Annotated in this window: 49 protein-coding genes and 1 tRNA gene (1 of these 50 only partly in view); 24 read left to right on the top strand and 26 right to left on the bottom strand. The window is 62.2% G+C overall.

The window, feature by feature from the left end; all coding sequences use genetic code 11:
* The 3 genes from ACODS9_RS14980 to ACODS9_RS14970 form a co-directional block, all read right to left on the bottom strand.
* Positions 1-1238, bottom strand: the 5' portion of a protein-coding gene (locus tag ACODS9_RS14980) for an ABC-F family ATP-binding cassette domain-containing protein (RefSeq protein ID WP_489094167.1). 190 nt of this gene lie to the left of the window's left edge; 1238 of the gene's 1428 nt are visible here — the first part of the coding sequence; the start codon lies at positions 1236-1238; the stop codon falls past the left edge of the window.
* 124 nt (positions 1239-1362) lie between these two features.
* A complete protein-coding gene (locus ACODS9_RS14975; protein ID WP_007956027.1) occupies positions 1363-1575 on the bottom strand; it encodes a cold-shock protein in 213 nt (70 codons plus the stop codon).
* Between the two features lie 163 nt (positions 1576-1738).
* Positions 1739-2041: a hypothetical protein gene (locus tag ACODS9_RS14970; RefSeq protein WP_046856070.1), complete on the bottom strand. Its 303-nt coding sequence runs from the start codon at positions 2039-2041 to the stop codon at positions 1739-1741.
* Between the two features lie 336 nt (positions 2042-2377).
* Here ACODS9_RS14970 and thrS point away from each other — a divergent pair, with 336 nt between their 5' ends.
* From thrS to ACODS9_RS14915, 11 genes are all read left to right on the top strand, one after another.
* Positions 2378-4300, top strand: coding sequence for a threonine--tRNA ligase (gene thrS, locus ACODS9_RS14965; protein ID WP_046856069.1), 1923 nt, complete (start codon positions 2378-2380; stop codon positions 4298-4300).
* Positions 4300-4851 (top strand): translation initiation factor IF-3, encoded by a 552-nt coding sequence (gene infC / locus ACODS9_RS14960; RefSeq protein ID WP_172670897.1) that lies wholly within the window; start codon positions 4300-4302, stop codon positions 4849-4851. The genes thrS and infC overlap by 1 nt, the downstream gene beginning before the upstream one ends.
* A gap of 63 nt (positions 4852-4914) precedes the next feature.
* A complete protein-coding gene (gene rpmI / locus ACODS9_RS14955) occupies positions 4915-5109 on the top strand; it encodes a 50S ribosomal protein L35 (RefSeq protein WP_003250667.1) in 195 nt (64 codons plus the stop codon).
* Between the two features lie 27 nt (positions 5110-5136).
* Positions 5137-5493, top strand: coding sequence for a 50S ribosomal protein L20 (gene rplT, locus ACODS9_RS14950; RefSeq protein WP_003250671.1), 357 nt, complete (start codon positions 5137-5139; stop codon positions 5491-5493).
* A 111-nt stretch (positions 5494-5604) separates the two neighbouring features.
* Positions 5605-6621 carry a phenylalanine--tRNA ligase subunit alpha gene (pheS, locus tag ACODS9_RS14945; protein WP_023629191.1) on the top strand — a complete coding sequence of 339 codons (1017 nt, stop codon included), beginning with the start codon at positions 5605-5607 and terminating at the stop codon, positions 6619-6621.
* Positions 6622-6652: 31 nt separating this feature from the next.
* Positions 6653-9034, top strand: coding sequence for a phenylalanine--tRNA ligase subunit beta (gene pheT / locus ACODS9_RS14940; protein ID WP_489094166.1), 2382 nt, complete (start codon positions 6653-6655; stop codon positions 9032-9034).
* A gap of 4 nt (positions 9035-9038) precedes the next feature.
* Positions 9039-9341: an integration host factor subunit alpha gene (gene ihfA / locus ACODS9_RS14935; protein WP_009394049.1), complete on the top strand. Its 303-nt coding sequence runs from the start codon at positions 9039-9041 to the stop codon at positions 9339-9341.
* Complete coding sequence (locus ACODS9_RS14930) at positions 9322-9678, top strand: MerR family transcriptional regulator (RefSeq protein ID WP_023629031.1); 357 nt, start codon at positions 9322-9324, stop codon at positions 9676-9678. The genes ihfA and ACODS9_RS14930 overlap by 20 nt, the downstream gene beginning before the upstream one ends.
* A 102-nt stretch (positions 9679-9780) precedes the next feature.
* A tRNA-Pro gene (locus ACODS9_RS14925) sits at positions 9781-9857 on the top strand.
* A 188-nt stretch (positions 9858-10045) separates the two neighbouring features.
* Entirely contained in the window at positions 10046-11146 is a 1101-nt protein-coding gene (locus ACODS9_RS14920) for a DUF262 domain-containing protein (protein WP_489094165.1), read from the top strand.
* A gap of 2 nt (positions 11147-11148) precedes the next feature.
* Positions 11149-11769: an MAE_28990/MAE_18760 family HEPN-like nuclease gene (locus ACODS9_RS14915; RefSeq protein WP_489094164.1), complete on the top strand. Its 621-nt coding sequence runs from the start codon at positions 11149-11151 to the stop codon at positions 11767-11769.
* Positions 11770-11781: 12 nt separating this feature from the next.
* On the opposite strand, the gene ACODS9_RS14910 is transcribed toward ACODS9_RS14915, so the two are convergent.
* The 14 genes from ACODS9_RS14910 to ACODS9_RS14845 form a co-directional block, all read right to left on the bottom strand.
* On the bottom strand, positions 11782-12819 hold the full coding sequence (locus ACODS9_RS14910) for a DNA cytosine methyltransferase (RefSeq protein WP_489094163.1): 1038 nt from the start codon (positions 12817-12819) through the stop codon (positions 11782-11784).
* Between the two features lie 727 nt (positions 12820-13546).
* The gene (locus tag ACODS9_RS14905) at positions 13547-13810 is read right to left on the bottom strand and encodes a DUF3077 domain-containing protein (protein ID WP_489094162.1); all 264 of its coding nucleotides are present in this window, start codon (positions 13808-13810) and stop codon (positions 13547-13549) included.
* A gap of 80 nt (positions 13811-13890) precedes the next feature.
* Positions 13891-14133 carry a hypothetical protein gene (locus ACODS9_RS14900; protein ID WP_489094161.1) on the bottom strand — a complete coding sequence of 81 codons (243 nt, stop codon included), beginning with the start codon at positions 14131-14133 and terminating at the stop codon, positions 13891-13893.
* 935 nt (positions 14134-15068) lie between these two features.
* Positions 15069-15794 carry a hypothetical protein gene (locus ACODS9_RS14895; protein WP_489094160.1) on the bottom strand — a complete coding sequence of 242 codons (726 nt, stop codon included), beginning with the start codon at positions 15792-15794 and terminating at the stop codon, positions 15069-15071.
* Positions 15795-16052: 258 nt separating this feature from the next.
* On the bottom strand, positions 16053-16442 hold the full coding sequence (locus ACODS9_RS14890; protein ID WP_263156392.1) for a hypothetical protein: 390 nt from the start codon (positions 16440-16442) through the stop codon (positions 16053-16055).
* Positions 16439-17002, bottom strand: a complete 564-nt coding sequence (locus ACODS9_RS14885) for a hypothetical protein (RefSeq protein ID WP_489094159.1) — start codon at positions 17000-17002, stop codon at positions 16439-16441. Before ACODS9_RS14885 ends, ACODS9_RS14890 begins: the two co-directional genes overlap by 4 nt.
* Before the next feature lie 212 nt (positions 17003-17214).
* Positions 17215-18174, bottom strand: a complete 960-nt coding sequence (locus ACODS9_RS14880; RefSeq protein ID WP_489094158.1) for a carbohydrate kinase family protein — start codon at positions 18172-18174, stop codon at positions 17215-17217.
* A gap of 41 nt (positions 18175-18215) precedes the next feature.
* Positions 18216-19706 (bottom strand): xylulokinase, encoded by a 1491-nt coding sequence (xylB, locus tag ACODS9_RS14875; protein WP_489094157.1) that lies wholly within the window; start codon positions 19704-19706, stop codon positions 18216-18218.
* Between the two features lie 16 nt (positions 19707-19722).
* On the bottom strand, positions 19723-21192 hold the full coding sequence (locus ACODS9_RS14870) for a mannitol dehydrogenase family protein (RefSeq protein ID WP_489094156.1): 1470 nt from the start codon (positions 21190-21192) through the stop codon (positions 19723-19725).
* Positions 21193-21203: 11 nt separating this feature from the next.
* Positions 21204-22316, bottom strand: a complete 1113-nt coding sequence (locus ACODS9_RS14865; RefSeq protein ID WP_489094155.1) for an ABC transporter ATP-binding protein — start codon at positions 22314-22316, stop codon at positions 21204-21206.
* Positions 22317-22370: 54 nt separating this feature from the next.
* Complete coding sequence (locus ACODS9_RS14860; RefSeq protein WP_046856056.1) at positions 22371-23204, bottom strand: carbohydrate ABC transporter permease; 834 nt, start codon at positions 23202-23204, stop codon at positions 22371-22373.
* 10 nt (positions 23205-23214) lie between these two features.
* Positions 23215-24138: a carbohydrate ABC transporter permease gene (locus tag ACODS9_RS14855; protein ID WP_038705865.1), complete on the bottom strand. Its 924-nt coding sequence runs from the start codon at positions 24136-24138 to the stop codon at positions 23215-23217.
* A gap of 71 nt (positions 24139-24209) precedes the next feature.
* A complete protein-coding gene (locus ACODS9_RS14850) occupies positions 24210-25520 on the bottom strand; it encodes an ABC transporter substrate-binding protein (protein ID WP_094010387.1) in 1311 nt (436 codons plus the stop codon).
* A gap of 237 nt (positions 25521-25757) precedes the next feature.
* Positions 25758-26663, bottom strand: a complete 906-nt coding sequence (locus ACODS9_RS14845) for a helix-turn-helix domain-containing protein (RefSeq protein WP_489094154.1) — start codon at positions 26661-26663, stop codon at positions 25758-25760.
* Between the two features lie 177 nt (positions 26664-26840).
* Between ACODS9_RS14845 and ACODS9_RS14840 the strand changes: the two genes are divergently transcribed.
* Positions 26841-31994: a RecQ family ATP-dependent DNA helicase gene (locus ACODS9_RS14840; protein ID WP_489094153.1), complete on the top strand. Its 5154-nt coding sequence runs from the start codon at positions 26841-26843 to the stop codon at positions 31992-31994.
* Between the two features lie 379 nt (positions 31995-32373).
* Positions 32374-32670 carry a DUF3077 domain-containing protein gene (locus tag ACODS9_RS14835; protein WP_181427685.1) on the top strand — a complete coding sequence of 99 codons (297 nt, stop codon included), beginning with the start codon at positions 32374-32376 and terminating at the stop codon, positions 32668-32670.
* 117 nt (positions 32671-32787) lie between these two features.
* Here the strand turns inward: ACODS9_RS14835 and ACODS9_RS14830 are convergent, their stop codons facing one another.
* From ACODS9_RS14830 to ACODS9_RS14815, 4 genes are all read right to left on the bottom strand, one after another.
* Positions 32788-34467: an alpha-keto acid decarboxylase family protein gene (locus tag ACODS9_RS14830; RefSeq protein ID WP_489094152.1), complete on the bottom strand. Its 1680-nt coding sequence runs from the start codon at positions 34465-34467 to the stop codon at positions 32788-32790.
* Positions 34464-36218: a flavin monoamine oxidase family protein gene (locus ACODS9_RS14825; RefSeq protein WP_489094151.1), complete on the bottom strand. Its 1755-nt coding sequence runs from the start codon at positions 36216-36218 to the stop codon at positions 34464-34466. The genes ACODS9_RS14830 and ACODS9_RS14825 overlap by 4 nt, the downstream gene beginning before the upstream one ends.
* 176 nt (positions 36219-36394) lie before the next feature.
* Positions 36395-37162, bottom strand: a complete 768-nt coding sequence (locus tag ACODS9_RS14820) for a hypothetical protein (protein WP_489094150.1) — start codon at positions 37160-37162, stop codon at positions 36395-36397.
* 63 nt (positions 37163-37225) lie between these two features.
* Positions 37226-38503: a bifunctional O-acetylhomoserine aminocarboxypropyltransferase/cysteine synthase gene (locus ACODS9_RS14815; protein WP_489094149.1), complete on the bottom strand. Its 1278-nt coding sequence runs from the start codon at positions 38501-38503 to the stop codon at positions 37226-37228.
* A 179-nt stretch (positions 38504-38682) separates the two neighbouring features.
* Between ACODS9_RS14815 and ACODS9_RS14810 the strand changes: the two genes are divergently transcribed.
* Positions 38683-39123, top strand: a complete 441-nt coding sequence (locus ACODS9_RS14810) for a hypothetical protein (RefSeq protein WP_111533119.1) — start codon at positions 38683-38685, stop codon at positions 39121-39123.
* Positions 39124-39209: 86 nt separating this feature from the next.
* Here the strand turns inward: ACODS9_RS14810 and ACODS9_RS14805 are convergent, their stop codons facing one another.
* Both ACODS9_RS14805 and ACODS9_RS14800 read right to left on the bottom strand, forming a co-directional pair.
* Positions 39210-40166, bottom strand: a complete 957-nt coding sequence (locus tag ACODS9_RS14805) for an SCO family protein (RefSeq protein ID WP_489094148.1) — start codon at positions 40164-40166, stop codon at positions 39210-39212.
* A 170-nt stretch (positions 40167-40336) separates the two neighbouring features.
* Positions 40337-43732: an Ig-like domain-containing protein gene (locus ACODS9_RS14800; protein WP_489094147.1), complete on the bottom strand. Its 3396-nt coding sequence runs from the start codon at positions 43730-43732 to the stop codon at positions 40337-40339.
* A gap of 364 nt (positions 43733-44096) precedes the next feature.
* Between ACODS9_RS14800 and ACODS9_RS14795 the strand changes: the two genes are divergently transcribed.
* The 3 genes from ACODS9_RS14795 to ACODS9_RS14785 all read left to right on the top strand — a co-directional run bounded on the left by ACODS9_RS14795 (position 44097) and on the right by ACODS9_RS14785 (position 45436).
* Entirely contained in the window at positions 44097-44837 is a 741-nt protein-coding gene (locus ACODS9_RS14795) for a hypothetical protein (RefSeq protein WP_401110673.1), read from the top strand.
* A 79-nt stretch (positions 44838-44916) separates the two neighbouring features.
* The gene (locus tag ACODS9_RS14790) at positions 44917-45162 is read left to right on the top strand and encodes a type II toxin-antitoxin system Phd/YefM family antitoxin (protein WP_489094146.1); all 246 of its coding nucleotides are present in this window, start codon (positions 44917-44919) and stop codon (positions 45160-45162) included.
* Positions 45152-45436, top strand: coding sequence for a type II toxin-antitoxin system RelE family toxin (locus ACODS9_RS14785; RefSeq protein ID WP_489094145.1), 285 nt, complete (start codon positions 45152-45154; stop codon positions 45434-45436). Before ACODS9_RS14790 ends, ACODS9_RS14785 begins: the two co-directional genes overlap by 11 nt.
* An 8-nt stretch (positions 45437-45444) precedes the next feature.
* Here ACODS9_RS14785 and ACODS9_RS14780 read toward each other — a convergent pair whose 3' ends face one another.
* Positions 45445-46362, bottom strand: coding sequence for a LysR family transcriptional regulator (locus tag ACODS9_RS14780; RefSeq protein WP_489094144.1), 918 nt, complete (start codon positions 46360-46362; stop codon positions 45445-45447).
* Between the two features lie 184 nt (positions 46363-46546).
* Between ACODS9_RS14780 and ACODS9_RS14775 the strand changes: the two genes are divergently transcribed.
* From ACODS9_RS14775 to ACODS9_RS14760, 4 genes are all read left to right on the top strand, one after another.
* Positions 46547-47851, top strand: coding sequence for an MFS transporter (locus ACODS9_RS14775; protein ID WP_489094143.1), 1305 nt, complete (start codon positions 46547-46549; stop codon positions 47849-47851).
* A 16-nt stretch (positions 47852-47867) separates the two neighbouring features.
* Positions 47868-49109: a Zn-dependent hydrolase gene (locus ACODS9_RS14770; RefSeq protein WP_489094142.1), complete on the top strand. Its 1242-nt coding sequence runs from the start codon at positions 47868-47870 to the stop codon at positions 49107-49109.
* Positions 49109-50134 carry a histone deacetylase family protein gene (locus ACODS9_RS14765; protein ID WP_489094141.1) on the top strand — a complete coding sequence of 342 codons (1026 nt, stop codon included), beginning with the start codon at positions 49109-49111 and terminating at the stop codon, positions 50132-50134. The genes ACODS9_RS14770 and ACODS9_RS14765 overlap by 1 nt, the downstream gene beginning before the upstream one ends.
* A gap of 485 nt (positions 50135-50619) precedes the next feature.
* Entirely contained in the window at positions 50620-51822 is a 1203-nt protein-coding gene (locus ACODS9_RS14760; RefSeq protein WP_489094140.1) for an alpha/beta hydrolase, read from the top strand.
* 150 nt (positions 51823-51972) lie between these two features.
* Here the strand turns inward: ACODS9_RS14760 and ACODS9_RS14755 are convergent, their stop codons facing one another.
* Positions 51973-53415, bottom strand: a complete 1443-nt coding sequence (locus ACODS9_RS14755; RefSeq protein ID WP_401110655.1) for an aminotransferase-like domain-containing protein — start codon at positions 53413-53415, stop codon at positions 51973-51975.
* Between the two features lie 438 nt (positions 53416-53853).
* Here ACODS9_RS14755 and ACODS9_RS14750 point away from each other — a divergent pair, with 438 nt between their 5' ends.
* Positions 53854-55263 (top strand): amino acid permease, encoded by a 1410-nt coding sequence (locus tag ACODS9_RS14750; protein ID WP_102685408.1) that lies wholly within the window; start codon positions 53854-53856, stop codon positions 55261-55263.
* A gap of 144 nt (positions 55264-55407) precedes the next feature.
* Positions 55408-56184 (top strand): trans-aconitate 2-methyltransferase, encoded by a 777-nt coding sequence (gene tam, locus ACODS9_RS14745; RefSeq protein ID WP_489094139.1) that lies wholly within the window; start codon positions 55408-55410, stop codon positions 56182-56184.
* Here tam and ACODS9_RS14740 read toward each other — a convergent pair.
* On the bottom strand, positions 56161-56535 hold the full coding sequence (locus ACODS9_RS14740) for a DUF2784 domain-containing protein (RefSeq protein WP_401110650.1): 375 nt from the start codon (positions 56533-56535) through the stop codon (positions 56161-56163). The two genes, tam and ACODS9_RS14740, sit on opposite strands and share 24 nt — an antisense overlap.
* A gap of 799 nt (positions 56536-57334) precedes the next feature.
* On the opposite strand from ACODS9_RS14740, the gene ACODS9_RS14735 reads away from it, so the two are divergent.
* A partial coding sequence (locus tag ACODS9_RS14735) for a transposase (RefSeq protein WP_489094220.1) occupies positions 57335-57480 on the top strand: 146 nt, incomplete at its 3' end.

The raw sequence follows: 57480 nt of genomic DNA, 5'->3' as shown, positions 1-57480 counted from the left end.
GGCCGGGCGGCGATGCAGGCCAGGGACAGGCGCGCCTTCTCGCCGCCGGACAGGCCCGCCACCGGCGCCTGCACCGCCTCGGCCTGGCGGAACAGGAAGTCCGCCAGGTGCGCGCGTAACTGTTCCAGCGGCCAATCCGGTACTAGTCGCGCCAGGGCTTCCTGCACATTGGCATCGGCGGGTAGGGTGTCGTAGTGCTGGTCGATGTAGCCGATCTGCTCGGGCGCCGGCAGCAGCCAGTCACCACGGCGCCAGACCCGCGGGTCGCCGAGGATCGCCCGCGCCAGGGTGGACTTGCCGCTGCCGTTGTTGCCGGTCAGGGCCAGGCGTTCGCCGCCGTCCAGCTGCAGATCGATGCCGCTGAGCACCGCTGTGTCTGCGTAGCCGACACTGCCGCCACGCACCTGGATCAGCACCCGCGAGGACTGGTCCGTCGCCGGCAGGTGGAAGCGTGGCACGATCACCGGCTCCGGGCGCAGCTCGGCCAACTGCTCGCCGAGTTCGCGCTGCTGCTGCAGGATCTGCGCCTGCTTGCGCCCGGCCGTGGTGTTGCCGCGGCCCAGCTTGGTCGGCGAGCGCACGGTCGCCCACTTGCTGTTCTGGATCGCCTTGACCCCGCGCTTGCGGGCGCCGGCGGCGCGGGCCTGCTCCTGCATCAGCGAGTCGTGGGCGTCGTCACGGGCGCGGCGCACCTCGGCGATGCGCTTGTCGAGCACGCCGCGCTGCAGGTCGCGCTCGGCCATGTAGTCGGCGTAGCTGCCGTTGAACACGTCGAGACGCCCGTGGTGCAGGTGCCAGAGCGTGTCACAGGTCTGGTTCATCAGCGCCACGTCGTGGGTCACCAGCACCAGGGTGCCATGAAAATGCTCGAGCATGCGCGCCAGTGAGCGGCGGTTGGCGGCGTCCAGGTGATTGGTCGGCTCGTCCAGCAGCAGCAGGTCGGGGCCCAGGGCCAGGGCCTGGCTCAATGCCCGGTTGACACGCTGGCCGCCACTGAGCGACGACTCGCCGTCCAGTACCTGGGCCACATGGCCGACACGCAAGCCACCGTGGCGCTCGATGTGCCCCTCGCTGGGCGCCAGGCTGCCCTGCAGCAGGCGCAGCAGTGACGACTTGCCGCTGCCGTTGTCGCCGATGATGGCGATGCGCTGCCCCCATTCGATGCGCGCGTCGAGTTCGCTGAAGAGGTGTTTGCGGCCATGGTGCATGCCCACGCCGTGTAGTTCGATCATTGCCATGGGATGGTGGCCCTCCTGGCCACGTTCGCGCTTGATCGGCAGCGCACATGGGCACGGCCTGCCTTGGCAAGCGCCCAATAAAAAACCCGCCACGAGGGCGGGTTTTTTTGCAGCTATCCGAAAATTACTCCGGACGAACCTGCGCAGCCTGCATGCCCTTCTGGCCTTTTTCGGCTACGAAGGAAACAGTTTGGCCTTCTTTCAGGCTTTTGAAACCGTCGGTTTCGATGGCCTTGAAGTGTACGAACAGGTCGTCGCCGCCGCCTTGAGGAGTGATGAAGCCGAAGCCTTTTTCATCGTTGAACCACTTGACGGTGCCGGTTTGGCGATTGGACATGGGGTGAATCTCCAGAAACATGATTTTTTATCGGGGTGCAGTGTCGCCTAAGCTTCAGTGGCACCGACGACACTATAGTCTAATTCTTCGCATCTAGCCCCTATTACCTTCGCAGGATGTTGATCCAGGGCAAAAGATGCGACGGATCGCCGGAAAATCCGGCCTATTTCGGCTTGCAGCTGGCCTGAACCACCTGCTGGGCCTTCTGCATCAGCTTGGCGTCTACGCCGTCCTGGCTGTCGAGGTCCTCGATCTCCTTGTCGTTGAAATTCTTCTTGATGGCTTGAGCACCACACTCGCAGTGCTTCTTGGCTGTCGCCGCATCCACGCCTTGGCCGCTCGCCACTTGTTGGCACTGCGCCATATAGGACGCTTCCTTGCCGGCGGGGAAATTGCCTGCGTTGGCAGCCAGGGGCAGCAGCAGGGCGCTCGCGGCGCAGGCAGCCAGAAGGGACTGAAGTCGCATAACCGGACACTCCTTGGTTAATGGTCTCATCAAGAGTAGGTTGCTTCAGAAAGTCTGATAGGAAATTTTCCGCAAGAGTTCACCGCCATGGCGTAAATTCCAAATATTTCTGCCGGCCGCTCTAGCCCCGTGCTAGCATGCTTCCCTTGCGCCACGCCCTGTGCGGGCGCATTTCTTTTTATACCTTCCAGTCACTCTGGTTCGTCCCTGGCAGGCCGAAAGGTCTCTGCCACTGTGAGGCAGGCTTTCCCGTGGGAAAGGCAGGGCGGATCTTGTACTGGCTCATCCCAACCCACGTGACCTTTGGTAGGGGTCACCACTAGGAGAGGAGGCGCCATGCCCGTTATTACTCTTCCCGATGGCAGTCAACGCACGTTCGACCAGCCGGTATCCGTAGCCGAAGTCGCCGCCTCGATCGGCGCAGGCCTGGCCAAGGCCACCCTGGCCGGCAAGGTCGACGGCAAACTCGTCGATGCCTGCGACAAGATCGACCACGACGCCACCCTGCAGATCATCACCCCTAAAGATGAAGAGGGACTGGAGATCATCCGTCACTCGTGCGCCCACCTGATCGGCCACGCAGTGAAGCAGCTGTACCCGACCGCCCGCATGGTGATCGGCCCGGTGATCGACGAAGGCTTCTATTACGACATCGCCTACGAGCGTCCCTTCACCCCGGACGACCTCGCCGCCATCGAAAAGCGCATGCAGCAGCTGATCGACACGGACTACGACGTCGTCAAGAAGATGACCCCGCGCGCCGAAGTCATCGACGTGTTCACCCAGCGTGGCGAAGACTACAAGCTGCGCCTGGTCGAGGACATGCCGGATGAACAGGCCATGGGCCTGTACTACCACGAAGAATACGTCGACATGTGCCGTGGTCCGCACGTGCCGAACACCCGCTTCCTGAAAGCGTTCAAGCTGACCAAGCTGAGCGGCGCTTACTGGCGCGGCGATGCCAAGAACGAGCAGCTGCAACGCGTGTACGGCACCGCCTGGGCCGACAAGAAGCAGCTGGCCGCCTATATCCAGCGCATCGAAGAAGCCGAAAAACGCGACCACCGCAAGATCGGCAAGCAGCTCGACCTGTTCCACCTGCAGGAAGAAGCCCCGGGCATGGTGTTCTGGCACGCCAACGGCTGGACTGTGTACCAGGTGCTCGAGCAGTACATGCGCCAGGTCCAGCGTGAAAACGGCTACCAGGAAATCAAGACCCCGCAGGTTGTCGACCGTATCCTCTGGGAGCGTTCCGGCCACTGGTCCAACTACGCCGAGAACATGTTCACCACTTCGTCGGAAAACCGCGACTACGCGGTAAAACCGATGAACTGCCCGTGCCACGTGCAGGTGTTCAACCAGGGCCTGAAGTCCTACCGCGACCTGCCGCTGCGCCTGGCCGAGTTCGGCGCCTGCCACCGCAACGAGCCGTCCGGCGCGCTGCACGGCATCATGCGCGTGCGTGGCTTCGTGCAGGACGACGCGCATATCTTCTGCACCGAAGAACAGGTGAAGAAGGAAGCCGCCGACTTCATCAAGCTGACCCTGGATGTGTACAAGGACTTCGGTTTCACCGACGTCGCCATGAAGCTGTCGACCCGTCCGGCCAAGCGCGTGGGCTCCGAAGAGCTGTGGGACCGTGCCGAAGGCGCACTGGCCGACGCCCTGAACGAGTCGGGCCTGGAGTGGGAATACCAGCCGGGCGAGGGCGCCTTCTACGGTCCGAAGATCGAGTTCACCCTGCGCGACTGCCTCGGCCGTAACTGGCAGTGCGGCACCCTGCAGTACGACCCGAACCTGCCCGAGCGCCTGGACGCCAGCTACATCGCCGAAGACAACAGCCGCGTGCGCCCGGTGATGCTGCACCGCGCCATCCTCGGTTCGTTCGAACGCTTCATCGGCATGCTCATCGAGCACTACGCCGGCGTGTTCCCGGCCTGGCTCGCCCCGACCCAAGCCGTGATCATGAACATCACCGACAAACAGGCCGATTTCGCCCTCGAGGTGGAAAAAGCCCTGAACGGTAGCGGATTCCGTGCCAAGTCGGACTTGAGAAATGAGAAGATCGGCTTTAAAATCCGCGAGCATACGTTGCTGCGGGTCCCTTATCTTTTGGTTATAGGGGATCGCGAAGTCGAAACGCAAACCGTCGCTGTGCGCACCCGCGAAGGCGCAGACCTGGGCTCGATGCCCGTCGCGCAGTTCGCTGAGCTGCTGTCGCAAGCGGTTTCCCGGCGTGGTCGCCAAGAATCGGAGTAATGACTATTAAGCGTGAAATGAGAAACGATAAACGAACTGCACCGAAAGCCCCGATCAACGAGAATATCTCGGCACGCGAGGTTCGGTTAATTGGTGCTGACGGCGAGCAGATTGGCATCGTCTCGATTGATGAAGCGCTGCGTATCGCTGATGAAGCGAAGCTGGATCTGGTGGAAATCTCTGCAGACGCGGTACCGCCCGTCTGCAAGGTGATGGACTACGGCAAGCACCTCTTCGAGAAGAAGAAGCAGGCCAACGAAGCCAAGAAGAACCAGAAGCAGATCCAGATCAAAGAAATCAAGTTTCGTCCAGGGACGGAAGAAGGGGATTACCAGGTAAAACTACGCAACCTGGTACGTTTCCTTAGCGATGGGGACAAGGCCAAGATCTCTCTGAGATTCCGCGGCCGTGAGATGGCCCACCAGGAGCTGGGCATGGAGCTGTTGAAGCGGGTCGAAGCTGACCTCGTGGAATACGGCACCGTTGAGCAGCATCCGAAGATGGAAGGACGCCAGCTTATGATGGTCATCGCCCCCAAAAAGAAGAAGTAATCTCCCGGGCACGGCAGGCCTGATGATTATTGTGTAATTTTTATTCGAATGCGGAGTTCCAACATGCCAAAAATGAAAACCAAGAGCGGTGCTGCGAAGCGCTTCCTGAAGACGGCTTCCGGCTTCAAGCACAAGCACGCTTTCAAGAGCCACATCCTGACCAAAATGTCGACCAAGCGTAAGCGTCAACTGCGCGGTGCCAGCTTGCTGCACCCGTCTGACGTGGCAAAAGTCGAGCGCATGCTGCGCGTTCGTTAATTCTGGTTAAGATAGAGGAAGTTACTCATGGCTCGTGTTAAGCGCGGCGTTATCGCTCGTAAGCGTCACAAAAAAATTCTGAAACTGGCTAAAGGCTACTACGGTGCACGCTCGCGCGTATTCCGCGTTGCCAAGCAAGCGGTCATCAAGGCAGGCCAATACGCCTACCGCGACCGTCGCCAGAAGAAGCGTCAGTTCCGCGCACTGTGGATCGCTCGAATCAACGCCGGTGCCCGCACCAACGGTCTGTCGTACAGCCGTCTGATTGCTGGCCTGAAAAAAGCGTCGATCGAAATCGACCGTAAGGTTCTGGCTGATCTGGCAGTGAACGAAAAAGCGGCGTTTGCTGCGATTGTCGAGAAGGCTAAAGCCGTACTGGCTTAAGTACCCACGACAATCATCCGGCGGCGCCTGCGCCGTCGGGTGTAAAACGTCATCGGATAGGGGAAGAGCCTTCAAAAGCTCTTCCCCTATTTTCGTATCTGGAGTCTGTACATGGAAAACCTGGACGCGCTGGTCGCCCAAGCCCTCGAGGCCGTGGAACGCGCTGAAGACATCACTACCCTGGAACAGATCCGGGTCCAATATCTCGGCAAGAAAGGCGAGCTGACCCAGGTGATGAAGACCCTGGGCAACCTGCCAGCCGAAGAGCGCCCCAAGGTCGGCGCGCTGATCAACGACGCCAAGGAACGCGTCACCGACGTGCTCAACGCACGCAAGGCCGCCTTTGAAGAGGCCGAGCTGAACGCTCGCCTGGCCGCCGAATGCATCGACGTGACCCTGCCAGGCCGTGGCCAGACCACCGGCGGGCTGCACCCGATCACCCGTACTCTCGAGCGCATCGAGCAGTTCTTCACCCACATCGGCTACGGCATCGCCGAAGGCCCTGAGGTCGAAGACGATTACCACAACTTCGAAGCGCTCAACATCCCCGGCCACCACCCGGCCCGGGCGATGCACGACACCTTCTACTTCAACGCCAACATGCTGCTGCGCACCCACACCTCGCCGGTCCAGGTGCGCACCATGGAAAGCACCCAGCCGCCGATCCGCATCGTCTGCCCAGGCCGTGTGTACCGTTGCGACTCGGATATTACCCACTCGCCGATGTTCCACCAGGTCGAAGGCCTGCTGGTCGATCGCGGCATCAACTTCGCCGACCTCAAGGGCACCATCGAAGAGTTCCTGCGGGTGTTCTTCGAGAAAGAACTGGCCGTGCGCTTCCGCCCGTCGTTCTTCCCCTTCACCGAGCCGAGCGCCGAAGTCGACATCCAGTGCGTGATGTGTTCCGGCAAGGGCTGCCGCGTGTGCAAGCAGACCGGCTGGCTGGAAGTGATGGGCTGCGGCATGGTCCACCCGAACGTGCTGCGCATGTCCGGCATCGATCCGGAAGAGTACCAGGGCTTCGCCTTCGGCATGGGCGCCGAGCGCCTGGCCATGCTGCGCTATGGCGTCAACGATTTGCGTCTGTTCTTCGACAACGACCTGCGGTTCTTGGCTCAATTCCGCTAGGCCCAATCGACGCAACTTTCAGGAGAACAGCATGAAATTCAGTGAACAGTGGCTGCGCGGTTGGGTAAACCCGCAAGTCTCCCGTGACGAACTGGTCGCCCGCCTGTCCATGGCCGGCCTCGAAGTCGACAGCGTGACCCCCGCTGCCGGCCAGTTCAGCGGCATCGTGGTGGGCGAGATTCTCACCACCGAACAACACCCGGACGCCGACAAGCTGCGCGTGTGCCAGGTAAGCAACGGCGCAGAGACCTTCCAGGTGGTCTGCGGCGCCCCGAATGCCCGCCCAGGCATCAAGATCCCGTTCGCCATGATCGGCGCCGAACTGCCGGGCGACTTCAAGATCAAGAAGGCCAAGCTGCGCGGCGTCGAATCCTTCGGCATGCTCTGCTCGGCTTCCGAGCTGCAGATCAGCGACGAGAACGACGGCCTGCTGGAACTGGCCGCCGACGCCCCGGTTGGCCAGGACATCCGTCAGTACCTGAACCTGGACGACGCCAGCATCGAGATCGGCCTGACCCCGAACCGCGGCGACTGCCTGTCCATCGCTGGCCTGGCCCGTGACGTCAGCGCCCTGTACGACGTGCCGGTCACCCGCCCGGTGGTGCCAGCCGTGCCGGCTGCGCACGACGAAGTGCGCCCGGTCGAAGTCAGCGCTCCGGCCGCCTGCCCGCGCTACCTGGGCCGCGTGATCCGCAACGTCGACCTGAGCAAGCCGACCCCGCTGTGGATGGTCGAGCGCCTGCGCCGCAGCGACGTGCGCAGCATCGACGCCGCCGTCGACATCACCAACTACGTGATGCTCGAGCTCGGCCAGCCGATGCACGCCTTCGACCTCGCCGAAATCAACGGCGGCATCCGCGTGCGCATGGCCGAGGAGGGCGAGAAACTCGTCCTGCTGGACGGCCAGGAAGTTGCCCTGCGCGCCGACACCCTGGTGATCGCCGACCACACTCGCGCCCTGGCCATTGCCGGCGTGATGGGTGGCGAGCACAGCGGCGTCAACACCGAGAAGACCCGCGACCTGTTCCTCGAGAGCGCCTTCTTCGAGCCGATCTCCGTCGCCGGCAAGGCCCGTTCCTACGGCCTGCACACCGACGCCTCGCACCGCTACGAGCGCGGCGTGGATTCGCAACTGGCCCGTGAAGCCATGGAGCGCGCCACCGCCCTGGTACTGGAGATCGTCGGCGGCGAAGCAGGTCCGATCGTCGAAGCCGTGAGCGAGCAGCACCTGCCGAACATCGCCCCGATCACCCTGCGCGACGAACGCATCACCCAGATGCTCGGCATGCAAATGCAAGCCGCCCAGGTCGAGCAACTGCTCAACGCTTTGGAGCTGAACACCAGCGCTAACGGGGCAGGGGAGTGGACTGTCACCGTCCCAAGCCACCGCTTCGACGTCAGCCTGGAAGTCGACCTGATCGAAGAGCTGGCCCGCCTGTACGGCTACAACAACCTGCCGGTCCGCTACCCGCAGGCCCGCCTGGCCCCGCAAGCCCGCCCGGAAACCCGTGGCGAGCTGCCGAACCTGCGTCGCCTGCTGGTCGCCCGCGGCTACCAGGAAGCCATCACCTACAGCTTCATCGACCCGAAACTGTTCGAGCTGTTCACCCCAGGCGTCGAGCCGCTGCTGCTGGCCAACCCGATCTCCAACGACATGGCCGCCATGCGCGCCTCGTTGTGGCCGGGCCTGGTCAAGGCCATGCAGCACAACCTCAACCGCCAGCAAGACCGCGTGCGCCTGTTCGAAAGCGGCCTGCGCTTCGTCGGCCAGCTCGGTGACCTCAAGCAGCAACCGATGATCGCCGGCGTCGTTACCGGCAGCCGCCTGCCGGAAGGCTGGGCCAACGGTCGCGACAGCATTGACTTCTTCGACGTCAAAGCCGACGTGGAAGCCCTGCTGGATTACTCCGGTGCCCTGAGCGACTTCACCTTCGCCGCCGGCAAGCACCCGGCCCTGCACCCCGGCCAGACCGCCCGCATCGAGCGCGACGGCAAGGAAGTCGGTTACCTCGGCGCCATCCACCCCGAGCTGGCCAAGACCCTCGGCCTCGACCGCCCGGTGTTCGTCTTCGAGCTGGTGCTCGGCGATGTAGTCGAAGGCCGCCTGCCGAAGTTCAGCGAGCTGTCCAAGTTCCCGGAAACCCGTCGTGACCTGGCCTTGATCGCAGGACGTGATGTAGCTTCTAGCTCGGTGCTTGAAGTAATTCGTGACAATGCGGGCGAATGGCTCACAGACCTCAGGCTGTTTGACGTCTACCAGGGTAAAGGCATTGATCCTGATAGAAAAAGCCTGGCGGTCGGCTTGACCTGGCAACATCCATCGCGCACTCTTAACGACGATGAGGTGAATGAAACCCTGCAAACCATCCTCACCTCGCTTGAACAAAGGTTGAACACCACGTTAAGGAAATAACGGCATGGGTGCTCTGACGAAAGCTGAGATGGCCGAAAGGCTGTACGAGGAGCTGGGGCTTAACAAGCGTGAGGCCAAGGAGCTGGTCGAGCTGTTTTTCGAAGAAATTCGGCACGCGCTTGAAGACAACGAGCAGGTCAAGTTGTCCGGTTTCGGCAACTTCGACCTTCGCGACAAACGCCAGCGGCCGGGCCGCAACCCTAAAACAGGGGAAGAGATCCCGATCACCGCGCGCCGCGTCGTCACCTTTCGTCCAGGGCAGAAGCTGAAAGCCCGGGTAGAGGCCTATGCTGGAACCAAGCCATAACGACGAGCTGCCCCCCATCCCGGGCAAACGCTACTTCACCATCGGTGAAGTCAGCGAGCTCTGTGCGGTAAAGCCGCACGTGCTGCGCTACTGGGAGCAGGAATTCACGCAGCTCAACCCGGTGAAGCGCCGTGGCAACCGGCGGTACTATCAGCGCCAGGACGTGCTGATGATCCGCCAGATCCGCGCTTTGCTGTATGACCAAGGCTTTACCATTGGCGGGGCGCGGTTACGGCTCTCCAGTGATGAGGTCAAGGATGAGTCCAGCCAGTACAAGCAGCTGATTCGGCAGATGATTGCGGAGCTGGAGGATGTGTTGGTGGTGCTCAAGAAGTGACCAAAGCCGACGAGTGGAAAGTTTTTTGAAAAAAAGCTTCCATTAATCAAAAGGTTAGGGTACATTTCTTCTCGTTCTCGGCAACATCGAGAACCGCCTTGTCGGGGCGTAGCGCAGCCCGGTAGCGCACTTGCATGGGGTGCAAGGGGTCGAGTGTTCGAATCACTCCGTCCCGACCATTATTGAAACGAAAAAGCCCAGTCGGCAACGACTGGGCTTTTTCGTTTTTGTCTGTTTTTTTAAAGCACGGGGTCAGTATTCGAATGTTCGATTTCGTGTCTACGAGTATAAGTTGACAATGGCTTTATGATAGCATTAAAGGTAGGTAGTCTTAGCCATCAACCGATATATGGAGTGGTCGGAAATTATGACTCGTAAACAAAAGATTGAAATCACGGACGACCAACGTACCGCAGCAGAGGCGCAAATCAGGGAGGAGCAAACAATTGTTGATTACGAGACAAAAGAATATATTGTTGAACTTTTAGTGTCTAAGTATTCTGAAGGCTTAGAGCAAGATGAGAATGAACTGTTCATCCCAGATTATCAAAGGGATTTTGTCTGGGATGTAAAAAGGCAAAGTAAGTTTATCGAGTCTGTGATGTTGGGGTTGCCTATACCTTACGTCTTTACTGCTGTCACCCCAAAGGAAGTTGAAGGTGATGATGAGGATGAGGGTAGAGTCGAAATTGTAGATGGGTCACAGCGAATTCGGACATTGGCTCATTTTTTGAAGGATGGTCTTCGTCTAGAGGGGTTGGAAAAGCTACATTTGCTAAATGGCTTCAAATTCTCCGATCTCGCGATCTCCAGGCGCCGTAAGCTTAACAGGAGGCCGATTAGGATTATTGAGCTGTCAGAGAAAGCCGACGCTCAAGTGCGGCGAGATATTTTTGAGCGAATCAACACCGGTAGTGATGAGCTTAAAGATATGGAGAAACGCAAAGGGATATTTGTCGGAGCTTTTTACGACTTCATCAAGGAATGTGCGCGTGATCCGAAGTTTATCGATCTATGTCCTATTTCTGAAAAGAAAGCAGTGCGAGAAGAGCGCGAAGAAATGGTTCTCCGCTATTTTGCTTACTCTGATAACTATGAAGACTTTAAGCATGGGGTTGCTGAGTTCTTAAACTCATATATAAAAAAGCATAAAGATAATTTCGATAAGGCACGAATGGAAAAAGAGTTTGCTGCCATGTTGAAATTTGTGGAAAAGTATTTTGAGCTCGGCTTCAAAAAGTCAGAAAGTAATAAATCAGTTCCCCGGGTTAGGTTTGAAGCAATCTCTGTAGGTGTTATATTGGCTCTTCGTGAGAAGCCTCGCCTTAAGGTTCGAACTGAAGATGTAAGCGCTATGCTTAACTCTGATGATTTCCACAGGCTCACTAGTTCCGATGGTAGTAACTCAAGGCCAAAAGTAGTTTCTCGTGTCGAGTACGTTCGGGATGCCCTCTTGGGGGGCGCATGATAATGATGGCTAAAGAGGATTTCAGAGATAGGTCTAGTCAGGTAGCCAGATACTTGCTTTGGCTTTCAAGGCAAGAAAAGGCTGGAAGTCTGCCGGAAGGTGTTCTCAATACAGCTAAGGCATCTGCTCTGTTGCTGCTATACAACTTGATGGAATCTACCTCTTCGAACGCTATTCAGACAATTTTTGATACGATGGTTACTAAGGCTGTAAATTATGACCAGCTTTCACCTAGCTTAAAATTAGTCACCGTGAAAAATTTTAAGCGTAGGGCTGCAGATAAAATGGCAGCCGCTTTGCAAAATATTGCAACTGATATTTATAAAGTGTCTTTTGAGCGTGATGATATTTTTTCAGGGAACGTGGACGCTCAAGAGCTCAGGACCACAATGAGAGATTTCGGGATAGTGCAGAGCCATAGCTATAAGGAGCCTGAGCTTTTAAACTTGAAAAATAGTCGCAATAGCTTGGCGCATGGAAATCTTTCCTTTTATGAGGTTGGTAAGGATTTGAGTGCCAGGGAGATAGTTTTAAAATATTGGCGGGTTCGAGTTTTTTTTAATAATATGCTTTCCGATTTTGATAAGTTTCTTTCGGAGCAAAAATATTTGAGCGTGACTTGAACGGACGGGGCATCAACGCCCCGTGCTGTTTTTTAGGTGCTGGATGAAGCTTAGTCCTATAACTTCCCCTAGGCGAACAGGAACTGCATTGCCAATCATTTTTCCAACAGCTTTAAAGTTTGTTTTCTCTGAGGGGGGCTGAAATGAGTAGTCAATAGGAAAAGACTGCAGGATTGATGCTTCCCTAAGTGAAATGGCACGATGCTGTGTTGGATGGCCGAATCTTCCATTCCCAAAGCCATAGCAAAGAGTAGTTATGGTCGGGCTTGGCTCATCCCAAGACATGCGCCCGTAGACTCCCACATATGACTTTCCGGTCGGTTTTGTGTGGCATTTCGCACGTAGGTGCTCAGGCCAATCCTTCCAAGTTCCGCCAGGCTGCGAGGCTTTGATTCGTAATAGGTTCAACGAAGAAAGCTTTTGAGTGGCATGAAGGGCGTCGTTGGGGTCAGTTGCGCCTGCTGCTAATTGCGGTTGATCGTTTATCGCATCTCGAACACTTAAAAAATTTCCCATATGCGTTGGAGCAATAATGGAAATTTCGCCCAATAGAGAAGCCATGAGAACGTGTCTTCGTCGGACCTGTGGTAAGCCATACTCCTCACATTTGACCTTACCTTCCCACACGTAATATCCTAAAGTTTTTAATTCTGAAACAAAATCTTTATATACTTTATGTTTTGTGACATGAGGCACATTTTCCATGGTTACTAGTTGAGGTTTGGCTTCTCTTATGAGACGCGAGAATTGATAGAGGAGAGGCCACTTGTTATCCTGCGTAGTGTCTCGTCCTTGATTGTAAGTGGAAAATGGTTGGCATGGGGCGCAGCCAGCTAGGAGTTTGATTTTTCCAGGGGTGTAGAGGCTAATAAGTTCATTGGCGCTTAAGTCGCCTACATCTTTTTCATAAAATGGAGTGTTATTATTGAAAGTGTAGGCGTGCTGACATGAGCTTTCAATGTCGAAGCCGCCTAAGACTTGTATTCCTGATTTTAATAGCCCTGCGGTCAGACCGCCAGCACCACAAAATAAATCTATTGCTTCAATCATGCCTATCTCCTGAGCTGGCTATTATAGGGTAATTACGCGTCTTACGCAGCACGAAGGTGAAGCGCGTTCCTCCTTTGCAGAGGCGGGCTTGCGAAGCGCTTGAGAGTGGTCCAGTAGACTGGTCTGGGATCTGCTCGGCAGGAGTATGGGGGAAGGTGGCATCCTCAGGACCGTGAGTTTTTAGCGTCGACTGGCGTGATGTCAATGCGCCATGACTGTAGGGGCTCGGGCTTGCCCACCAAGATAATCGGTAGTCGCTCAATGAACGCCACATTTCAAAGCGCTAACGGAAAAATCAGCGCAGATAACTCGATCTGTGCTGAAATGGCCTCCGTTCAGTCGTCCTTGACTATTTCCCCGCGACTCACATGACCTGTCTCCGATATCGGGTACCCCGGTAAGCGTAAGCAAATCTGTTTTGAGCGCTTCCTCGCAGAGATAGAACAGGTGGTGCCGCAGTAGTAGAGTTGGTCGAGCAGTATTATTGACTGTCAGGCGGTGGTCGTAAGCCCCCATTCACTGGATCCATGCTGCGCAGCTTGAGTTGGCACATGTGTCAGTGTCTGGACGTTTGAGCATTCGATTTACTAGGTTTCCTAGGTGCAATGATCAGAGCGTAGGGAGCTTCAGAAGCCCCCCCATCAGGACGCCATTTCTCAGGGGAGCCCCGAAGGAGTGGCCAGGTTCCACTTGTCATGTCCAATCAGCTCGTGGAAGACTTAAAGTCTCAGTGCGTCATACCCAGCTCGGCATCATCGAGTAGGGCTTTGGCCAAGGCACAAAGGTAGTGTGATGCCCAGATTAGCTGAGGTTTGTCTTCCATCAGACCGTCGACGGTCAAGTCCCGTGCGCAGCCCAGCAACTCAGAAGCCTGTTCTCTGGCATGCTGACAAGGGATTCCGGCTTCGATGCGGAATAGCGGTTGGGTCTGATTTTCCCCTTGGTAGAAGGTGGTCTTGCCTACTGTAAACTTAGTGTCGTCTGAGGGCATTGTTCGATCTCCTTGAAATTCTCACTGTCCAGACTGATCAGTTCCTATAAAAGCTCGCCTAGACGATAAATTATGGACTATTAGTGCTGAGACTTGCGGTCATTTGGCATCTGTAGTTGGAGTAGTGCAGATTCAAGCAATGCTCTCAGCGCCTCTATTTCATGCATCGAGGCCATAATCAGAATCGACACCGGCGACTTGGGCTGTAATAACAATGCCTGTTGTACAACTGTTTCCGCACACAGTGCATAATCAGTGGCCTGGATCAGGGTGTCTTCAAGGGTGAGCATATTGTGAGGAGGATCGGGAACGATCTTAAGCATGGTGTGGCTCCTGTCGTGATGAAGCAGCCACCAACCGCGGCTAAACGAATAGGTGGCAGCTGTACGCGGGTTAGCCGACCGGGACGTCAGGCACCCGGCGCACCCGAAGGTGCCCCACGTACAGCCGCCATAAAGGCGCAGATGTCGATTATTCGGCATTGCACGGCTGTGGTGTCTGACGATTTCGGGCGGCTAAACCCGGTCGTTGAATAGCAACGACATGCCGAGACTAGAGCCCACTTCTGGCGCGTGCAACGGAAAATCAGCGGAGAGAGTATCTTTGGGAAATGGACTACAAGGAAGGGGCTAAATCTGATTTTTCACAACTCGATACCTTCGACGCCGCCTACCTGTAACGACTTGTATCCTCAAATACAATCACTAGCCTTCGTGACTCCGCATAAGCTGACGATTCGATAACTATCATCCGCGACACCCGACAGTGTGGGGCGTGTTACAGCGTTCGTGCGCAAATGGCAAGTCTATGTCTAACCGGGAATAGGTAATAATTGCCGCATGCAATGCGTAGGTAAGCATCGCATCAATGGTTTTCTGGTTGAGCATCGCCACGCAGGTTCGACTGTCTGCGCTGAGTCAGGCGAAGGCGGAGAAATGGAGGGCAACACCCGCTGTTCCGCGTGGTGGCGGAGCATCTGCTGGACCATGCGGTCTAGCAGGCGACCGTGCTGATGTGTGCGGGCACAAGATCAGTGATCTGGCGATGGTGGAAAAATCATCTTCCTACGCTGCTGATGCGGTGCATTACCTCAGTGGCATGGCCAAGGCGTTGGCCCAGAATGTGAATCATGGGTTAATGGTTGGGCGGGTGGCTGAGTAGGAAAAAGGGCGTTTGCCAGGGAGCTAGTTTACCTGGGCGGGCACTGATTTCCCGTAGGCGATTCCGCCGTAGCATTCTCAGACCACACATGACTCAATCACAAGAGGAGGGGAATTGTCCCGAGAAGGAATAAGATCAGGATGCCGACAAGCCTCACGAGAAAGGTCAACCCTCGATGTCCACCGTACAGCGCTGTCATCCCTAATGTATTGTTGCGGGTTGTGAGCTTCAGTACCCCACCCAAGGCTACTACGACGGCTACGTGCATCAACGATTCGGTCATGCTAGCGGCATCGGCTACATAAGCAGGCTGTCCAGCATTGACCCACCACTTAATGGCTTGGAAAACACAGTAGCCTCCTAAGGCAAGCCACATCCCCCATGCCGACGTGTTGACGACAAAAAATAGGGCGTGTGGCCTGGTGAGGCCGGGATAGCGCTTGCTCAACAATTTGATTGCTGAGCAGTGATACGCCCAACGGCTAAGGCTAATGCCGTAGAGCAAGATTAAAGCGACTGCTGTTACGATAACCAGGCTCATGTTCTGCAGGTTTTTGAGAGTCTGCAGTGCTTCTTGCAAGGCCACTGTTGGGCGAGCAGACTTTACATAGCCCCACGCTATCCACGTGTTGATGAGGTATACCCACGCGCTAGCAACCAGCAAAGGGAGAGTCCACAGACCTTTCAGCCGAAGATGAGCTGGCTTTTTTTGCGTCGAATCGAAGTCCAGAGGCTTTAGGAAAACTGGAGTAGCTAGAAGTAGAGCGTACCTGCTCGCATTATGCGAACGAATTACTGACCAGAAATTTTTGATAGAAAGCACATTTCGCACCTAGTTGAGTATCGATATCTGTATCGCCCAGAAGTGCACCAGCTTGAGCACTCGCACAGAAGAGAGCTAGGGTGTCGAAGAGGGTGAGCCGACAGGGACGACCCGAGCCTTCGGTCGCCCCAGCATGAGGTACAACATGTTCACTCAAGTACATTGACCGCTCTACGCGTGATGTTTATCTGTTTCTTTTCATTTTGAAGTCAGTGAAGGCTCGCGCCCACAAGCCCGCTCCCACGTTTCGCCAAGCCGCTATGGCGCCAGGTTCACGCCATTACAGCGGCCCTTGGTAGAGAAATCGTCGATCTGCCGCGCCTTGTTCACCGACATCAGAATCGTGCAGCCGCCAGGATGGGCCACGTCGTCCCAGTAGTTGGTATGAACCATCACGTTGCCTTGCATCTCGGCGGTGCTGCCGACCACCTCCTTTTGCACGTAGGTGGTATCGCGGTACCAGCCTAATTGCACCCCGGCGCCACCGGGCAACGGCTCCATGCGCATGGGTGGGCCGAAGAAGTCGATGGCCTGCTTGGCATCGCGCCCCTGCCATTGGTTGCCCGCCATCAGCTCCGGCAGGGTCGGGATGCAGCCGGCCAGCGCTGGCAGCAACAGGCCAAGGACCAGCAAAGGGCGCGTGCTCATCGTGGGGTGTTCGCCAGCATGTCGTCCAGCTCCTGCACCGCCTGGCTGTTGGCCTGGACGCCGATCAACTGGATGAACATGGCCTGGATGGTGGCGACCATCTTCGCCGCCGGCATCTTGCCGATCGACAGCATCTGGTTGCGCGTGCGGTTGTCGGGGGCGCAGACGAAGGCGAAGGTGCGCTGCAGCCAGTAGTCCTTTGGTGCGGCCCAGTCTTTGGCGTTGGTTTTCACATCGCGCACGGCGCCGTCGAAGCGACGGATCGCCCGGGCGCTGTCCAGGCGGATCTGGCGCTGTTTGCATTTGACCTGCACCTCGTAGGCGGCGAGGGTCGGGAAGGCCGGGTCTTCGAACAGCTGCATGACCTGGGCCGATTGCACGCCGCCGGGCTTTTGCAGGATGCCGGCGGCATCGGCGACGTAGACCTCGTTGTGCAAGCGTTCCCCTTTGCCGTAGATGATCCAGTAGTCGCCCGAGGCGGGTGCGGCCAGGGCCGGGGTGCTGCAGGTGAGGGCCAGGATGGCCAGCCATTGGCAGAGGGGTGGAAGGTTTTGACCCATGGAGTCCTTTCCTGGTTTTTGTAAGCCAGAAGGGACTATACGAGCGCTGGGTGAGTAGGGTCGATTAGGGCGGTTGTGCTAATGGCCAAGGGCCTGTGGCGCGGTGAGGCAGTAAGCGGAGTCTTGGATGGTGGGCAGTTGGATTCGAGATTGTGGTTTGAGCGGAAATCGCCGGGACCGCTTTGCGGTCCTTTCGCGACGCAAAGCCGCTCCTACAGGGAGGCGGCGTATGGATTGGCTGGCAGCTCATGCTCGAAGGGCAGATTCGGGCCTGTTCGGGAGCAGGTGATTGCTGCGGCATGGATTGCGTAGGCGAGGATTGCATCGATGGTTTCATGGGGGAGCTTCGCTACACCGGCCGGGCTATCTGCACCGAGGCGAGCCAGGTAGGCGAGCACGGCGGCTTGGAAGGTGTCACCGGCGCCGACGGTGTCGCATACCGCCAACGAGGTATCCGCCGGCCGCTGCCATGACCCATGCGCGCAATGCACGCTGGCACCGTGAGCGCCATGAGTAACGAAAACCAGCCGGCAGCGCTCGTTGAGCCAGCCCCGGGCCACGTCACGAGTCTCCCGACCCGGATAGAGCAGGGCGATATCTTCCTCACTGGCCTTGATCACATGCGCATGCCCGGCAAACGCTTCCACCTGCCGCCTCCACACCGCCACATCCGGCTGCGGATTAAGCCGCACATTCGGATCAAGGCTGATCAAGCGCCGGTCCCGCTCGCGCTCCACCAGCGCCAACAGCGTATCGGCTACGGGTTGCACCACCAGAGTGTACGATCCTACATGCACCCCCCGCACACACTCATCCAGCACCGGCAGATGCTCCAGCATCACCTGCCGATCCGCACACCCTTCACCGCGAAACTGATACTGCGCCGAGCCATTGGCATCCAGCCCGACCATGGCCAGGGTGGTCGGCGCAGCGCTGGTCACCACGTAGCGGCAGTCCACCCGTTCCTCTTCCAGCACCCGGCGCAGCCGGGCGCCGAGGTAGTCGCTGGACAACCCGCCGAACAACGCCGATTCCACGCCCAGCCGGCGCAGGCCGACGGCGACGTTGAACGGCGACCCGCCAGCAATCGCGGTAAATCCCAGCTCGCTGCTGCGGTTGCTGTTTTCCAGGCTGAAGACATCGAACAGGGCCTCGCCACACACCAGGTACATGCAGTTCTCCAGAACGATTGATAAGGGCAGGATACCTGTGCTCAGCGCGCAGGCAGTTGATCCCGGTAGCGTTGATAGGCGACCTCGTACTCGGCCTGTTGCGCCGGGCGGGGCAGGGTTCGGGTGCTTTCGTCGAGGGCGACGCAGCGTTCGCACAGGGTTTCGAGGCTGCCGCCCTGGCCCAGTTGGCGACCGAGGCTCCAGGCGGCCTGGATCGCGGCGCCGAGGGCAGCGGCTTCGGTCTGCTGGGGGCATACCACTGGCAGGCCGAGCAGGTCGGCCAGCACCTGCCGCCATAACGGGCTTTTCGCCGCGCCGCCGACCAGGCGGATTTCGCTGCCTGGCAGGCCGCTGGCGCGCAGCAGGTCGAGGCCGTAACGCAGGCTGAAGCAGGTGCCTTCGAGCACGGCACGGCAGAGGTTGGCGCGGGTCAGGTTGGCGCTGGTCATGCCGTGCAGGCTGGCGCTGGCTTCGGGCAACGCGGGCACGCGTTCGCCGTCGAAGAAGGGCAGCATCTGCAGGCCGTCGGCGCCGATCGGGGCTTGGGTGGCGAGCTCAGTGAAGCGGTCGAGGTCGAGTTCCAGCAGGTCGCGCACCAGGGCGCAGGCGCTGGTGAGGTTCATGGTGCAGATCAACGGCAACCAGCCGCCGCTGGAGGCGCAGAAGGTCGCCACTTCGCCCTGGGCGCTGACGTGGGGCTGGTCGGCATGGGCGGCCAGGGTGCCGGAGGTGCCGAGGCTCAGGGTGATCATGCCAGGGGCGATATTGCCGGTGCCGATGGCGCCGAGCATGTTGTCGCCGCCGCCAGTGGCTACCAAAGTCTGTGGGCTCAGGCCGAGGGCAGTGGCGGCCTGCGCGCGCAGGGTGCCGATGCAATCGCCGGATTCGACCAGTTCAGGCAGCGCAGCCAAAAGACGCTCGCCGGGCTCGATGTGCTGAAGGACATCAGGCGCCCAGGTCCTGCGGCGCACATCGTAGTAGCCGGTGCCGGAGGCGTCGCCGGGCTCAGTGCAGACGCGACCGGTCAGCCAGTAATTCAGGTAGTCGTGAGGCAGCAGGAGATGGGCGAGGCGGGCGAACAGTTCGGGATGTTGGCGCTTGGTCCACAGCAGCTTGGACAGGGTATAGCCCGGCGCGATCACCAGCCCGAGGCGTTCAAGCGAGCCCTGGGCGCCGCCAAGGGCATTGAGCAACTCCGCGTTCTCAGGCGCGCTTTCGGTGTCGCACCAGAGCTTGGCCGGGCGCAGCACCTGGCCTTGGGCGTCGAGCATTACCAGGCCGTGTTGCTGGCCGGACACCGCCACTGCGCGAATGGCCTGGCCATCCACACCGGCATCGCGCAAGGCAGCGGACACCGCCGTGAGCAGGGCTTGCAGCCAGTCGACCGGATCCTGCTCGCGCCGGCCATCGCGACCTTGGGGCGGCGCATGGGCAGCGCTGCCCAGCCCCAGCACCTGGCCGCTGCCGGCGTCCAGCACCAGGGCCTTGGTGCCCTGGGTACCGCAGTCGATACCGAGGAACAGTCCGTCCATTTCGAAAACCTCCGTGTCAGTCGCCGAGGACCTGGCGCAGGGTTTCACTCACGCCGACTTCGCGCAAGCTGTCGTACAGGCGCTCGAAGGCGCTGACGAAGGCTTTGGACGCGGGGATCGCCGTGCCGAAGATCGCCTCGTCGCCGAGCACCCGGGCAGCCAGGCCGTCGCGCTGCGCCACCCGGGCCTGGCAGTCGGCGGCGCGGGGGTCGGGGATGCTGTAGCGCGTGCCCTGTTCGTCTTCGCCGCGCAGGTACAGGGCCCAGGCGGCCACCACCAGGGCCACGCGCTCCAGGGGCTTGCCGTCGGCGATCAGGCGGTTGGCGGTGGGCACGATGAACTTGGGGAATTTCGACGAGCCGTCGGAGCACACGCGCTCCAGCTGGTCGGCGATGGCGCGGTTGGCGAAGCGTTCGGTGAGGCTGTGCTTGTAGCGCGTCAGGTCGATGCCCGGTACCGGGGCCAGTTGCGGGGTGACGTCCTGGTCCATGAAGGTGCGCATGTAGCGGTGCAGCAGCGGGTCGGCGAGGGTTTCGTGGACGAAGCGGTAGCCTTGCAGAAAGCCCAGGTAGGTGAGGGCCAGGTGGCTGCCATTGAGCAGTTTGATCTTCATTTCTTCATAGGGCGTGACGTCGTCGGTGAACTGCACGCCGACCTGTTCCCAGGCCGGGCGGCCGGCGACGAACCTGTCTTCCACCACCCATTGCAAAAACGGTTCGCACACCACCGGCCAGGCATCGTCGACGCCGTGGCGCTCGAGCAACTGCTGGCGGTGGGCGGGGCTGGTCATCGGGGTGATGCGGTCGACCATGGCATTGGGGAAGCTGACGTGGCCGTCGATCCAGCGGGCCAGGTCGTGGTTCTGCAGGTGGGCGAAGGCCAGCAGGGCCTTGCGGGCGACGTCGCCGTTGTGCGGGAGGTTGTCGCAGGACATCACCGTGAAGGGGCCGCTGCCGGCCTCGCGGCGGCGGCGCAGGGCTTCGCAGAGGAAACCGAACACGCTCTGCGGGGCTTGCGGGTTGGCCAGGTCGTGCTGGATCTGCGGCAGGTCGGCGCGGAATTCGCCGGTGCTGTCGTCGATGCAGTAGCCGCCTTCGGTGATGGTCAGCGAGACGATGCGGATGTTGGGTTCGGCTAGTTTGGCCAGCAGCGCTTCGGCGCCGTCCTCGGCCAGCAGCATGCTGTTGATCGCGGCGATCACGCGGACCTGGGTGTCGGGTTGGTCGCCCAGTTCGAACAGGGTGTAGAGGTGGTCTTGCGCGGCCAGGGCATCGCGCATGGCGCGGTCTTCGCGGCGCAGGCCGGCGCCGCAGATGGCCCAGTCGAGGCCTTCGCCCAGGTTCATCAGGGCGTCGGTGTAGGCGGCCTGGTGGGCGCGGTGGAAGCCGCCGACGCCGATGTGCACGATGCCCTGGCGCATTTGGCTTGGGTCGTAACTGGGGCGGGCGACCGCCAGGCGGGGGAGGTTGTGTTGGTTGAGTTTCATCCTGAAGGTCCTTAGGCCGCCTGTTGCAGGCGCTTGTCGAGGGCTTGGCCGTTGCTGTCGAACAGGTGGCAATGGGCGGGGTCGAAGGTCAGCTCCAGCGGCTCGCCGAAGGTCGGTGCGAAGTCCCCGCGCACGCGCACGGTGAGCATCTCGCCGGACGCGGCGCGCACATGGCAATAGCTGTCGCTGCCCAGCCGTTCGCTGACATCGGCCGTCACCTGCAGCGAGCCCGGCGCGCCCTGGCACGCCGGGCTGATGCTCAGGTGCTCGGGCCTGATCCCCAGGGTCACCTGGCTGCCGGTATGCAGCTCGCCCGCGCACAGCGGCAGGGCGATGCGCGCACCACATTCGAGGGCCACCTCGCACTGGTTACCCTGGTTACGGCTCAGGTGCCCACGCAGGAAGCCCATCTTCGGCGTGCCGAGAAACCCCGCGACGAACAGGTTGGCCGGATGGTGGTACAGCTCCAGCGGCGAGCCCACTTGCTCGACGCGCCCGCCGTTGAGCACCACCACCTTGTCGGCCAGGGTCATGGCCTCGACCTGGTCGTGGGTCACGTAGATCATCGTCGCGGCCAGCTCCTGGTGCAGGCGCGCCAGCTCGAGGCGCATCTGCACGCGCAGGGCGGCGTCGAGGTTGGACAGCGGCTCGTCAAACAGGAAGATCTTCGGGTTGCGCACGATGGCGCGGCCGATTGCCACCCGCTGGCGCTGGCCGCCGGAGAGCTGGCGCGGCTTGCGTTCGAGCAGCGGTTGCAGCTCGAGGATGCGCGCGGCGTTTTCGACCTTGGCGGTGACCTCGTGCTTGGCGACGCCGGCCAGGTCCAGGGCGAACGACAGGTTCTTGCGCACGGTCATGTGCGGGTACAGGGCGTAGGTCTGGAACACCATGGCCAGGTCGCGCTTGGCCGGGGCGGTGTCGGTGATGTCGGCGCCGTCGAGGGTGATGCTGCCGCTGCTGACCTCCTCGAGGCCGGCGATCAGGCGCAGCAGGGTGGACTTGCCGCAGCCGGAGGGGCCGACGAACACCACGAACTCGCGGTCGCGCACGTCCAGGTCGATGCCCTTGATGATGGCGTGGCCATCGAAGCCTTTGTGCAGGTTGCGGATTTTCAGGTCAGCCATGGTGGGTGTCCTTGTCAGAGGCGAGAACAGAATTGGCGTGGGAATGGCGGGAAGTCATTTCACGGCACCGAAGGAGAGCCCGCGCACCAGTTGCTTCTGGCTGATCCAGCCAAAGATCAGGATCGGCGCGCAGGCCAGGGTCGAGACGGCCGAGAGCTTGGCCCAGAACAGCCCTTCGGGGCTCGAGTAGGAGGCCACCAGCGCGGTCAGCGGGGCGGCGGCGGACGAGGTCAGGTTGAGCGACCAGAACGCCTCGTTCCAGCACAGGATCAGCGACAGCAGCAGGGTCGAGGCCAGCCCGCCGCGGGCGATCGGCAGCAGCACGCGGACGATCTCCTGCCAGGTGCCGGCGCCATCCAGGCGCGCCGCTTCGAGGATGTCCACGGGGATGTCCTTGAAGTAGGTGTACACCATCCACACCACGATCGGCAGGTTGATCAGGGTGTAGACGATGACCAGCGCCAGGCGCGAATCGAGCAGGCCGAACTGCTTGGCTAGCAGGTAGATCGGCATCAGCACGCCCACCGGCGGCAGCATCTTGGTCGACAGCATCCACAGCAGTGTGCGCTTGGTGTGGCGGGTTTCGAAGAAGGCCATGGAGTAGGCCGCCGGCACGGCGATGAGCATGCACAGCAGGGTCGCCGAGAAGGAGATCAGCACCGAGTTCCAGGCGTAGGCGAAGTAGTCGCTGCGCTCGTTGATGTGCAGGTAGTTCTCCAGCGTCGGCGCGAAGATGAACTGCGGCGGCGTGGCGAAGGCGTCCAGCTCGGTCTTGAAGCTGGTCAGCAGCATCCAGAAAATCGGGAAGAAGATCACCAGGGCGATGGCCCAGCACAGCAGGCCGAGCAGGGCGTTCTTCAGGGTGCGGGTTTGCTTGAGTGTCAGCATGGCGGGCTCCTCAGCTGCGCGCGGTGAGGTTCTTGCCGATCATGCGAACCAGCACGATGGCGGCGATATTGGCGATCAGCACGGCGATCAGGCCACCGGCCGAGGCCATGCCGACGTCGAACTGCAGCAGCGCCTGGTTGTAGATCAGGTAGGCGAGGTTGGTGGACTCGTATCCGGGGCCGCCGCTGGTGGTGGTGAAGATCTCGGCGAACACCGACAGCAGGAAGATGGTCTCGATCATCACCACCACGGCGATGGGCCGCGCCAGGTGCGGCAGGGTCAGGTGCCAGAAGATCGCCAACGGGCCTGCGCCATCCAGGCGCGCGGCTTCCTTCTGTTCCAGATCCTGCGACTGCATGGCGGTCATCAGGATCAGGATGGCGAACGGCAGCCATTGCCAGGAGACGATCAGGATGATCGACAGCAGCGGGTAGTGCGCCAGCCAGTCCACCGGTTGCGCGCCGAACAGGCGCCACACGGCGGCGAGGATGCCCGACACCGGGTGGAAGATCAGGTTCTTCCACAGCAGCGCGCTGACCGTGGGCATGATGAAGAACGGCGAGATCAGCAGCACCCGCACCACGCCGCGGCCCCAGAACTCGCCGGCCTCCAGCAGCGCGGCGATCAGCACGCCGAGCACCACGCTGATCGCCAGCACGCTGCCTACCAGGGTCAGGGTATTCAGCGCGCCGGGCATGAAGCCGGCGTCGGTGACGAAGAAGGCGAAGTTCTCCAGGCCCACGAACTGGTTTTCGCCGGGGTACAACAGGTTGTAGCGGATCAGCGAGAAATACAGGGTCATGCCCAGGGGCACGATCATCCACAACAGCAGCAGTGCCACCGAAGGGCTGACCAGGAACCAGCCGGGGCCGACGCGGCGTTTGCCGGGGCGTGCGGTGGCGAGGCTCGGGGTGTCGAGGGCCGATGTGTTCATGGCGACTCCGTGTGCGGCAAAAAGGGGCGGTCACCGCGCCGGGGTTCGGCGCGGTCGGGGGGCGCTGCGGGTTACTTCGGGTAACCGGCGCGCTTCATCTCGCGTTCGGTGGACTGCTGGGCCGAGGCCAGCACCTGGTCCACTTTCATCTGCCCGGTGAGGGCGGCGGCGAACAGCTTGCCGACCTGGGTGCCGATGGCCTGGAACTCGGGGATGGTCACCAGCTGGATGCCCACGTAGGGCACGGGCTTGAGGGTGGGGTGGTTGGGGTCGACGCGCTTGAGTGATTCGAGGGTGACCTTGGCGAATGGCGCGGCCGCCAGGTACGCGTCGTTGTAGGTCGAGGCGCGGGTGCCGGGCGGCACGTTGGCCACGCCTTCTTTCTCAGCCACCAGCTTGCCGTAGGCCTCGGAGGTGGCCCAGGTGGCGAACGTCCTGGCGGCGTCCTTGGATTTGGAACTGGTGGGGATCGCCAGAGCCCACGAATACAGCCAGGTGGCGCCCTTGTCGGTGACTTCCTTGGGCGCGAAGGTGAAGCCGACCTGGTCGGCGACCTTGCTCTGGGTCTTGTCGGTGACGAACGAGCCGGCGACGCTGGCGTCGACCCACATCGCGCACTTGCCGCTGTTGAACAGCGCGAGGTTTTCGTTGAAGCCGTTGCTGGAGGCGCCGGGCGGGCCGTATTGCTTGAGGGTGTTCACATAGAAGTTCAGCGCGTTCTTCCACTCGCTGCCGCTGAACTCGGGTTGCCATTGCTCATCGAACCAGCGTGCGCCGAAGGCGTTGGCCACGGTGCCGATCAGCGCCATGTTCTCGCCCCAGCCGGCCTTGCCGCGCAGGCAGATGCCGTACTGGCCCTGATCGGGGTGGTTGAGCTTGGCGGCGAACTCGCCGAGCTGGGTCCAGGTGGGTTGCTCGGGCATGCTCAGCCCGGCTTGCTCGAACAGGTCCTTGCGGTAGTAGGTGATCGAGGCTTCGGCGTAGAAAGGCAGGGCGTACAGCGTGCCGTTGGCCGACAGGCCGTTGCGTACCGAGGGAAACACGTCGTCGAGGTTGTAGTCGGCGGGCAGGTCGGTCATCGGCGCCAGCCAGCCCTTGGCACCCCACAGCGCGGCTTCGTACATGCCGATGGTCAGCACGTCGAACTGGCCACCCTGGGTGGCGATATCGGTGGTCAGGCGCTGGCGCAGCACGTTCTCTTCAAGCACCACCCACTTGAGCTGGATGTCCGGGTGCTGCTGCTCGAACACCTTGGCCAGGCGCTGCATGCGGATCATGTCGTTGTTGTTGACCGTGGCGATGGTCAGGGTGTCGGCGGCCTGGGCATGCAGCGGCAGGCTGAGGCAGGCGGCGGCCAGGCAGGCCTTGATCGAGTCGTTCATCAGTGAACTCCCTTATTGTTTTTGTATCGCTCGGCGCTGATTACACCCGTGCAAGGCGATTGCCGACAAAGCCTCGCCTGCACCTTGGCTGATACTTTTTTGCAGTTCTTGAACAAGGGCCGCTGCGCGCCCCATCGCCGGCAAGCCGGCTCCCACAGGGATGGCGCTGGCTTGAAGGCGCTGCGGTCGGAGTGGGATCTGGCTTGCCGGCGATGGGCTGCCACGCAGCCCCAAGGCTCAGGCGCGGTTCTGCTCGGTCAGCCGCTGGGTCACCAGGCTGCGGTAGTCGGAAGGGGTCATGCCCTTGAGTTGCAGGAAGCGTCGGTTGAAGTTCGACAGGTTGCTGAAGCCCGACTCGAAACACACCTCGGTCACCGGCAGCTCGCCCTTGGCCAGCAGCTCGCACGACTTGCTCACCCGCAGCCGGTTGACGAACTCGACGAAGCCGCGCCCGGCGGCCTGCTTGAAAAACCGCGAGAAGTAGGTTGGCGTCATGCCCAGGTGCTCGGCCACCTCGTTCTGGCTCAGGTCCTGGGCGTAGTGCTGGAAGATGTAGTCCACCGCCCGGTTGATACGCTCGACGTTGTGTTCGTCGGCCAGCTGCGAGGAGGTGACGGTGGACAGCAGTTGGTAGTCCTCGCAGGCGGCGAGCTGTTCCATGAGGATAAAAAAGTATCCCAGGCGGGTCATGCCGCGGCTGTCGGCGATACGTTGCAGCAGTTGGCGGCTCTCGTTGATCAGTGCCGGGTCGCGGAACTCGATGCCATAGCGTGCCCGCGCCAGCAGCGGGGCCAGCTGGGTGAGCTCGGCGAACACCTGGCTGCCGTCCTCAAGTACCTCGTCGGTGAAGTTGACCAGCATGTCGCGCTTGCCCACCACTTCGTCTGGGCCGACCTGGCTGATCCAGTTGTGCGGCAGGTTGGGGCCGGTGAGAAACAGCGTGTCGGGGGCGAAATTGCCGATGTAGTCGCCGATGAACACTTTGCCGGCGCTGGCGACGATCAGGTGCAGCTCGTACTCCTTGTGGAAGTGCCAACGCACCAGCGGGCTGGGGAAACCGTGCTGGCGGTAGATCAGCGAGGCGCCTTCGTGGTCGTCCATCAGCTCGTAGGACGGGTCGGTGACTTTGCTCGTTCTGGGCATGGCGGTGGCTGGGCCTGGAGGGGCGAGGTGTCATCGTAGCCTGAAGTGGTCGAGCAGGGCAGAGGGGTCTAAGCCGGCATCATGACTGGCACGGGGTGGGGAGGCCCAGGGTTCTGCTGATGGCATTTAGCCTGTAATCTGGCGCCTCTGTAATATTCGGGCAAGGATTGCGTAGGAATGTTTTCGTTTACCCAGGATAAAAGTCTCGTCGTCGACCTGGAGGTCAAGCCCGCCAGGTCGGGCAAACCAGAGGAGATCTTCAAGGTCGGTGCGCTGCGCAAGCATCCGGACAGCGAGGTCGAATGCGATGTGAACAAGGACCTGGCCCAGGTGCTGGCCAAGGTCGATGACCTTGCCGAAGGCGCCGACTACCTGCTGGGCCACAACCTGATTGCCCACGATCTGCGCATCCTGCGCCAGCAGGCGTCGAACATGCTGTTGCACGACCTGCCGAGCATCGACACCTTGCGTCTGTCGCCACTGGCCTTTCCGCGCAACCCCTATCACCGGCTGGTGAAGGACTACAAGCTGGTGCGCGACACGCTCAACTCGCCGTTGGCCGACTGCCGCCTCACCCTCACCTTGTTCAACGATCAGCGCCAGGCGTTTGCCCAGTTGCAGCAGACCGAGCCCGGCGAGTTGCTCTGCTACCAGGCGCTGCTCGCGCCCACGCCGGCGGAGGACGCCGCAGGCCTGTTCAAGGCGCTGACCGGGCGGGATTCGGTGGCGGTAGAAGAAATCGGGCCGCTGATCGAGCAGCAGATGAAGGAGAGCGATGCCCAGGCCAATCGCGACCTGAAGGTGTGCCGTACGCGCTTGGGCAAGCTGCTCGCCGAAGACCTGCACGACCCCGACATGCACCTGCCGCTGGCCTATGTGCTGGCCTGGTTGCGGGTGTCTGGGGGCAATTCGGTGCTGGCGCCCTGGGTGCGACATCAGTTCCCCAAGGTCGGCGCGCTGATCCGCGAACTGCGCGATGTGCCTTGTGGTCGCGATGATTGCCGGTACTGCCTCACCACCCATGACCCGCGTCATGAACTCAGGCGTTATTTCAACTATCCGGATTTTCGCCTGGAGGCGTCGGGCAAGCCCCTGCAGCATGACATCACCCTGGCCGGCATGCGTGGCCAGCATGTGCTGGCGGTGCTGGCCACCGGTGGCGGCAAGTCGCTGACCTACCAGATTCCGGCGCTCAATCGCTACCACCGCACTGGCAGCCTGACGGTGATCGTCTCGCCGTTGCAGTCGCTGATGAAGGACCAGGTCGACGGCCTGTTGAAAAATGGCGTGCACTGCGCGGCGGCGTTCAATGGCCTGCTCAACATGCCCGAGCGCGCGGATGTGCTGGAGAAGATCCGCCTGGGGGACATCGGCATACTGCTGGTGTCGCCGGAGCAGTTTCGCAACAAGGCGTTCTGCAGCGCCATCGAGCAACGCGAGGTGGGCGGCTGGGTCTTCGACGAAGCCCACTGCCTGTCCAAGTGGGGCAACGACTTCCGCCCCGACTACCACTATGCCGTGCGCTATATCGCCCAGTACCACGGTGCGCGCAAACCGGCGCCCATCGGCTGCTTCACGGCCACGGCCAAGCCTGAGGTGCTGGCGGATATTCGCAGTCACTTCAAGCGTGTGCTGCGGGTCAGGTTCGATGAGTTCCTCGGCAGCCACGAGCGCACCAACCTGACCTTCGAAGTGATGCGCTGCGATCGCGGCGAAAAGGCGCAGCGGGTGCATCGTCTGCTGGAGGAGTACCTTGGGCAGCAGGCTGGCGCGGCGGTGGTGTTCGTGGCCAGCCGCAAGGCGGCGGAGCAACTGTCGGAGTTTCTCGCGCATCAGGGACTCAGTTGCCGACACTTCCATGCCGGGATGGATTCGGCGGACAAAGTCGAGGTTCAGGGGCTCTACAAGAACGGCGAGATCCAGACCATCGTCGCCACCAACGCCTTCGGCATGGGGGTGGACAAGGAGGATATCCGCCTGGTGGTGCATGCCGACATTCCCGGCTCGCTGGAGAATTACCTGCAGGAGGCCGGGCGGGCGGGGCGTGACCAGTTGCCGGCGCATTGTGTGTTGCTGTACGACCCGCAGGACATCGAGACGCAGTTCGGCCTGTGCGAGCGAGCGTGCCTGAGCCAGCGGGATATCCAGCAGATTCAGAAGAAACTCAACGGTGAGTCGAAGCGTCGGGGTGGGGGCAAGCTGGTGATCACGGCGGGTGAGATCCTCATGGACGACAGCGTGCAGACCTCGTTCGACGCCGATGCCCTGGATGCCGAAACCAAGGTGGTCACGGCGGTTGCCTGGCTCGAGCGTGGCGGCTACCTGACACGAGAAGAAAACCACACGCAGATCTTCGCCTCCGGGGTGGACGTGCCGCTTGAGGAGGCCGAGCGCACGCTGCGCGCATCAGAGTTGACGGAGCGTCGTCAGGCGGAGTACCTGGCCATCCTGAGCTACCTGCACAAGGCCAGCCCCGCAGAGCGTATCGATATCCAGAAGCTGGTGGACCTCACCAGCCTGGAACCCCAGGAGGTCGGCCATGTGCTCAAGGACCTGGAAAAGCGCGAGTTGCTGGTGAGCGACACCCAGTTCACGGCGGTGCTCAGCTATGGCCAGGCCGATGCTTCGCCGCAGTTGCTGCAGCAGTTGCTGGAACTCGAGCGGGCGCTGCTGGATACCCTGGCCGAGCAAGCGCCCGACGCGCCGGGCGCGGGATGGCAGGACATCAACGTGACGGCGCTGACCTCGATGCTCAAGCTCCGCCTCGGGCGCAAGAACCTGCTGCCCCTGCATGTGTTGCGCCTGTTGCGCGGGCTGTCGCCGGATCGCGATGCGATTTCCGAGCGGCGCAACAACAGTTTCGAGATGCGCCAGCTCAGCCACGAGTACATCAAGGTGCGTTTCCGTCATGCCGAAGGCTGGGCAGGCCTGAAGGCCGTCAGTGAGACCCGCGGCATCATCGCCACGAAGCTGCTGAACCACCTGATTCGCAAACTCTCCAAGCGGGGCAAGAACCAGTTGGTCGAAGCCACTTTCGGTGAGCTGGTCGGGCTGATCGAGCAGGACCTGGAGCTGCGCGACCGGGTTGCGGACAACCGTGAAAGGTATGTCGAACGGGTGCTGCTGTTCCTGCATCGCCAGGAGGTATTCAGCCTCAACCACGGCATGACCGTGATGCGCCGGGCCATGACCATCAAGGTCGATCCCCAGCGCGGTCGCTTTCTCAAGGACGACTACCAGGGCCTCGATGAGCATTACCGCGAAAAGCGTATCCAGGTGCATGTGATGCGCGAGTACGCCGAGTGCTGGCTGCAGGACCCGAAGGTGGCGCACCAGTTGGTCGACGACTACTTCACGGCGGACAAGGCGGATTTCCTCAAGGACTATTTCGCCGGTCGCGAATCGGTGCTCAAGTACTCCACCAGCGAGGCGTCGTGGCGGATGATCGTCGAGGACCTGAGCGATACCCAGCGGGGTATCGTCACCGACGATCTGGACAGCAACAGACTCGTGCTCGCCGGGCCCGGTTCGGGCAAGACACGGGTCATCGTGCACCGTATCGCCTACCTGTTGCGGGTGCGCCGGGTGCCTGCCAGCGCCATCGTCGCGCTGACCTTCAACCGTCATGCCGCCAACGAGATCCGCAAACGCCTGCTGACACTGGTGGGCGCCGATGCCTACGGGGTCAGCGTGATGACCTATCACAGCCTGGCCATGCGTCTGACGGGTACGCGTTTCCAGCGCGGCGACGAGGTGGATGAGACCACGCTGGGCAATCTGATGCAGGACGCGGTGAAACTGCTCGAAGGCTCGCTGGTGATGAACGCCGACGATGAAGACGGCGTGACCGAGGACGAGCTCGACGAAGCGCGTGCCAACCTGCGCGCGATGTTGCTGCGCGGCTACCGGCATATCCTGGTGGACGAGTACCAGGACATCGACGAGCTGCAGTACCGGCTGGTCAGCGCCCTGGCCGATCGTGGTTCGTCCGATGAAGCCAGGCCATGCATCATGGCCGTGGGCGACGACGATCAGAACATCTACGCGTTTCGTGATACCAACAACCGCTACATTGAGGCATTCCGCCGGGACTACGAGGCGCAGGAAGCCTTCCTCGTGGAGAACTACCGGTCCAGCGCCTGCATCATCGCGGCGGCCAACCACCTGATCGGTCTCAACGGCCAGCGAATGAAGCTCGGCAATCCCATTGCAATTGACGTGCGACGCCGTGACGATCCGCAGGGCGGCGAGTGGCAGGCGCTGGATCCTCAACGCTGCGGCCAAGTGTTGCGCCTGACCATCGATCCGGCCGATCGGCCGTTCGGCAACCGCCAGGCCCAAGCCGCGCTGCAGGAATTGCAACGCCTGCTGGTGCTCGAGAACGGTGTTTGGCAGGGTTGCGCGATACTCGCCCGCAATCACCGATACCTGCTGGCGGTCCAGGCCTGGTGCGAGCACAACGGGGTGCCGTATCACCTGGCGTCGGACAAGGACAGTGGTCTGCCGCCCACCCGTCAGCGAGACTTCGTGGCGGTGGTCGACTGCCTCGCGCAACTGGCCGAGCCCCTGGCCGTCGATCAGGCGTGGCAGCGGGTGCGGGCGCTGCTCGATGAGTACTCGACGGCCTTTTTCGAGGCGGCCTTCGACGAGCTCCGAGTCGAGTTCGGCGACCTCCAGGTGAAGCCTGCGACGATCAGCCAGAGCTTGTACGACTATGTGCGCGAGGTGCGCCGGCAAGCGGGCAACGGCCTGTATCTGGGAACCGTGCATTCGGCCAAGGGTCTGGAGTTCCGCCATGTGGTGCTCCTGGACGGGGGCTGGGTCGACAAGCAGGAGACACTCGATGAGGAGCGTCGCCTGTACTACGTCGGCATGACCCGTGCCGAGCAGACCCTGACCTTGTGCGAGTTCACCGTGAACAACCTCTTCAGCGGTTGCCTGCCCGCCAGCATCCCGCGTCAGGTCTTCGCCGGATGCCACGACCCGGCCCTCGACCGGCGCTATCAGCAATTGACCCTCAAGGATGTCAACCTTGGCCATGTGGGGCGCCATGCAGAAGATGACGACATCCATTCGCGGGTGCGTGACTTGCGCCCAGGCGCACCACTGACACTGAGGTCTCAGGGCAAGAGCTACCTGATCCTCAACCAGCGGGGGCAGGTGGTCGGGCGAACTGCCAAGGCCTTCGAGCCGGGATTTTCGATCGAGCGATGTGAAGTGGCTGATATCGTCGTGCGCTACCGGGAGGAAGGCAATGAGGAACATTGGGGCGAGTACCCCTGCCAGCGTTGGGAGGTCGTGGTGCCGCGCATCTGCGGCATGCCCGGTTAGGGCGGGGGAAGCCACAGGCTGAGTGATCGAGGCAAACCGGGGCTGTTGGCAGGCCAGTCCGGTTTGTCTATACCGTGGTCGGTGGAACGAGCCTGCTGATGTGTGAGGCGTTTGCTGACAATGATCTTGGCGATTTATGTGGGTCCTACAGTCATTCTTCCGTTGTTTATGTAGGCCTTTTCCTAAAGGCACCTTTTCCCCTCGGTAGCCCGTTGTGGCGGATTGGCGCTCGCTTTAGTCTCGGCCTGCTCGTCGCGCTTCACCCGCTGGAACAGGCCGGACCACTGGGCAGCTTACTGCGCAGGGATCGCGCGGTTCGGTCTGGCGGTTCTGGAGGATGAACCGCGACGGGCTCTTTCTTTTTCCAGGGGGCAAGGTCATGGACAAGGACGAACACGCAAAGGGCATTGGCGATTTGAAGATCGTCAGCCTGGTCGGCCGCACCAAGCGGTACGCGGTGCGTGACTGGGTGCAGGCGATCCCGGGCATGCCGACCGAGGACGTGCTGCAGGAAACAACGATCATCCTGGGTTGCATCACCGGGCTCACCTACCAGGCGTTGAGCCAACCGAAGGAGGCACAGACGCTGATGCGGGCGACGTATTACCTCAGCGGCATGGCAAAGGCGATGATCGATGGGCAGTTACCGGTGAAGCGGGAACAAGGCGACAGTTGAACCTCGGTGTAACGACACGGGCCGCTTTCGAGCAATCGAAAGCGGCTGTTTTCGTCCAGGTGCCACACGTGGCGTGGCGCCGGCTTGTCCCGCGACCAACAGCGCAGCTGATACCTCTCAGCTCACCCCGGCCAGCCGTTTGATCTGCTCGGCGAAGTCCTTCTCGGCAATCTTCACCTCCACCAGTACTGGCCGCTGCACCACCATCAGCAACTGCGGCAGCAAGCGTTCCAGCTCGTCCACCGTTTCCACCCGATACCCCAGCGCGCCATAACCGCTGGCCAGCGCCGTATAGTCTAGCGCGGGCAGGGTATCGAACGGCGCGAATTCACCCTCGGGCGTGAAGGCATCAGGGTCGACGAAGGCCTGCTCGATCGCATACACCTGGTTGCTCATCACGAACATCACGGCATTGACCTTGTTGCGCGCCAGCGCCGCCAGCGACTGGCTGACCATCATGAACCCGCCATCGCCGGCCACCACCACCGGGCGCCGGCCACTGCCCAGCGCCACGCCCAGGGCGCAGCCGGTCTCGTGGCCGAGCGAGCCCCAGATGGCATCGGAGATAAAACTGCCGCGGGGCATGCCGTTGATGTTGCTGGCCACGTACAGCGACGAGCTTTCGCCGAGGATCAGCGTGCTGGTCTGCCACAGGCGATGCTCCTGGGCGAAGTTCACCAGGCTGTCGAAGAAGCTCGCATAGCTCAGCGCGCTGGGCACCGCGCCGCTGCCCAGCAGCGGGCGCGAGGCGGCCAGGGCGGTGCCCGGGCGGGGGAACTGGGTGTCCACCTTCAGGGCCTTGAGCAGGGCCTCGACATAGTCGGGCAGGCGCACGTTGGGGTAGTAGTCGGCGCCGGCGCGGGCCAGCTCGCAGTTCACCTGGACGATTTCGCCATAGCGGGCCTTGAGCAGGTCGAGGTAGTCATCGGTGAAGATCACGCCGATGGCCAGGATGCAGTCGCAGGCATCCACCCGGGCCGAGGTTTCCGGGCGCGAGGCGGGGCCGGCGTAGGTGCCGATGAACGGCGCCTGGCTTTCGTCGAGCACGGTCTTGGCGTCGAGGGTGGTGGAGAAGGGCAGGCCGCAACTGTCGATCAGGCGTTGCACGGCGTCCTGCAAACCGTAGCGGATGATCTCCACGCCCAGCAGCACCAGCGGCTGGCGCGCCGTGGCCAGGCGTTGCACGCTGGCCTCGACCAGGCTTTGCAAAGCCTGGGGGTTGGACGGGCGTGGGGCTGGGGTCAGCTGGCCGTGGGGGCGGCTGACCTCGGCGCCCCAGATGTCCTGGTAGGCCTCCAGGTAGATGGGCTGGCGGTGGGTGAGAGCGGCGATCAGCGCGTTGTCGATCTGCCACGGCGCGCGGTGCGGGTCGGACAGGATCTCGCAGGCCACGGTCACCTGTTCCAGCACGTTGCGGTCGGCCTCGAAGTTGCCGGTGGAGTGATGGAATAGCACGTTCTGGGCATTGGCCTTGAGGCGGTCGCTGGTCGAGGGGCTGGCGGAGATCACCACCACCGGGTTGCGCTCCACGTAGGCGCCGGCGATGGCGTTCACCGCGCTGAAGGTGCCCACCCCGTACTGCAGCGACACCGCGCCCAGGCCGTGTACCCGGGCGTAACCGTCAGCGCTGTAGGCGGCGCCCATCTCGTAGACTTCGCCCACGGCATCGATGCCATCGAAGGCGTCCAGCGCGCTCATGAACCTGGAGCAGTAATCCCCCGGCACCTGGAACACCTTGTCCAGGCCCAGCTCCTTGAGCCGGGTCAGCAGGTAGTCGGCTACGGTAAAGGTGCTCATGGCTTGACCCCCGCGCAGATGGCCTGGGTGATGGTTTCGAGCACCTGCGGCGCGTGGTCGGGCATGGGCGGGGTGGCGTAGTCGATCTCTTCCGGGGCCGGAGTCGGCAGCAACTGGTAGCTGGCCGGCAGCCAGTTGGGACGCGGCAGTTCGAAGAACTCCTGCAGGGCGGACTCGGCGGTGGTCAGCGCGCCTTCGACCCAACCCTGGCCATAGGAATACGCCTCGCCGACGATGAACACCTGCTGGTCTTTAACCGGGTGGCGCATCTTCTGGATGATCAGGTCCAGGCGGTAGTTGGCCTTCCACTCGTGCCAGCCGCCACCGTAGGGGTCGGCGTCCCAGGCGTGGTACACGGCGCTGTAGGGCGCCGGCAGCTCGACCTGGGCGTGCAGCTGGGTGACCTGGCGCTGGGCGATGCGCACCATCTCGTCGCTGATCTGGAACTGCGTGCGCGGCACCACCGCGTCGTTGGCGATGCGCCCTTCGAGGCTGCGCGGGGTGTAGCCGATGAATTCGGGGCCGTCTTCCAGGCCTTTCCAGAACGGCACGGTGCCGATGTCGTTGTAGGAGGCCATCAGCAGCGAGTTGAAGGTGTTCTCGCCACCTGCCTGATCGCACTCCGTGCCCATGTAGTAGCACTGGCGGATCGGCAGGTCGGTGACCGAACGCCCGGCCACCAGGCCGAGGTTGCGCCACCAGGGTTGCTCATAGGCCAGGAACAGCTTGAATGCCGACTGCACCAGCACCGAGCCGAGGTTGTCCTTGAGCCACGGGTCGTCGAACAGCGGCGAATCGATCAGCTCCAGCGCGCGGCGCGGCAGGGCGAGGATCACCTGGCGGGCGTGGACGATGTCCTCGCCTTCGAGGTCGTGGGTCTTGCCGTTGACGGTTTCGGTGTGGCGCAGGTGCAGGCGGTAGGGGTACTCGGTGTCGTCGCTGTAGCTCAGGGCGGCCAGGCGGCGGTTCATCTGGATGCGCTGGTCGGCGGGCACCCGGCCGCCGGCTTGTTCGCTGAAGCGCTGGGCCAGGGTCAGCGGCAGGCTCTGGAAGCCATCCTTGAGCGTGCGGAACACGGTGGCGTCGCTGTACTCGGTGGCGGGCAGCTGGGTCACGGCGCTGGCGTTGGCGACGTTGGCTTCGTAGCCGCCGGCGTCCTTCATGAACTGGTAGCCCTCGTTGCTCAGCACGCGGTAGAGGAGGTCCCAGAAGCCGTAGCGCCAGATCGGCTTGCCGAATACCTGTACCTGCATCTGCTCGGCCAGGCTCAGCTTGTCGAAGCCGGGGTAGATGCTGTTCATCACGTTGACCTGGAGGTCTTCGGGGTTGTAGCCGCGCTCGGTCCAGCCCAGGTCGTAGGGAATCTTGTGCGGCGCCTCGACGAAGTCGCGGAAGCGGAAGCGCTGGCCGCGCAGGTAGAACAGGTTGTCCTGGGCGCCGATGGGCGCGTCCTTGGGCAGTTCGTTGCCCATGGGGAAGTCCTTGCTCGGCAGGCCCAGGTGCTGCACCAGGGTGTCGACCATCACATGGCCGTCGGCGCCGGGCATGTAGCGCATGCCGCCCACCTCGGCGACCACGTTGGGCAGGCCGGGCAGCTTGACGCTGAACAGCCGCCCGCCGATGCGGTCGCCATATTCGAACAACTGGATCCGCATGCTGTCGCCGTGGGCCTGTTGCAGGCGCCAGGCGCTGTAGGTACCGGAGACACCGCCGCCGATGATGGCGACGTCCAAGGGTTGGGGCTGGCTCATCGCAAAATCCTTTTTGTTGTTGTGGGCAAGGAATCCATGTGACGAGCCAGTATTGTCGAGGTTTGGCGGAATGCCAGTTTGCCATCATCGATTTTTCGAACGGGCCCAGGCCCTGGCGCAATACGCGGTACGGGGTGTCAATGTCCGTGATACCGATGTGCCGTTGATTGCGGCAGCTAGGTACGCCCTTTCAACAGTGCTGCCAGGGCGATGGTCAGGCCAACGGCGGTCGCCATCGCAACCAGCATGGTAATGGCGACGCCCGTGTGTTCGAGCAACCCCGCCATCGTCAGATAGAACGCAATCACCCCCACCGCCCCGATCGCATTGCCCCGCACCATCGCCGCCATCCCGACGCGTCCGCCCTGCACATGGGCGAACACCACCAATGGCCAGGCGATCACCGGGATCGGCGCCAACATCCCGCTGGTCGCCGGCCCCAGCCAACTGGCCAAGCTGGTGGTGAGCATCAGCAGCGCGGTGGCGGACACCATGCGCAGGGGGATCTCCCAATAGCGGTGCCGGGGCTGGGCAAGCGTATCGGGTCTTGGCTCGCGACCACTGGCGCGGATCAGCACGCCGATCAGCAGCAGCGCCACGCCGACCGACAGGTACAACCCGCCCCAGTGGGTGAAAGCATAGGCCGCCAGGCCATAGAACAGGATCGCCAGCGATACCGCCGCAGCGATGCCGAGCTTGCGTGTGGCGAACAGGTAGAAGGTGTAGGTGGCCTGCACGGCCGCCAGCCCACCCAGCGCACCCGGCACCGCGCCCAGGGCGAAGGCCGTGCCTTGCTCCAGGCACAGGAAGGTCATCACCAGCGCCGAGGTGATCGGCAGGCCGGACAGCAAGCCGCCGAGCAGGCCGCCCCAGCGCCGTGAAGCGAGTGAGATGGCCCACATCAGCAGCGGGGTGACGAGGAGTTTCAGGTAGAAGAGGGTCATTGCGCGCGGTTCCGGTTCTGCAAGGGGGCGCCCGCCGTCGGCATTGGGTGGGGCGCGGGTGGATCAGCCGCGGCTGGCCTCCAGGGCCTGGGCAAGGTCGGCGATGATGTCGTCGCTGTGCTCGATACCGATCGACAGGCGCACCATGTCCCGTGGCACGCCGGCCTTTTCCAGCTCTTCGTCGTTGAGCTGGCGATGGGTGGTGGAGGCGGGGTGGCAGGCCAGCGACTTGGCGTCACCGATGTTCACCAGGCGCACCACCAGTTGCAGTGCATCGATGAAGCGCGCTCCGGCGGCCTGGCCGCCCTTGATGCCGAACGACAGGATTGAGGCCGGTTTGCCGCCGGTGTAGCGCTGGGCCAGTTGGTGCTCGGGGTGATCGGGCAGGCCTGCGTATTTCACCCAGGCCACCTGGTCGTGTTCCTGCAGGTAGCGGGCAACCTTGAACGCGTTTTCGGTATGCCGCTCCATGCGCAGGGCCAGGGTCTCCAGGCCTTGCAGGATCAGGAAGGCGTTGAATGGCGACAGCGCGGCGCCAGTGTTGCGCAGCGGCACCACGCGGCAGCGGCCGATGAAGGCGGCGGGGCCGAAGGCTTCGGTGTAGGTGACGCCGTGGTAGGACGGGTCGGGAGTATTGAGCAGGGCGAAACGTTGCTTGTGATCGGCCCAGGGGAATTTGCCCGAGTCGATGACGATGCCGCCGATGCTGGTGCCGTGGCCGCCGATGTACTTGGTCAACGAGTGCACGACAATATCGGCGCCGTGCTCGAACGGGCGGCAGAGGATTGGCGTGGCCACGGTGTTGTCGACGATCAGCGGCACGCCGTGGCGGTGGGCGGCCTCGGCCAGCGCGGCGATATCGACGATGTTGCCGGCAGGGTTGCCGATGGACTCGCAGAACACTGCCTTGGTGCGATCGTCGATCAGTGCCTCGAGGGCGGCGATGTCGTCGTGGGCGGCGAAGCGGGTAGTGATGCCCTGGCGCGGCAGGGTGTGGGCCAGCAGGTTGTAGGTACCGCCGTACAGCTTGGCCACCGAGACGATGTTGTCGCCGGCCTCGGCGACGGTCTGGATGGCGTAGGTGATGGCGGCCATGCCCGAAGCCACTGCAAGCGCGCCAACCCCGCCTTCGAGGGCGGCCATGCGCTGCTCGAGCACATCGTTGGTGGGGTTCATGATGCGCGAGTAGATATTGCCGGCGACCTTGAGGTCGAACAGGTCGGCGCCGTGCTGGGTGTCATCGAAAGCGAACGAGGTGGTCTGGTAGATCGGCACGGCCACCGCCTTGGTGGTCGGGTCGGGGCTGAAGCCCGCGTGGATGGCGAGTGTTTCCAGCTTCATGCGGTCATTCCTTGAGCGTGGGGTGGAAGCGGTCGAGCATGGAGTGGGCTGGACGCGCTGGTCAAGGGGCCAAGGTGAGAGGACCTGGCAGTTTTGCCAGTAGTTGCCGGTGGGAAGCCTGCGCGATCATCGGCGCATGCACCTGGCCATGTGGGCGGTGCACGCTCAGGAGCCATGCCATGTCGACCCTGATGGTCGCTTCATCGTCTTTCTACGGCGCCGCCTTGCTGCTCGTTCTGTTTGTCGGCGTGGTCTACAGCACGCGCAAACAGTTCATGCCCTATCACAGCGTGGCGCTTTCGCGTAGCTGGCGCGATCTGGATGACGCTCAGCGGCTACTGCTGCTGGCATTGATCCACTTGGTTGGCTGGGGCTGGATGGTCATTGCCTTCGCCGGTTTTGCCTTGTTGTTGGGCGCCTGGTACTACCAGCCTGCGCAGCCTGGCCTGCTTATGGCATTGCAGGCGTTGATCACGCTGGGCACTGCGCCGGTCATCAGGGTGTCCAGCGGGGTCAGGCAGCGTACGGGCGCCGCGCCGCCCATTTATATCGGTTGGATCATTCTGTGCCTGAGCCTGGCCGGTTTTCTGCTCGCCTGGCCGCTCTGGTCGCAATCGTGACGGTGTGCAGTGCCATCGAGCGCGCATCCCTCTGGATGCCGGATACAACGCTTGGCAAGCGCTGCAGGGTGGCCGCCAGCAGGCATCTACTGCCCATTCAGCCGAGTGGTTTCTTCGTCCAGATACCCCAGTAAGGCGGCCACCTCGGTTTCCCCCAATCGCATGTTGGGCATCGCCAACTGGTTGTACTGCGTGAACAGCAGCATCGCCAACGGGTCTTTCTCCGCGAGCATCCGATCAGGCTCCATCAGCCAGCGCTTCAACCACAGTTCATCCCGTTGCCGGGTCACCCCCAGCAGATCCGGGCCGATGCCGTGGGTGGCGCCTGGCTCGGCGTCGCCCAAGGTGTGGCACGACGAGCAGCGAGTCCTGAACAGTTGCTCGCCTTTGCTGGGCGGGCGTATGTCGGGGGCCTGGGTGTAGTCGCGGGGCTGGGCGCTGGCGGTTTTCCAGTTGTGCAGGCTGTTGGCCAGGCGGTCGGCGAGGATGTACGGGCTTTCGAAGGGCGAGGCTTTCATCCAGCGGCCGGTGGCCTGGTTGCCGATGATCAGGCTGAGGTTGTGGTCCTTGCTGCGGCCATTCTCCAGGCCTTCGATGTACAGGCCCAGGCTGCGGCGCAGCTGTTCGATGTCGGCGGCCTCGCCGGTGAGCAGGGTCCAGCCGGGGCCGATGGCGAATTTTTCCGCGTAGCGCTTCAGGGTGGCGGGCGTGTCGTTGTAGGGATCGATGCTGATCGAGTAGATGAAGATGTCCTGGCCGACGCGTTCGCCCAGCAGCTTCTGTACCTGGCGCAGGCGGGCGGTCTCCACCGGGCAGGAGTCGCCGCAGCCGGTGAAGATGAAATTGATGGCAACCACCTTGTCCTTGATCAGGTCGTCGAAGAAATGGACCTGGCGGCCGTCCTGGGTGAGCAAGGGAATGTTGGGGAAGTAGTTGGCACCCCAGGGGGTGTCGGGGTCAGCGCTGGCGCTGGTCGGGGGCAGGGCGCAGGGCAGGCTGAGGATGATCAGCAGGGGGAGCAGCAGGCGCCAGGTGTGGGGCATGGTCTTACCCTCTTGGATATCTGATGGGGCCTGCGATGCAGGCCATCGCTGGCAAGCCAGCTCCCACATGTACAGCGCCGATCACAAGGCATGCACAGCAACTGTGGGAGCCGGCTTGTCGTGGCGACGAACCGCGGTGAAAGGGCCGCGCAGCGGCCCCTTGCACGACGTCACTTGATACTCAACGGTACCGTCACACTCTGCCCCAGCGCTGACTTGACCGTTACCGCCGGTGGCGAGGCCGGTCCGCTGCCGGTAGTGGTCACCGACAGTTTCCAGCGCGCTCCGGAGCCGCTGGCGCTCAACGTCGCCAGGCCCAGGTCGAGCGGCCCGCTGGTGGTGTTGCTGGTCACCCGGATGCTGTTGCCGGCGGCTACCGAGGTGGTACCGGAAACCTCCCAGGTCCAGCGGCTGTTGCTGCGCAACTGCACCGAAGCGCTGCTGACCTGGATCTCGTCCATCGGCACTGCGGGCGAAACCGCGATGCTCACCGTGGCCGGGGCCAGGGATTCGAGGCCCTTGGCGTCGCGTGCGGCGTAGGTGAAGCTGGCGGTGAACGCCGTGGCGACGGTGGCCGGTGGGGTGTAGGTGACCTGGGTACCGTTGCTGCTGACCGTGCCCTGGCCGGAGTCGGGCTGGGCCAGGCTGCTGACGCTCAGCGGCAGGTTGCCGTCGGGGTCGGTGTCGTTGGCCAGCACGTTGAGCACGATCGGCCTGCCGGCCATGGTCGCGGCGCTGTCGTTGACCGCCACCGGCGGCTTGTTGCTGTCGTTGCCCGAGCCGCTGCTCGAGGTGCGGAAGGTCGGCAGGGCCGCGGAGTTGACATACTCCACGCCATCCCAGCCAGGCAATGGCGTCGGCATCATCTGGAACTGGCCGGGGTGCTCGAGGTCCCAGCGCAGCAGCATCGAGGTGTCTTCGTGCTGGGTGTTGTGGCAGTGTTCCATGTAGGTGCCGGCGAACTCACGGAAGCGGATGGCCATTTCCACTTCTTCCGAAGAGTCGCTGTCCGGGCCGATGCGGTAGACGTCCTTGCGCGCCCATTTTTCCCATTCCGGCGGGGCCTTGCCGTCGCGGCTGAGGATCACTCCTTCCTCAAAGTGCACATGCACCGGGTGGCTCCAGCCATTGCCACCGTTCTTGATCTTCCACACTTCCAGGGTGCCGTCGCCGCTGAAGCCGCCGTCGGTGGCCTCGTTGGCCAGTTGCGGGGCGGCGCTGATGCGCCGTGGATCCATGGTGTAGCCGAAGCCGCCGTCGGTCTTGATGGTCCAGGGGGTGCTGTCGGTGCCGTCGGAGCGGCCGAAGATGAACTCGCGGTGGCGGGCGGCCTTGATCTTGGTCTGGTCACTGGCGCTGTTGCGGTCGATTGACAGGGGGATCATCACCAGTCCGGCCGCTTTGCCGGGCTTGGCCGGTTCATACAGGCTCGGATCCATGCTGAGGTCCTGGCCGGTATAGGGCTGCACGATCAACTGCATGAACTTGCCGACCACCGGGTCGCCGCCATCCCATTCCGGGCCTTTGCTGGTCTGCTTGATCACCGCCTTGTACTTCTCCGACAACACGTCGGCCAGGGATATGGGTTGTTTCGGGCCCTTGCCGGTGTCGTGCTCCATGAGGTTGACGAAGTACAGCTTGTCGCCGACCTTGATCCCATTCTTGGCGAAATTGATGATGATGTCGTAGCGCTCGGCGATGCCTTGCAGCGGCAGGATGGCGTTGTTGTCCTGCAGGCTGCCGTCGCCGTTGAGGTCGAGGGTGCCGTCGAACGGCACGGCGTGTTCCATGATATTGCCGTCGTTGGCGATCATGTGGAACGGCACGCGGGCATAGGAGACGTTGGAGCCGCTCGGGCCTTTGAACTCGCCGCTGTTGCCGGCGATTTCACGCACCACGGCAAACTTGAAGTAGCGCGACACCGAGCCGTTGAGAATGCGGAACCGATAGCTGCGCGCGCGCACCTTGAGCTTGGGCTGGTACTGCCAGTTGACCAGGATCTGGTCGCCGAGGAAGCCGTCGGTGTTGAACGGGTTGAACCACAACTGGCCGTTGGCGTCCCACGCCTTGTCGGCGATAACCAGGTTGACGTCGTAGTCGCGGTTGCCCCACGGCATCGCCGCGCCGCTGGGGAAGCGCAGGTTGACGCCGTCCTGCAGGGCCTCGTTGCCACGGTCGATGGCCGAGTAGTAGTTCATCATCACCGCGTTGCCCTTGTAGACGTTCTGCGCGGTGAAATCGAGCATGTGGTCGTGGAACCAGTGGGTGCTCATGGTCTCGCGCCAGTCGCCGCGGATCTTGATGCTGCCGTTCTCGCAGGTCTTGAGGCCCGGGGAGGCATCGTTGACGTACAGGGTTTCGCCCGGCGCGCAGGGGAAGGCGGCGCGCGGGTCCTGGGCGCGGGTGTTGATGGTGTCGTAGCCGGCCAGCTGGATCGGCCAGCGGTAGTCATAGTACTGGCCGGGGAAGAAGTAGGCGTTGGCGAAGCCGTCGCTCTCGGCCGGCGAGTGGCCGTTGTGCTCGTGGGTGGAGATGGTGTGCAGGCCGAAGCCGTTGTTGGCCGAGGGGTCGATCGGGAGGGCGTTGTAGTGGCGCATCAGCACCGGCTGGCCATAGCGCACCATCAGCAGCTTGACCGGGAAGGTACCGTCGAAGGTCCACAGCGCCTTGTGGCCCTGCAAGGGCATCTTCGGATGGAAGCGGGTATCGATGCCCTTGGTGGTGCCCAGGGTGGTGGGGATGTCGGAGGTCTGGTAGTACAGCCCGCCCGGGGCGAATTCGCCCCGGGCGTAGTTGTGCAGTTGCTTGCGGTCGCGCAGGCCCTGGTTGATGCGCGCGCCGGCCTGCGCGGTCTTGAATGCGGCCTGGGGGTAGAACTCGTTCCAGCGCTGGTGCGACCAGCCTTTTCCTGGCGGGCGGCCTTCGGCGGGCGAACCGACCCCGCTGCGGTTAAGGAACATCTCGATCTGCGCCTTCCACGGGTTGCGGTCGAGCACGTTGGCGTACTGCGACGGGAACGGTGTCAGCCCCGGCTGGGTGAGGAACGCCTCCAGGGCATTGCCGTTGGGGCTGCTGCGCGCGGCGTAGTCCGGGTCCTGCGCGGGCGCGGCACCGATCACGGGGGGCGGGAAGGTCAGGCTGTAGGGCGGGGTGGCCGGGTCGAGCTTCTCCGGGCCGAATTCTTCGAACAGCAGCAGTTGCTGGGTGAACGGCTCGGCGCCGAACAACGGGCTGGGCTTGCCGTTGGTGGGGTATTTGCGTGAAGTCTGCAGGGTGGGGGGCAGCACGTTGTTGCTGGTCACCGTGGCGCGGGTGCCGTAGGCACCGTTGCTCAGTTCCAGCGACCCTTCGTTGGCCTCGGGCATCGACTTCAAGGCTTCCAGTGCGGCGGCCTGGGCCACTGGGTCGGCGGCCGGGTCGCTGAAGGCCGAGGGGTCGGTGGGTGGTGGTTGGCTCACGTCGTCCAGCGACCCGGCGAACGCGCTGGCCAGCCCGAGGCTGAGCAGCAACGCCGTGACGGAGGACAACCTGAACACCTGGGTCGATGTTGCAGCTGGTTTCTTCATTGCCGTGTGCCCCGTGTTGTGCAGGTTGGCATCTGTTGCCACTGCGATAAGTGGCGATGTGCCTTGAACAGGGGTCAGCAACCGCTGTGCCAATCGGCAAATGGCTAAACGCCACGTGTTTCAAGATGTTGCAAAGGTGCGAGTGAGACACGCTCGGGCAGTTGCCACAAACCTGGGGATAGACACCCAGGGCTGGGTGGGGAATGCTCCCCACTTCTCGAACACGAGGTGGGCTAGGCTCCTGTCGCGGGCTTGCCCCGCGATAGTTTCGCCACAGGCAGCCAGGCCTTGCCCGCAACCGGTGTTCTTGGCACCCTTGCCTGCCTTGCGTCTCGTCACGCCCATCAAACAAGGAACCTTCACGGTGAGTTGGGAAAAAGTCGGTAAATCCCTGGTGGGCCTGCTGGCCCTGGTTGCCGTCGCCGCCACGTTCTATATGGCGTTGCGCGACGACGACCGCCTGCAGGCGCGCCTGACCTACGCCCATCTCACCTACCCGGGCCAGTTCAACGAGCGCATCAGCCAGGCCAACGACCTGCTCAAGTACGAGCGGTTGCATTCCCAGATCAGCGAGATCGGCGCAGGGGCCCTCAGCCACCCGCAGATCGACAAGCTGGTTGACCTGGCCCAAGCGCCGTATCTGCACCTGTTCGCCAGGCCCTTCGAGGCCGGCCTGGTGGACCACCGCACCGGTCTGCTCATCGAGCTGTCCAACCCCGCCCGTGTACCGCTCAAGGCCGTGCACATTCGCCTGCCGGCCAAGGGGCTGGTGCAGGTGCGCGATGCGGCCGGCAACGACACGCTGGTGCCGACGCCGACCAGCAGCATCGACCTGCCGGCCATTGACGGGGTAAGCGAGAGCAAGGTCTGGGTGTACTTCGACGCTGACTATTCGCAGATCCGCCAGGCTGGGATCAGTATTCGCGATGCCGATGGCAGTGCCGATATCCAGGTGGTTCGTGAAGTGACGGGGTTCCCGGCGCTGCTGGCGCGTTACAGTCAGGTGGTGGTGGCGGTGTTCGCCGCGCTGGGGCTGGGGTTGCTGGCGCTGGCGTATATCTGGTTGGGGCGGGCACGGGTCGCCGGGGTATCGCATAGCCTGTAGGCGATAAGCCTATGGTGCGCCGGCTTGAAAAAGACCTGAATTCAGACCAATCTATGGCTCTTGAATGAGGGCGATCGATATGCAGAACATCTTTGCCGACGTGACCGTCAGCGTCTCGGAACTAAAGAAAAATCCTACGGCGGTGATGGCCGATGCGCAGGGGAAGCCGGTGGCCGTTCTCAACCATAATCGCGTCATGGGTTACATGGTGCCCGCTGAACTCTACGAGGAGATGATGGAGCGACTGGAAGACATGGAACTTGCGGCATTGGTAAAGGCGCGTGCGGGAGAGAAAGGCATCCCGGTCGAACTGGATGACTTATAAGCTCGAGTTTCTGCCTTCGGCGCTGAAAGAATGGAAGAAGCTGGGGCACACCGTCCGCGAGCAAGCCAGGAGAAAACTCAAGGAGCGTCTGCTCTCCCCCAGGGTTGGGACGGATGCAATGCGTGATTTGCCTGACCATTTCAAGATCAAGCTCAAGGCCAGCGGTTATCGGGTGGTCTACCGCGTCGAGGATGATCGGGTAGTTGTCGTGGTCGTGGCGATAGGCAAGCGCGAGCGTGGGCAAGCCTACCGCTCGGCCGCTGTTCGCCTATAGGATTGCCGCTAGATCACAGGTGTGGCGGCAGACAGCAAGGCCTCGATGAACAGCCTTTCCGCCCGGCTCATGCGCTGGTCCCTGTTCCACAACAGGTGAATATCGACGTCGGCAATCCCCTCCTGCGGCGGCAGTTTCCACAACAACCCTGCGTCCACATCCGGCGCCACCACATGCTCGGGCAGGCAGCCGATGCCGAAGCCGGCGATCACCAGGCGGCGCACTTCTTCCAGGCTCGGCGACGAGGCGACGATGCGCCCGGCGAAGCCCTGCTGGTCGCGGAAGATGGTCAGCGGCGAGAGCATGCCGCCAATCTGGTCGCTGGTGAAACTGACGAAATTCTCCCGCTGCAGGTCGCCTTCCACCTGACCGAACAGCGCGTGGTGCTTGCCGCAGAAGAACGCGTAGCGCTGGCGCAGGAACAACCGCTGCTCCAGCCGTGGCTGGGGCCGGCGGTTGAGGCTGAGGCCAGCGGTGGCGGTTTTTTCCTGCAGGGCGGCGACGATGTCGGAGCTGCGCATCACGTCGATCTCCAGCTCTACCCGCGGGTGCTGGCGGTGGAAGTCGGCGAGGAAGTCGTCGAAGCGTTCGCTGACGATACGGCTGATCATCAACAGGCGCACCTTGCCCACCAGTTCGTCCGCCGGCTGCTCCAGCAGGCCGCCGATCTGCGACATCTGCCCGTACACCTCGCCGGCCAGCTGGAACAGCTGCTCGCCCACCTCGGTCAGCACGAAGCGCGGCCCACGGCGGGCGATGAGCTGGCGCCCGAGTTGCTCTTCAAGGCGCTTGAGCGCCTGGCTCACGGCGGGCTGGGTGAGGTGCAGGCGGGCGGCGGCGCGGCTGATCGACAGTTCCTGGCCGATGACGCGGAAGGTGCGCAGCAGATTCCAGTCGAGGCGGTCGTTGAGCAGGCGGTCGGGCATGGTCGGGCTCGATGATAAGCGTGGTTAATAGTTCGAATAATAAATAGAAAATTGAATTATAGGCGCCCGCGATGAATGATCTCCAGCAGTGCGGGCCCCTTCGTGGAGCCCGACCCAGGCGCCGCCAGAGCGCCACCGTGACCCGAACCACTCCTGCCAGAAAAACAACCAAAGGAGCCACCCCATGAAGCCCGCCGCTTCGCCACAACCGCGCCGTGCCGCTGCCGCCGCGTTCATCGGCACCATGATCGAGTGGTACGACTTCTACATCTACGCCACTGCCGCCGCGCTGGTGTTCGGTGCCTTGTTCTTCCCCTCCGACAACAGCCTGTTCAGCACCATGGCTGCCTTCGGCACCTTTGCCGTGGGCTTCTTCGCCCGGCCCTTGGGCGGCATCATCTTCGGCCATATCGGCGACCGTATCGGGCGCAAGAAATCGCTGATCATCACCTTGCTGATGATGGGCGTGGTCACCGTCGCCATCGGCCTGCTGCCGACCTACGCGCAGATCGGTGCCAGCGCGCCGGTACTGCTGATCCTGTTGCGCGTGGTCCAGGGTATCGCCGTGGGTGGCGAGTGGGGTGGGGCGGTGCTGATGGCCGGGGAGCATGCGCCCAAGGGTCGGCGCAACTTCTTCGCCTCGTTCGCCCAACTGGGTAGCCCGGCAGGCCTGATCCTGTCGCTGCTGGCGTTCAGCGCGGTCACCCGCCTGCCGGAAGAAGACCTGATGAGCTGGGGCTGGCGCGTGCCGTTCTTGGCCAGCGCGCTGTTGCTGCTGGTGGGCCTGGCAATCCGCCTGGGGGTCAATGAGTCGCCCGAGTTCCTCGCCAGCCGCGAGCAGGCCGAGCAGAGCCGGCGCAAGGAGCAGGCACCGGTACTGGAAGTGCTGCGCAGCGCCTGGCGGCCGCTGCTGCTGTGCATCGGCGCCAACACCCTGGGCATCGCCGGGGTCTATTTCACCAATACCTTCATGATCAGCTACACCACCCAGCAGTTGCACCTGGAGCGCTCGCTGATCCTCGAATGCCTGTTCTTCGTGGCGATCATCCAGTTCTGCGTGCAGCCCTTGGCAGCGTGGCTGTCGGAGCGGCTTGGCGCCACGCGCTTCCTGGCCCTGATGGCGCTGCTGGCGATGGCCTCGCCGTACCCGATGTTCGTGCTGGTGAGCAGCGGCGAAGGCCCGCTGATCGTGCTCGGCATCGCCCTGGCGGCGGCCTGCATGGCGTCGTTCTACGCGGTGATCGCTGGCTATGTCAGCGGCATGTTCGACACCCGCGTGCGCTACACCGCCATCTCCCTGGCCTATCAGGTGTGTGGCGCCATCGCCGGTGGCCTGACCCCGTTGATCGGTACCTGGCTGGCCCACAGTTTCAGCGGCCAATGGTGGCCGATGGCGGTCTTCTACAGCCTGATCGCCTGCACTTCCCTGGTCTGCGTACTGGCGCTGGCGCGCCGCTACGCCCTTGGCCGGCAGCTCGAGCTGGCCTGAATCTGGAGTATCCGCAATGTTGAAAAGCAATGGCGATCGCCTGTGGGCGAGCCTGATGGCCATGGCCGAAATCGGCGCCACCGCCCGCGGCGGCAGCTGCCGCCTGGCCCTGAGCGACGAGGACAAGGCCGGGCGTGAACTGTTCGGCCGCTGGTGCCGCGAGGCCGGGCTGAGCCTGAGCGTGGATGCCATCGGCAACCTGTTCGCCCGCCGCGAAGGCAGCGACCCGCACGCCGCGCCGGTGATGATGGGCAGTCACCTCGACACCCAGCCAGAGGGCGGGCGTTTCGACGGCGTCTACGGCGTGCTGGCCGGGCTGGAAGTGGTGCGCCGCCTGAACGACCTGGGTATCCGTACCCGCAAACCGCTGGAAATCGCGGTGTGGACCAACGAGGAGGGCGCCCGCTTCACCCCGGCCATGTTCGGTTCGGCAGTGTTCACCGGCACCTTGCCGCTGGCCCAGGCCCTGGCGATCCGTGATGCCGACGGTATCAGCGTCGCCGATGAACTGGCGCGCACCGGTTATGCCGGCCAGCGCCCGTTGGGCGGCAAGCTTGACGCCTATTTCGAGGCGCATATCGAACAGGGCCCGATCCTCGAGGACAACGCCAGGAGCATCGGTGTGGTCAGCGGCGGCCAGGCAATCCGCTGGCTCGACGTCACCGTCGAAGGCATGGCCGCGCATGCCGGCACCACGCCGATGAAGCTGCGCAAGGACGCCTTGTACGGCGTGGCACGGATGGTCCAGGCCATCGAACAACTGGCCAGCGATTTCGCCCCCGAGGGACTGACCACGGTGGGTGAGCTGAGCATCGCCAAGTCGTCGCGCAACACCATTCCCGGCCTGGTGCGCTTCACCCTCGACCTGCGCCATCACCGCGACGAGGCCATCGACGCCATGGAGCGCGATATCAGTCTGCAGTTGCAGGCCATCGCCGGCCAGCGTGGCCTGGCGGTACGCATCGAACGCCACTGGGTCAGCCCGGCCACGCCCTTCGACGCCGACTGCGTGGCCGCCGTGCAGCAAGCGGTGGATGGCCTGGGCTACAGCCAGCAGTCCATCGTCAGCGGCGCCGGCCATGACGCGATCCTGCTGGCGCGCTACTGCCCCACGGCGATGGTGTTCATCCCCTGCGTCGGTGGGCTGAGCCACAACGAAGCCGAGGATGTGCTGCCCGAGGATGCCCGTCAGGGCGCCGATGTATTGCTCAACGCCGTGCTGGCACGTGCCGGCCAGGTTGTCGAAGGAGAAGCCTGATGCGCTGCTATTTCCACCCTGAACAACTGCTCCACCACCCGCGCAGCTACTATTCGCGCGGCGCCATGCGCACCCCGCAGGAAGTCCCCGAGCGCGCCCAGCGCCTGTTGCAGGCCGCCAAGGACCTTGGCTTCGATATCCGCAAGCCCGAGGATGCCGGCCTTGCACCGCTCAAGGCGGTGCATGGCGAAGCCTACCTGGCGTTCCTCGAAGAAGCTCATGCGCGCTGGAAGGAGGTGCCCGAGGACTGGGGCGACGAGGTGATGTCCAACATCTTCGTCCGCGAACCCAACGCCCTGCGCGGCATTCTTGCCCAGGCCGGGCGCTACCTGGCCGATGGCAGCTGCCCGGTGGGGGAGCATACCTGGCGCTCCGCTTACTGGTCGGCACAGAGCGCCGTCGCCGGGGCACAGGCCATCCTTGACGGCGAACCCGCCGCCTATGCCCTGTGCCGTCCGCCGGGGCACCATGCTCGGTACGATGCCGCCGGTGGCTTCTGCTACCTCAACAACGCCGCCGTCGCAGCGCAGGTATTGCGTAGCCGCTACCAGCGCGTGGCGATCCTGGATACCGACATGCACCACGGGCAGGGCATCCAGGAGATTTTCTACGAGCGGGACGACGTGCTGTACGTCTCGGTGCATGGCGACCCGACCAATTTCTATCCAGGAGTGGCGGGCTTTGCCGACGAGCGCGGCAGCGGAGTAGGCGAGGGCTGCAATCTCAACCTGCCGATGGCCCACGGGGCGAGTGAAGCGGACTTCATGGCGCAGCTGGAGGTTGCGTTGCAAGCGCTGAAGGACTTCGGCGCCGAGGTGCTGGTGCTTTCGCTGGGCTTCGATATCTACGAGCTGGACCCGCAGAGCAAGGTGGCGGTGACTACCGAAGGGTTCGCCCGGCTGGGTGAACAGATTCGTGGGTTGCGTTTACCATGCCTGATCGTGCAGGAAGGTGGGTACCACCTGGAGAGCCTGGAGGCGAATGCGCGGGCGTTTTTTACTCAATGTCGCTGGACTACAGAGTAGTGCCAATAAGGGTATGTGCCAACGGCTGCTTCACGTCGAATCAATGCAGTTGGCCCGTGCCTGCAGAACGCTGTCCGGTGCTATAGATTCATTGCGCTTACGATTGGCAAGTAGAGATTTGGCTGCGGTTTCAGACATCCCTTCAATACTCTCCGGAATGTCTGGGATGCATTGTCAGTGGCCTCACTTACAGGGTCTGGACGGATTCTGTTGGCACATTCCTATAATCCTGCGTATCCCTTCACGATCAATGGAGGGATCTATCTCCCGAAATCGACTGCTATTGTTTGCATTCTTGCGTCATGATCTCTTTAATCGAATGAGATCGGGAGATGCTTTGCCCACGTCTCATGTGACGGCAAGCTCGACTGCCGGATGTCGTGCAAGCATGACTCCACCGCGTCAGGGTATCGAAATATCAGCGTGGTCCGAGCCCCTTGGAGGGGCGCCGAAGGGATGGAGCAGATGGACTTATGGAGCAGCGAATGGCGTACAGGTTGTTCAAACTAGGGGTGGCCGTGATCTGGTCAGTGAGCTTGATCGGTTGCCAAACACCCGTAAAGGACCAAGGAATTCTGAGGGTCGATTCATCACAGGGTATTCACTCTATTTTGTCTCAAACCCTTCTTTCTGCAGGTAGTGAGAAAAATGGTGCGCTCTATACAGCCGGCGCTATGGCAGGGTTTGCAAAAAGTTTCCAGCCAGCAAAATACAAGGTGGTCCGGGTGCGCTACGCTACCGACAGGCGAGCGGTCGATGCTACCTCTGACGAGGTATTTGGCGGGGAACCAGGCACCATGAGCTACGGCTCCTGCCATGTAAGTATTCCTTCTGTCCACCGAATTGGCGAGATAGAGTCCCCCTCTTTATTGAAGTGGGAGTTCACTGAAGACCCCAGGAAACACGTGGTTGTGTTGCGCACAGAGCTCGAGCCGGCAGCCTCTTTTTTTGAGGGTATCGCCAGTGACATTAGTGCCACGCCTGAACAGTCTGCGTTGATTTTCGTACACGGCTACAATGTGTCCTTCGTGGACGCAGCCAGGCGTACAGCGCAAATGGCGGACGATTTGCAATTCTCTGGCGTTCCGGTGTTCTTCAGTTGGCCCTCCAGAGCCAAGTATCAGTCGTACACCGTGGATGAGAGGAATATCGAGTGGGCGGAGCTCGATATCAAAGACTTCCTTAGAGACTTCATGGAGAAAACGAAAGCTACGCATGTTTACCTGGTCGCGCACAGCATGGGAACTCGGGGGCTGACCCGGGCACTTGCAGCGTTGAGCACTGAGCGTCCTGAGCTCGTGCAAAAGATCAAAGGGCTTATTTTGGCTGCACCGGATATCGACGCAGAGGTTTTCAGACGCGATATTGCACCGAAGCTGGTTTCGCAAGGGCGGAGCTTTACTCTTTATGCGTCATCAAATGACAAGGCGCTTCGTGCGTCAAAGATGATTCATGGATATTCGCGAGCGGGCGAGTCAGGCAAGGGTATTGTTGTTGTGGATGGCATGGATACGATTGATGCGTCCAAGGTGGACACAGATTTGGTAGGTCATTCATATTTTAGTAATACAAGAACAATCATCACGGATATGCACTATCTTTTTCGTGGGGCTCCCCCTCCGGATAAAAGATCCGGTCTGGAATCGATTGGCGTGCCGCCGGATAAATACTGGTATATCAAACCTTGATGGTAGCCGCGGCCAGGCTGGCTAAGCCTCTCGCTTTTTCAACGGCGTGAGGCTCCACGCATGTGTGGGTGGCACTGACCAGGCCAATCACAACGGGGCGGAATCCGTATTGCGTTCGACATGATTGTGCCGCAAGGAACGGTCAAATCTCTACATGCGTGACTTGCCTTGAGTTGCGCCCCGGCGCACATGCTTCACCAACACCTTCTCCAGCAACTCCCACATCGCCGGGTCGGTACTGAACGCCACGTTGAAGCGCATCCACCCGGTAGCCTTGGCATCGACCATGAACAACTGCCCGGGCCCGAGCATGATGCCTTTCTCCAGCGCATCGTCGAGCAGCGCGGCGCTGTCGGGGATGGCCGGATGGCGGGTCCAGATGTACATCCCCTCATCCGATTCGATGAACAGCTCGAAACCCAGCCGATGCAGGTGCCGGCCCACTTCCTGGTGCGCCTCGGCCAGGCGCTGGCGCAGGCGCTTGAGGTGCTTGCGCCAGCGGCCGTCGATGATCGCGGCGTACACCACCCGCTCCATCACCTGCGAGGTGGTCAGGCCCGAGCGCATCTTCAGGTGCAGCAGTTGCTGGGTCAGCTCGGGGTTGGCCAGCAGGTAGCCGACGCGCACGTTGGGCGAGATGCTTTTCGAATAGCTGCCCACGTACACCACTTGCTGCAGGTGGTCGAGGCTCGCCAGGCAGGGCAGCGGGTCGGCGATCATGTCGGCGTAGAGGTTGTTCTCCACCAGGCGGAAGCCATGCTGGCTGGCCAGCTGCAGCAGGCGGTGCAGCTGTGCCAGCGGGGTGCGCGAGCAGGTCGGGCTGTGCAGGTGCGGCTGGGTGAAGAAGGCCGTGGGGCGGTGGTGGGCCAGCAGGCGCTCGAGCTGGTCGAGGTCATAGCCGGCCGGGGTGCGCGGCACGCCCACCAGGGTGGCACCCTGGGTGCGCAGGATGCTCATCAGGTTGGGGTAGCCGGGGTCGTCCACCAGCACCACGTCGCCGGGGCGCACCAGGGTGCGCACGGCCAGGTCCAGGGCCTGGCTGGCACCGTGGGTGAGCATGAGTTGCGCCGGGTTGGCGACGATTGACAGTTCTTGCTGCAGGTTCTGCGCAGTCAATGCGCGCAATTCCGGCAGGCCCATGGGGTCGCCGTAGCCGGACAGCTCCAGCGGGCTACCGGCGACCTGACGCAGGCCTCGGCGCAAGCCTTCCTCGTACATCCAATCGTTGGGCAGCCAGCCGCAACCCGGTTTGAACGGCAGCTGGCGGATCTCGAAGATCTGCTGCAGGTACCACTCAGAGTTGAACGTGGGGCGGCTGGTATCGGCCTCGACGCTGTGCTTGTCCAGCAGCTCGTTCGCCGCACGATTGACGAAGAAGCCCGCATTGCCCTTGCTCACCAGCAACCCCTGGGCCACCAGGCGGTCGTAGGCCTCGACCACGGTGAAGGTGCTCACCGAGTAGGTCGAGGCGAACGCCCGGATCGACGGGACCTTCGCCCCGGGCTTGAGGGTCTGGTCGTCGATCAGCGCGCGCAAGCCGTCGATGATCTGGTTGACCAGCGGGGTGGAGGAGTCCGGATGTAGCTGGAGCATTCGGGGGCCTTCAGGTGTGCGGGACGCCAGGCGCCTGCGGGGCACAGCGGGTGTATTGCATCGGCGGCCTGTACAGTGCAGTGCGTTTTTCATGCCGCTGTGCATGGCTCAATGTGTTCGACATTTTTACATTACGTGTCAGATATAGCCAACACAGCACATGACAGCGCCATGAATAATCACAACATCGCTGCTTTACCGTCGAGGTCCGCCTCGCACCTTCTTCCCGCGTGGCCGGACGCTGCTCGTCCGTCCCCAGCATGGTTCAGTTCGTCCAGAGGGTCGCCTCTGGCCGCGTAAGCAGGCCGCCACGGATGGCCTGCGTGTGCTCGCGCACACCTCCCTGCCCGCAGTAGCACTGATGTACAGGTGAGACCGATAACCATCGGGGTTTCACAGTTTTTCCTTGGATAAAAAGAAGCACGGGGTAAATAACTGATGGACGCAACATCCACATCCACCACCGCGAAGGATGGGCACGAGAGCAAGCTCAGTGCCTCGCTCAAGTCGCGCCACCTGACGATGATGTCCATCGCCGGGGTGATCGGCGGCGCCTTGTTCGTCGGTTCCGGCAGCGTGATCCACAGCGCCGGCCCGGCTGCTGTCCTGGCTTACCTGGCCGGCGGCATCCTGGTGGTGCTGATCATGCGCATGCTGGGTGAAATGGCGACTTCCTCGCCGGACACCGGCTCGTTCTCCACCTACGCCGACCGCGCCATCGGCCGCTGGGCCGGATTCACCATCGGCTGGCTGTACTGGTGGTACTGGGTGATCCTCATGGCCTGGGAGGCCTATGTGGCGGGCAAGATCCTGCACGGCTTCTTCCCCGACGTGAGCGTCAACGTGTTCGTGCTGGCCACGACCCTGCTGCTGATCACCGTCAACTTCTTCAACGTCAAGCACTACGGCGAGTTCGAGTTCTGGTTCGCGCTGATCAAGGTGGTGGCGATCGTCTGCTTCCTGGTGGTGTGCACCGCCGCGGTGATGAACGTCTGGCAGTTCGGCGAGGTGCGCGGCATCAGCCACCTGACCGCCGAAGGCTTCATGCCCAACGGCATCACCACGGTAATCGGCGCCTTGCTGGGGGTGATGTTCGCCTTCCTCGGCGCCGAGATCGTCACCATCGCCGCCTCCGAAGCGAAGGACCCGGCCACCCAGATCGTCAAGGCGACCAACTCGGTGGTCTGGCGGGTGTGCCTGTTCTATGTCGGCTCGATCTTCCTGATCGTCTGCCTGGTGCCATGGAACGACCCGCACCTGGGCGTCTCCGGTTATGGCGCCTACCGTCGCACCCTGGAGCTGCTGGGCGTGCCGTACGCCGAGCTGCTGATGAACTTCGTGGTGCTGACTTCGGTGAGCAGCTGCCTGATCTCCGGCCACTACACCGCCTCGCGCATGCTGTTCTCCCTGGCCCAGCGTGGCGACGCGCCGCGCCTGTTCAAGTTCACCCGCACCGGCACCGGCGTGCCGGTAAACGCGATCATCGGCTCGTGCCTGGTGGCGGTGTTCTGCGCGCTGATCAACTTCAGCGACACCCTGCGCCCGAAAGACGTGCTGGAAACCCTGATGAACACCACCGGCATGATCGCCTTGCTGGTGTACCTGGTGATCGCCTTCTCGCAGCTGCGCATGCGCCGCAAGCTGGTGGCCGAGGGCAAGGAAGTGCGCCTGAAGATGTGGTTGTTCCCGTGGCTGACCTACCTGGTGATCGTGTTCATCGTGGCGGCGCTGGTGACCATGGCCTTCATGCCTGACTACCAGATCCTGGTGATCTCCACCGGCATCGCTGCGGCCATCGTGGTGGTCATGGGTGTGGTGCACCAGATGCGTACCGCCAAGCGTCACTGAATGCGGTAGCGCCTCGCGCAACGGCCGGTCCCCGTCAAGGGACCGGCCGTTTTCGTTTTCGCCTGCGCCAATCGGATCATCCCTACGATGTGTGGTGCCGACATGGCTTATGCTGCACGCAATTGCCCTACAAGGAGTCGTCTCATGTCCTGGTCCGCCACCCAGTATTCGCTGTTCGAAGACGAACGCACCCGTGCCGTACGTGACCTGCTTGCTGCCGTGCCGACGCGCCCGGTGCGCCACGCCACCGATCTTGGCTGCGGTCCGGGCAACTCCACCGAAGTGTTGCTGCAACGTTGCCCCGATGCGCAGGTCGTCGCCCTGGACAGCGATCCGGACATGGTCGACAAGGCCCGGCAGCGGCCACGCTTGAGCATTCCACGGGTGCGTTGCGAGATTGGCGAGATCGCCGGCTGGGCGGCCCAGGTACCTCAGGACCTGATTCTCGCCAACGCTTCGCTGCAGTGGGTGGCGGACCATGCCAGCCTGTATCCGCATCTGGTACGGCAGCTGAACGAGGGTGCGAGCCTGGCCGTGCAGACGCCGGACAACCTCGACGAGCCGGCTCATCGCCGCTTGCGCGAGATTGCCAGCCAAGGACCTTGGGCCGACAAGTTCGCTGACTTCAGCTTGCCGCCGCGGCACAACGCGGGGTTCTATTACGATTTGCTCAGCCCTTTGTGCGCGCGGGTGGATGTGTGGCGCACCACCTATCACCACCCCTTGATCGGTGGCGCCGAGGCGGTGGTGGAGTGGTTCAAGGGCTCAGCGTTACGGCCTTACCTGGCGCGGCTGGATGAGCAGGAGCAGGTGGGTTTTCTGCAGTTGTATCTGCAGGCCATGCAGCAGGACTATCCGGCGGCCAGCGACGGTCGGGTGTTGTTGCCGTTCCCGCGGCTATTTGTGGTGGCTACGCGTTAGGCGCCAGAGCACGTAGGTGTAGATGCCGAGGTTGAGCGCCAGCACGATGGTGCCCAGCCACAGCTGGATCTGTGGGGTCAGGCCGGCGGGGTAGATCACGGGCCAGATGTAGTGTTCGACGAAACCGCCGTGGTAGCCGGCGTCGCCGGCGGCTTTACGCAGGTGGTTTTCCCAGTCGGTCAGGGGGCACTCCAAGTGCAGGCCTTCCACGGCCAGGCCCCAGGCGAGGGCGGGGAGGTGGATCAGCAGGGCGCGGCGGCGCCAGAGCACCAGCAGGCCGCCGAACAGGACGAGCAGGATGAACGAGAGGTGGAACAGGACCAGGGTGTCGGCGGCCAGGCGGTGGAACATGGTGGGTGGGGCCTTGCTGGGGGAGATGGGTTAGTTTGTCATGTTTTTTTGTTCCTGAGTTTGGTTAATTGTTTTGATAGTTGTATGCGCATTCATTTGCTATGTCGACGCATAGTCACCTTTCCGCCCTTACGGCGGCTTACTTTGGTCTTGGCCAAAGTAAGCAAAGCCGTTGCGCTCCATTCATCCGGCCCTCCGCTTCGCTCCGGGTTCCCTCACTCCGGCCTTGCTCCCGGGAGGACCGCGCTGAACGCCCCATCCTGGGGCGCAGCGCTTGACGGGCATCCATGCCCGTCACCTCCCTCCGCAAGACCTGCGTTCGGCCTCCTGAAGTCGCGAAGTTACGGGCGGCGCCTGAACTGGCGCTGCTGTCGCTAGTTGAGTAATTAGTTAATCTCTCGAACGCAGCCAGCCGCTGTATACCTGCGAAATAGCCGGCACAGTCAATGTATAACTAAACTTTAATTAAATAACTTTGCATTTCTTGCTCTTGCTCTTGCTCTTGCTTCTAAGCGCGCGATAGTTCAGGCACCACAAATTGCGACTTCAGGAGGCCGAGCGGAGTTCTTGCGAAGGGAGGTGACGGCCATGGAGGGCCGTCAAGCGCTGCGCCCCAGGATGGGGCGTTCAGCGCGGTACTCCCGGGAGCAAGAACGGAGCGAGGGAACCCCGGAGCGAAGCGCAGGGGCCGTATGAACGGAGCCGAACGGTTTTGCCTACTTTTCCCACGAGAAAAGTAGGCCGCCGTTGAACTGACCCCCGAAAGTTGGACACCTGATCCCCAACCGGAGGGTGTTCCATGACGAAATACAACCTGGCACTCAAGCAGGTACTCATCGAAGAGTGCCTTTCTGCCCGCAGTGTTCATGAGGTGGCGCTCAAGCATAACTTGAGTCCATCGCTGTTACGCCGCTGGGTAAAGGGCTACGAGCAACACGGTGCAGC

This window comes from Pseudomonas sp. FG36 (assembly GCF_057809275.1).
The sequence above is the reverse complement of the archived record's forward strand: the minus strand, read 5'-3'. Positions and strand labels throughout refer to the sequence as shown.

Coding starts and splice junctions, on each gene's coding strand:
- ACODS9_RS14825 (WP_489094151.1), bottom strand. CDS start 36,218: ATGAGCCAGCCCCAACCCTTGGACGTCGCCATCATCGGCGGCGGTGTC.
- ACODS9_RS14755 (WP_401110655.1), bottom strand. CDS start 53,415: ATGCTCCAGCTACATCCGGACTCCTCCACCCCGCTGGTCAACCAGATC.
- ACODS9_RS14785 (WP_489094145.1), top strand. CDS start 45,152: ATGACTTATAAGCTCGAGTTTCTGCCTTCGGCGCTGAAAGAATGGAAG.
- infC (WP_172670897.1), top strand. CDS start 4,300: ATGACTATTAAGCGTGAAATGAGAAACGATAAACGAACTGCACCGAAA.
- ACODS9_RS14900 (WP_489094161.1), bottom strand. CDS start 14,133: ATGCTTAAGATCGTTCCCGATCCTCCTCACAATATGCTCACCCTTGAA.
- ACODS9_RS14910 (WP_489094163.1), bottom strand. CDS start 12,819: ATGATTGAAGCAATAGATTTATTTTGTGGTGCTGGCGGTCTGACCGCA.
- ACODS9_RS14870 (WP_489094156.1), bottom strand. CDS start 21,192: ATGAAACTCAACCAACACAACCTCCCCCGCCTGGCGGTCGCCCGCCCC.
- ACODS9_RS14760 (WP_489094140.1), top strand. CDS start 50,620: ATGGCGTACAGGTTGTTCAAACTAGGGGTGGCCGTGATCTGGTCAGTG.
- ACODS9_RS14850 (WP_094010387.1), bottom strand. CDS start 25,520: ATGAACGACTCGATCAAGGCCTGCCTGGCCGCCGCCTGCCTCAGCCTG.
- ACODS9_RS14915 (WP_489094164.1), top strand. CDS start 11,149: ATGATGGCTAAAGAGGATTTCAGAGATAGGTCTAGTCAGGTAGCCAGA.
- pheS (WP_023629191.1), top strand. CDS start 5,605: ATGGAAAACCTGGACGCGCTGGTCGCCCAAGCCCTCGAGGCCGTGGAA.
- ACODS9_RS14905 (WP_489094162.1), bottom strand. CDS start 13,810: ATGCCCTCAGACGACACTAAGTTTACAGTAGGCAAGACCACCTTCTAC.
- thrS (WP_046856069.1), top strand. CDS start 2,378: ATGCCCGTTATTACTCTTCCCGATGGCAGTCAACGCACGTTCGACCAG.
- ACODS9_RS14835 (WP_181427685.1), top strand. CDS start 32,374: ATGGACAAGGACGAACACGCAAAGGGCATTGGCGATTTGAAGATCGTC.
- ACODS9_RS14885 (WP_489094159.1), bottom strand. CDS start 17,002: ATGGGTCAAAACCTTCCACCCCTCTGCCAATGGCTGGCCATCCTGGCC.
- ACODS9_RS14845 (WP_489094154.1), bottom strand. CDS start 26,663: ATGCCCAGAACGAGCAAAGTCACCGACCCGTCCTACGAGCTGATGGAC.
- ACODS9_RS14815 (WP_489094149.1), bottom strand. CDS start 38,503: ATGAAGCTGGAAACACTCGCCATCCACGCGGGCTTCAGCCCCGACCCG.
- ACODS9_RS14840 (WP_489094153.1), top strand. CDS start 26,841: ATGTTTTCGTTTACCCAGGATAAAAGTCTCGTCGTCGACCTGGAGGTC.
- ACODS9_RS14750 (WP_102685408.1), top strand. CDS start 53,854: ATGGACGCAACATCCACATCCACCACCGCGAAGGATGGGCACGAGAGC.
- ACODS9_RS14855 (WP_038705865.1), bottom strand. CDS start 24,138: ATGAACACATCGGCCCTCGACACCCCGAGCCTCGCCACCGCACGCCCC.
- ACODS9_RS14865 (WP_489094155.1), bottom strand. CDS start 22,316: ATGGCTGACCTGAAAATCCGCAACCTGCACAAAGGCTTCGATGGCCAC.
- ACODS9_RS14800 (WP_489094147.1), bottom strand. CDS start 43,732: ATGAAGAAACCAGCTGCAACATCGACCCAGGTGTTCAGGTTGTCCTCC.
- ACODS9_RS14930 (WP_023629031.1), top strand. CDS start 9,322: ATGCTGGAACCAAGCCATAACGACGAGCTGCCCCCCATCCCGGGCAAA.
- ACODS9_RS14810 (WP_111533119.1), top strand. CDS start 38,683: ATGTCGACCCTGATGGTCGCTTCATCGTCTTTCTACGGCGCCGCCTTG.
- ACODS9_RS14765 (WP_489094141.1), top strand. CDS start 49,109: ATGCGCTGCTATTTCCACCCTGAACAACTGCTCCACCACCCGCGCAGC.
- ACODS9_RS14820 (WP_489094150.1), bottom strand. CDS start 37,162: ATGACCCTCTTCTACCTGAAACTCCTCGTCACCCCGCTGCTGATGTGG.
- ACODS9_RS14830 (WP_489094152.1), bottom strand. CDS start 34,467: ATGAGCACCTTTACCGTAGCCGACTACCTGCTGACCCGGCTCAAGGAG.
- ACODS9_RS14775 (WP_489094143.1), top strand. CDS start 46,547: ATGAAGCCCGCCGCTTCGCCACAACCGCGCCGTGCCGCTGCCGCCGCG.
- ACODS9_RS14920 (WP_489094165.1), top strand. CDS start 10,046: ATGACTCGTAAACAAAAGATTGAAATCACGGACGACCAACGTACCGCA.
- ACODS9_RS14860 (WP_046856056.1), bottom strand. CDS start 23,204: ATGCTGACACTCAAGCAAACCCGCACCCTGAAGAACGCCCTGCTCGGC.
- xylB (WP_489094157.1), bottom strand. CDS start 19,706: ATGGACGGACTGTTCCTCGGTATCGACTGCGGTACCCAGGGCACCAAG.
- ACODS9_RS14890 (WP_263156392.1), bottom strand. CDS start 16,442: ATGAGCACGCGCCCTTTGCTGGTCCTTGGCCTGTTGCTGCCAGCGCTG.
- pheT (WP_489094166.1), top strand. CDS start 6,653: ATGAAATTCAGTGAACAGTGGCTGCGCGGTTGGGTAAACCCGCAAGTC.
- ACODS9_RS14805 (WP_489094148.1), bottom strand. CDS start 40,166: ATGCCCCACACCTGGCGCCTGCTGCTCCCCCTGCTGATCATCCTCAGC.
- ACODS9_RS14780 (WP_489094144.1), bottom strand. CDS start 46,362: ATGCCCGACCGCCTGCTCAACGACCGCCTCGACTGGAATCTGCTGCGC.
- rplT (WP_003250671.1), top strand. CDS start 5,137: ATGGCTCGTGTTAAGCGCGGCGTTATCGCTCGTAAGCGTCACAAAAAA.
- ihfA (WP_009394049.1), top strand. CDS start 9,039: ATGGGTGCTCTGACGAAAGCTGAGATGGCCGAAAGGCTGTACGAGGAG.
- ACODS9_RS14770 (WP_489094142.1), top strand. CDS start 47,868: ATGTTGAAAAGCAATGGCGATCGCCTGTGGGCGAGCCTGATGGCCATG.
- ACODS9_RS14970 (WP_046856070.1), bottom strand. CDS start 2,041: ATGCGACTTCAGTCCCTTCTGGCTGCCTGCGCCGCGAGCGCCCTGCTG.
- rpmI (WP_003250667.1), top strand. CDS start 4,915: ATGCCAAAAATGAAAACCAAGAGCGGTGCTGCGAAGCGCTTCCTGAAG.
- ACODS9_RS14880 (WP_489094158.1), bottom strand. CDS start 18,174: ATGTACCTGGTGTGTGGCGAGGCCCTGTTCGATGTCTTCAGCCTGGAA.
- ACODS9_RS14740 (WP_401110650.1), bottom strand. CDS start 56,535: ATGTTCCACCGCCTGGCCGCCGACACCCTGGTCCTGTTCCACCTCTCG.
- ACODS9_RS14790 (WP_489094146.1), top strand. CDS start 44,917: ATGCAGAACATCTTTGCCGACGTGACCGTCAGCGTCTCGGAACTAAAG.
- tam (WP_489094139.1), top strand. CDS start 55,408: ATGTCCTGGTCCGCCACCCAGTATTCGCTGTTCGAAGACGAACGCACC.
- ACODS9_RS14975 (WP_007956027.1), bottom strand. CDS start 1,575: ATGTCCAATCGCCAAACCGGCACCGTCAAGTGGTTCAACGATGAAAAA.